This is a genomic window from Carboxydothermus islandicus, from assembly GCF_001950325.1.
GTDB classification, from domain to species: domain Bacteria; phylum Bacillota; class Z-2901; order Carboxydothermales; family Carboxydothermaceae; genus Carboxydothermus; species Carboxydothermus islandicus.
The window spans coordinates 1-56439 of record NZ_BDJL01000142.1 but is presented as its reverse complement, the minus strand read 5'-3'; the positions used below and the strand labels follow the sequence as shown (position 1 = coordinate 56439).

General features: G+C 43.8%; 60 protein-coding genes, 1 pseudogene and 2 riboswitches. Of the genes and pseudogenes, 51 read left to right on the top strand and 10 right to left on the bottom strand.

Annotated features, from left to right (window positions below; genetic code table 11):
- From ciss_RS12620 to tsaD, 11 genes are all read left to right on the top strand, one after another.
- Positions 1–1024 (top strand): heterodisulfide reductase-related iron-sulfur binding cluster (locus ciss_RS12620; RefSeq protein ID WP_201787809.1); only part of this gene is annotated, 1024 nt, incomplete at its 5' end.
- Positions 1025–1095: 71 nt separating this feature from the next.
- Positions 1096–1350 carry a CopG family ribbon-helix-helix protein gene (locus ciss_RS12615; protein WP_011343645.1) on the top strand — a complete coding sequence of 85 codons (255 nt, stop codon included), beginning with the start codon at positions 1096–1098 and terminating at the stop codon, positions 1348–1350.
- Complete coding sequence (locus ciss_RS12610) at positions 1350–1700, top strand: type II toxin-antitoxin system PemK/MazF family toxin (RefSeq protein ID WP_075866637.1); 351 nt, start codon at positions 1350–1352, stop codon at positions 1698–1700. The genes ciss_RS12615 and ciss_RS12610 overlap by 1 nt, the downstream gene beginning before the upstream one ends.
- Positions 1701–1741: 41 nt before the next feature.
- Complete coding sequence (locus ciss_RS12605; protein ID WP_075866636.1) at positions 1742–2407, top strand: gamma-glutamyl-gamma-aminobutyrate hydrolase family protein; 666 nt, start codon at positions 1742–1744, stop codon at positions 2405–2407.
- Positions 2404–3534 (top strand): amidohydrolase family protein, encoded by a 1131-nt coding sequence (locus ciss_RS12600; protein WP_075866635.1) that lies wholly within the window; start codon positions 2404–2406, stop codon positions 3532–3534. The genes ciss_RS12605 and ciss_RS12600 overlap by 4 nt, the downstream gene beginning before the upstream one ends.
- Positions 3535–3635: 101 nt before the next feature.
- Positions 3636–4028, top strand: a complete 393-nt coding sequence (locus ciss_RS12595) for a response regulator (protein ID WP_075866634.1) — start codon at positions 3636–3638, stop codon at positions 4026–4028.
- Between the two features lie 49 nt (positions 4029–4077).
- Positions 4078–4263: a hypothetical protein gene (locus ciss_RS12590; protein WP_075866633.1), complete on the top strand. Its 186-nt coding sequence runs from the start codon at positions 4078–4080 to the stop codon at positions 4261–4263.
- A gap of 95 nt (positions 4264–4358) precedes the next feature.
- Complete coding sequence (gene tsaE, locus ciss_RS12585; RefSeq protein WP_166504034.1) at positions 4359–4820, top strand: tRNA (adenosine(37)-N6)-threonylcarbamoyltransferase complex ATPase subunit type 1 TsaE; 462 nt, start codon at positions 4359–4361, stop codon at positions 4818–4820.
- The gene (tsaB, locus tag ciss_RS12580) at positions 4811–5464 is read left to right on the top strand and encodes a tRNA (adenosine(37)-N6)-threonylcarbamoyltransferase complex dimerization subunit type 1 TsaB (RefSeq protein WP_075866632.1); all 654 of its coding nucleotides are present in this window, start codon (positions 4811–4813) and stop codon (positions 5462–5464) included. Before tsaE ends, tsaB begins: the two co-directional genes overlap by 10 nt.
- Positions 5465–5466: 2 nt before the next feature.
- Positions 5467–5916 (top strand): ribosomal protein S18-alanine N-acetyltransferase, encoded by a 450-nt coding sequence (gene rimI / locus ciss_RS12575; RefSeq protein WP_235837308.1) that lies wholly within the window; start codon positions 5467–5469, stop codon positions 5914–5916.
- 1 nt (position 5917) lies between these two features.
- Positions 5918–6919, top strand: coding sequence for a tRNA (adenosine(37)-N6)-threonylcarbamoyltransferase complex transferase subunit TsaD (tsaD, locus tag ciss_RS12570; RefSeq protein WP_075866631.1), 1002 nt, complete (start codon positions 5918–5920; stop codon positions 6917–6919).
- Positions 6920–7000: 81 nt separating this feature from the next.
- Here tsaD and ciss_RS12565 read toward each other — a convergent pair whose 3' ends face one another.
- Positions 7001–7621, bottom strand: a complete 621-nt coding sequence (locus tag ciss_RS12565) for a beta/alpha barrel domain-containing protein (protein ID WP_201787814.1) — start codon at positions 7619–7621, stop codon at positions 7001–7003.
- 143 nt (positions 7622–7764) lie between these two features.
- Between ciss_RS12565 and ciss_RS12560 the strand changes: the two genes are divergently transcribed.
- From ciss_RS12560 to ciss_RS12495, 15 genes and pseudogenes are all read left to right on the top strand, one after another.
- On the top strand, positions 7765–9063 hold the full coding sequence (locus ciss_RS12560) for a radical SAM protein (protein WP_075866629.1): 1299 nt from the start codon (positions 7765–7767) through the stop codon (positions 9061–9063).
- 84 nt (positions 9064–9147) lie between these two features.
- Positions 9148–10428 (top strand): phenylacetate--CoA ligase family protein, encoded by a 1281-nt coding sequence (locus ciss_RS12555; RefSeq protein WP_075866628.1) that lies wholly within the window; start codon positions 9148–9150, stop codon positions 10426–10428.
- A gap of 14 nt (positions 10429–10442) precedes the next feature.
- Positions 10443–10874: an ACT domain-containing protein gene (locus tag ciss_RS12550; RefSeq protein WP_075866627.1), complete on the top strand. Its 432-nt coding sequence runs from the start codon at positions 10443–10445 to the stop codon at positions 10872–10874.
- A gap of 136 nt (positions 10875–11010) precedes the next feature.
- On the top strand, positions 11011–11589 hold the full coding sequence (locus ciss_RS12545) for a 5-formyltetrahydrofolate cyclo-ligase (protein ID WP_075866626.1): 579 nt from the start codon (positions 11011–11013) through the stop codon (positions 11587–11589).
- Between the two features lie 167 nt (positions 11590–11756).
- Positions 11757–12242, top strand: coding sequence for an NADH-quinone oxidoreductase subunit NuoE (gene nuoE, locus ciss_RS12540; RefSeq protein WP_075866625.1), 486 nt, complete (start codon positions 11757–11759; stop codon positions 12240–12242).
- Positions 12243–12252: 10 nt separating this feature from the next.
- Positions 12253–14031: an NADH-quinone oxidoreductase subunit NuoF gene (nuoF, locus tag ciss_RS12535; protein WP_075866624.1), complete on the top strand. Its 1779-nt coding sequence runs from the start codon at positions 12253–12255 to the stop codon at positions 14029–14031.
- 13 nt (positions 14032–14044) lie between these two features.
- Positions 14045–16726: a formate dehydrogenase subunit alpha gene (gene fdhF, locus ciss_RS12530; protein WP_077177605.1), complete on the top strand. Its 2682-nt coding sequence runs from the start codon at positions 14045–14047 to the stop codon at positions 16724–16726.
- A 204-nt stretch (positions 16727–16930) separates the two neighbouring features.
- Positions 16931–17416: a 4Fe-4S dicluster domain-containing protein gene (locus tag ciss_RS12525; RefSeq protein ID WP_075866623.1), complete on the top strand. Its 486-nt coding sequence runs from the start codon at positions 16931–16933 to the stop codon at positions 17414–17416.
- Positions 17417–17420: 4 nt separating this feature from the next.
- Positions 17421–19322: an anaerobic carbon-monoxide dehydrogenase catalytic subunit gene (gene cooS, locus ciss_RS12520; protein WP_075866622.1), complete on the top strand. Its 1902-nt coding sequence runs from the start codon at positions 17421–17423 to the stop codon at positions 19320–19322.
- Between the two features lie 13 nt (positions 19323–19335).
- On the top strand, positions 19336–20520 hold the full coding sequence (locus ciss_RS12515; protein ID WP_075866621.1) for an NAD(P)/FAD-dependent oxidoreductase: 1185 nt from the start codon (positions 19336–19338) through the stop codon (positions 20518–20520).
- A gap of 51 nt (positions 20521–20571) precedes the next feature.
- Positions 20572–21069, top strand: a complete 498-nt coding sequence (locus ciss_RS12510; protein WP_075866620.1) for a rubrerythrin family protein — start codon at positions 20572–20574, stop codon at positions 21067–21069.
- Between the two features lie 207 nt (positions 21070–21276).
- Positions 21277–21717 carry a thioredoxin family protein gene (locus ciss_RS12505; RefSeq protein ID WP_049752062.1) on the top strand — a complete coding sequence of 147 codons (441 nt, stop codon included), beginning with the start codon at positions 21277–21279 and terminating at the stop codon, positions 21715–21717.
- Positions 21718–21729: 12 nt separating this feature from the next.
- Positions 21730–21933, top strand: a pseudogene (locus ciss_RS13500) (thioredoxin family protein); the annotation flags it as partial.
- A 243-nt stretch (positions 21934–22176) separates the two neighbouring features.
- The gene (locus ciss_RS12500) at positions 22177–22824 is read left to right on the top strand and encodes a YigZ family protein (protein ID WP_075866701.1); all 648 of its coding nucleotides are present in this window, start codon (positions 22177–22179) and stop codon (positions 22822–22824) included.
- 3 nt (positions 22825–22827) lie between these two features.
- The gene (locus tag ciss_RS12495; protein WP_075866619.1) at positions 22828–23196 is read left to right on the top strand and encodes a gamma-glutamylcyclotransferase family protein; all 369 of its coding nucleotides are present in this window, start codon (positions 22828–22830) and stop codon (positions 23194–23196) included.
- 383 nt (positions 23197–23579) lie between these two features.
- Here the strand turns inward: ciss_RS12495 and ciss_RS12490 are convergent, their stop codons facing one another.
- The 8 genes from ciss_RS12490 to acs all read right to left on the bottom strand — a co-directional run bounded on the left by ciss_RS12490 (position 23580) and on the right by acs (position 33454).
- A complete protein-coding gene (locus ciss_RS12490; RefSeq protein ID WP_075866618.1) occupies positions 23580–24044 on the bottom strand; it encodes a Zn-ribbon domain-containing OB-fold protein in 465 nt (154 codons plus the stop codon).
- Positions 24037–24507 carry a Zn-ribbon domain-containing OB-fold protein gene (locus ciss_RS12485; protein WP_075866617.1) on the bottom strand — a complete coding sequence of 157 codons (471 nt, stop codon included), beginning with the start codon at positions 24505–24507 and terminating at the stop codon, positions 24037–24039. Before ciss_RS12485 ends, ciss_RS12490 begins: the two co-directional genes overlap by 8 nt.
- A gap of 15 nt (positions 24508–24522) precedes the next feature.
- Positions 24523–25680 (bottom strand): thiolase domain-containing protein, encoded by a 1158-nt coding sequence (locus ciss_RS12480; protein ID WP_075866616.1) that lies wholly within the window; start codon positions 25678–25680, stop codon positions 24523–24525.
- Between the two features lie 12 nt (positions 25681–25692).
- Positions 25693–26826, bottom strand: coding sequence for a thiolase C-terminal domain-containing protein (locus tag ciss_RS12475; protein ID WP_075866615.1), 1134 nt, complete (start codon positions 26824–26826; stop codon positions 25693–25695).
- Positions 26827–26846: 20 nt separating this feature from the next.
- A complete protein-coding gene (locus tag ciss_RS12470; RefSeq protein ID WP_075866614.1) occupies positions 26847–27992 on the bottom strand; it encodes an acyl-CoA dehydrogenase in 1146 nt (381 codons plus the stop codon).
- A 1-nt stretch (position 27993) separates the two neighbouring features.
- Positions 27994–29919: an AMP-binding protein gene (locus tag ciss_RS12465; RefSeq protein WP_075866613.1), complete on the bottom strand. Its 1926-nt coding sequence runs from the start codon at positions 29917–29919 to the stop codon at positions 27994–27996.
- Positions 29920–30076: 157 nt separating this feature from the next.
- On the bottom strand, positions 30077–31459 hold the full coding sequence (locus tag ciss_RS12460) for a sigma 54-interacting transcriptional regulator (protein WP_075866612.1): 1383 nt from the start codon (positions 31457–31459) through the stop codon (positions 30077–30079).
- Between the two features lie 36 nt (positions 31460–31495).
- The gene (acs, locus tag ciss_RS12455; RefSeq protein ID WP_075866611.1) at positions 31496–33454 is read right to left on the bottom strand and encodes an acetate--CoA ligase; all 1959 of its coding nucleotides are present in this window, start codon (positions 33452–33454) and stop codon (positions 31496–31498) included.
- Positions 33455–33638: 184 nt separating this feature from the next.
- Positions 33639–33752, top strand: a riboswitch (TPP riboswitch).
- A gap of 57 nt (positions 33753–33809) precedes the next feature.
- On the opposite strand from acs, the gene ciss_RS12450 reads away from it, so the two are divergent.
- The 5 genes from ciss_RS12450 to ciss_RS12430 are packed head-to-tail and all read left to right on the top strand — an operon-like array spanning position 33810 to position 38857.
- Positions 33810–34838: a thiamine phosphate synthase gene (locus ciss_RS12450; RefSeq protein WP_075866610.1), complete on the top strand. Its 1029-nt coding sequence runs from the start codon at positions 33810–33812 to the stop codon at positions 34836–34838.
- Between the two features lie 6 nt (positions 34839–34844).
- Positions 34845–36134, top strand: a complete 1290-nt coding sequence (thiC, locus tag ciss_RS12445; protein WP_075866609.1) for a phosphomethylpyrimidine synthase ThiC — start codon at positions 34845–34847, stop codon at positions 36132–36134.
- Positions 36127–36930, top strand: a complete 804-nt coding sequence (thiM, locus tag ciss_RS12440; RefSeq protein WP_075866700.1) for a hydroxyethylthiazole kinase — start codon at positions 36127–36129, stop codon at positions 36928–36930. Before thiC ends, thiM begins: the two co-directional genes overlap by 8 nt.
- A 4-nt stretch (positions 36931–36934) precedes the next feature.
- The gene (gene thiL, locus ciss_RS12435; RefSeq protein ID WP_075866608.1) at positions 36935–37915 is read left to right on the top strand and encodes a thiamine-phosphate kinase; all 981 of its coding nucleotides are present in this window, start codon (positions 36935–36937) and stop codon (positions 37913–37915) included.
- Positions 37916–37933: 18 nt separating this feature from the next.
- On the top strand, positions 37934–38857 hold the full coding sequence (locus ciss_RS12430; protein WP_075866607.1) for a CapA family protein: 924 nt from the start codon (positions 37934–37936) through the stop codon (positions 38855–38857).
- A gap of 29 nt (positions 38858–38886) precedes the next feature.
- Here ciss_RS12430 and ciss_RS12425 read toward each other — a convergent pair whose 3' ends face one another.
- Entirely contained in the window at positions 38887–40164 is a 1278-nt protein-coding gene (locus ciss_RS12425) for a TrpB-like pyridoxal phosphate-dependent enzyme (protein ID WP_075866606.1), read from the bottom strand.
- Between the two features lie 171 nt (positions 40165–40335).
- Here ciss_RS12425 and ciss_RS12420 point away from each other — a divergent pair, with 171 nt between their 5' ends.
- The 20 genes from ciss_RS12420 to ciss_RS12325 all read left to right on the top strand — a co-directional run bounded on the left by ciss_RS12420 (position 40336) and on the right by ciss_RS12325 (position 56272).
- A complete protein-coding gene (locus ciss_RS12420) occupies positions 40336–40860 on the top strand; it encodes a nitroreductase family protein (RefSeq protein ID WP_075866605.1) in 525 nt (174 codons plus the stop codon).
- A gap of 95 nt (positions 40861–40955) precedes the next feature.
- Entirely contained in the window at positions 40956–41363 is a 408-nt protein-coding gene (locus tag ciss_RS12415) for a hypothetical protein (RefSeq protein WP_075866604.1), read from the top strand.
- 16 nt (positions 41364–41379) lie between these two features.
- Complete coding sequence (locus ciss_RS12410) at positions 41380–41994, top strand: precorrin-2 dehydrogenase/sirohydrochlorin ferrochelatase family protein (RefSeq protein WP_075866603.1); 615 nt, start codon at positions 41380–41382, stop codon at positions 41992–41994.
- A 57-nt stretch (positions 41995–42051) separates the two neighbouring features.
- Positions 42052–42238: riboswitch (cobalamin riboswitch) on the top strand.
- A gap of 95 nt (positions 42239–42333) precedes the next feature.
- On the top strand, positions 42334–43056 hold the full coding sequence (locus ciss_RS12405) for an energy-coupling factor ABC transporter permease (protein WP_075866699.1): 723 nt from the start codon (positions 42334–42336) through the stop codon (positions 43054–43056).
- Complete coding sequence (locus tag ciss_RS12400; RefSeq protein WP_075866602.1) at positions 43056–43376, top strand: energy-coupling factor ABC transporter substrate-binding protein; 321 nt, start codon at positions 43056–43058, stop codon at positions 43374–43376. Before ciss_RS12405 ends, ciss_RS12400 begins: the two co-directional genes overlap by 1 nt.
- A complete protein-coding gene (cbiQ, locus tag ciss_RS12395) occupies positions 43330–44073 on the top strand; it encodes a cobalt ECF transporter T component CbiQ (RefSeq protein ID WP_075866601.1) in 744 nt (247 codons plus the stop codon). Before ciss_RS12400 ends, cbiQ begins: the two co-directional genes overlap by 47 nt.
- A complete protein-coding gene (cbiD, locus tag ciss_RS12390; protein WP_075866600.1) occupies positions 44058–45974 on the top strand; it encodes a cobalt-precorrin-5B (C(1))-methyltransferase CbiD in 1917 nt (638 codons plus the stop codon). Before cbiQ ends, cbiD begins: the two co-directional genes overlap by 16 nt.
- Positions 45962–46567: a precorrin-6y C5,15-methyltransferase (decarboxylating) subunit CbiE gene (gene cbiE / locus ciss_RS12385; RefSeq protein ID WP_075866599.1), complete on the top strand. Its 606-nt coding sequence runs from the start codon at positions 45962–45964 to the stop codon at positions 46565–46567. Before cbiD ends, cbiE begins: the two co-directional genes overlap by 13 nt.
- Positions 46554–47129: a precorrin-6Y C5,15-methyltransferase (decarboxylating) subunit CbiT gene (cbiT, locus tag ciss_RS12380; RefSeq protein ID WP_075866598.1), complete on the top strand. Its 576-nt coding sequence runs from the start codon at positions 46554–46556 to the stop codon at positions 47127–47129. The genes cbiE and cbiT overlap by 14 nt, the downstream gene beginning before the upstream one ends.
- Positions 47122–47781, top strand: a complete 660-nt coding sequence (locus ciss_RS12375; protein ID WP_075866597.1) for an SAM-dependent methyltransferase — start codon at positions 47122–47124, stop codon at positions 47779–47781. Before cbiT ends, ciss_RS12375 begins: the two co-directional genes overlap by 8 nt.
- Before the next feature lie 2 nt (positions 47782–47783).
- Positions 47784–48539, top strand: coding sequence for a precorrin-4 C(11)-methyltransferase (gene cobM, locus ciss_RS12370; RefSeq protein WP_075866596.1), 756 nt, complete (start codon positions 47784–47786; stop codon positions 48537–48539).
- Positions 48532–49542 (top strand): cobalt-precorrin 5A hydrolase, encoded by a 1011-nt coding sequence (locus ciss_RS12365; RefSeq protein ID WP_075866595.1) that lies wholly within the window; start codon positions 48532–48534, stop codon positions 49540–49542. The genes cobM and ciss_RS12365 overlap by 8 nt, the downstream gene beginning before the upstream one ends.
- Positions 49530–50252 carry a precorrin-3B C(17)-methyltransferase gene (gene cobJ / locus ciss_RS12360; protein ID WP_075866594.1) on the top strand — a complete coding sequence of 241 codons (723 nt, stop codon included), beginning with the start codon at positions 49530–49532 and terminating at the stop codon, positions 50250–50252. The genes ciss_RS12365 and cobJ overlap by 13 nt, the downstream gene beginning before the upstream one ends.
- On the top strand, positions 50249–51025 hold the full coding sequence (gene cobK, locus ciss_RS12355) for a precorrin-6A reductase (RefSeq protein ID WP_075866593.1): 777 nt from the start codon (positions 50249–50251) through the stop codon (positions 51023–51025). Before cobJ ends, cobK begins: the two co-directional genes overlap by 4 nt.
- Positions 51010–51372 carry a sirohydrochlorin chelatase gene (locus ciss_RS12350; RefSeq protein WP_075866592.1) on the top strand — a complete coding sequence of 121 codons (363 nt, stop codon included), beginning with the start codon at positions 51010–51012 and terminating at the stop codon, positions 51370–51372. Before cobK ends, ciss_RS12350 begins: the two co-directional genes overlap by 16 nt.
- Complete coding sequence (locus ciss_RS12345) at positions 51362–51976, top strand: precorrin-8X methylmutase (RefSeq protein WP_075866591.1); 615 nt, start codon at positions 51362–51364, stop codon at positions 51974–51976. The genes ciss_RS12350 and ciss_RS12345 overlap by 11 nt, the downstream gene beginning before the upstream one ends.
- A 1-nt stretch (position 51977) precedes the next feature.
- Positions 51978–52484, top strand: coding sequence for a bifunctional adenosylcobinamide kinase/adenosylcobinamide-phosphate guanylyltransferase (gene cobU / locus ciss_RS12340; RefSeq protein WP_075866590.1), 507 nt, complete (start codon positions 51978–51980; stop codon positions 52482–52484).
- Positions 52484–53977 carry a cobyric acid synthase gene (locus ciss_RS12335; protein ID WP_075866589.1) on the top strand — a complete coding sequence of 498 codons (1494 nt, stop codon included), beginning with the start codon at positions 52484–52486 and terminating at the stop codon, positions 53975–53977. The genes cobU and ciss_RS12335 overlap by 1 nt, the downstream gene beginning before the upstream one ends.
- A 1-nt stretch (position 53978) precedes the next feature.
- A complete protein-coding gene (gene cbiB / locus ciss_RS12330) occupies positions 53979–54938 on the top strand; it encodes an adenosylcobinamide-phosphate synthase CbiB (RefSeq protein WP_075866588.1) in 960 nt (319 codons plus the stop codon).
- On the top strand, positions 54938–56272 hold the full coding sequence (locus ciss_RS12325; RefSeq protein ID WP_075866587.1) for a cobyrinic acid a,c-diamide synthase CobB: 1335 nt from the start codon (positions 54938–54940) through the stop codon (positions 56270–56272). Before cbiB ends, ciss_RS12325 begins: the two co-directional genes overlap by 1 nt.
- Positions 56273–56439: the final 167 nt, after the last annotated feature.

The following is a 56439-nucleotide window of genomic DNA, read 5'->3' as shown; positions in this document are numbered from 1 at the left end:
AAAATTAAAAGGCAATCCCAGGCTTTTAGCTGAGGTAAATGAGAAGCTTCAGGAATTTGGGTTAAAGCTTGCGGGAAGTTTAAAAGTATTTCACCTAATTGAGTTTTTAGCCGATGAGGTAGGGGCGGGGGTAATAAAACAGCGGGTGCAGAAACCTTTACGAGGTCTAAAAATTGGGGTGCATCCCGGCTGTCACCAGAACCGGCCATCGCCTGCGGCTTCCTTTGAAGACCCGTTAAATCCCCGGAAATATGATACTTTAGTACAAGCATTAGGGGCCACCACCGTTGAATATCAATCAAAGTTAATGTGCTGTGGCAATAATCTAACTTTAGCTGGAAAATTAGACGACGGCTGGCGGATGGCCCGGGTGAAAATTCAGGAGCTTACGAACCTCAGAGCCGATGCTTTATCGGTTACCTGCCCGGCATGTTTTATGCAGTTTGACCAGAAACAGGCTCTTTACGCCCGGCAGGGAGATAATCTTAATTTACCGGTATTGACTTACATGGAGCTTTTAGCTTTAGCTTTAGGGATTGAGGCGGAAGAGTTAAATTTAAAAGAACATCGGGTTGACCCATTCCCCCTCTTACAAAAAGCCGGAATAATTAATACTCCCCTTCCCTTTAATGAAGAAGTGCTAAAGCGGTGCTTAACCTGCGGTGCCTGTGAATACGATTGCCCTTCGGCTCGCACGGGAGTGATGTCGCCCCAGGGGGTAATTAAACGGTTTTTAAACGGCGAGATTGAAGAACTTATAAATTCTCCGGAAATCTGGGAATGCGTTGAATGCCATACCTGTTTGGAATACTGTCCGCAAAGATTTGGCATGGAAAAGGTATTTACCTGGTTAAAACACCAGGCAATGGTGCGGGATGCGTATCCTAATTCCTTGAAATCGGGTTATGAAATGTTTCTAAAAACCGGCAGGCTGGCGAAAATTGATGACCGTCAGCGGCAAAAGGTAGGACTTCCTCCCCTTTCATCCCAGGAACCCAAACAGTTTGTAGAAAAGCTGCGGTAACCTTTGTTTTTCTTGCTTTTTGGTGTATAATTAGGAAGGACGGCATCACGTTTTTAAGGAGGAATTGTTAAGTGGCTTCATTAAAAAAAGTTGTGGTGGCTGTACCTTCAAATCTTTTGGAAGAAGTTGATAAAACTGCGGCGCTGGAGAAAATCAGTCGAAGTGAAGTTGTCCGTCAAGCTTTAAAGTTATATTTGGATGAAAAAAAACGTAAAATGTTAAGGGAAGAGATGATAAAAGGCTATAAGGAAATGGCCAAGATCAACCTGAATTTAGCTTTAGAAGGTTTTTATTACGAAGCGGATGGTTACATGGAGGTTAAATAATGGAGATCAGGCGGGGGGATATCTTTTACGCTAATTTAAGCCCCGTAATTGGTTCGGAACAGGGCGGTACCCGTCCGGTGTTAATTTTGCAAAACGATATTGGCAATTTGTACAGTCCAACTACCATTATTGCCGCAATAACTTCCCAAATTAACAAAGCCAAGCTTCCAACCCATGTGGAAATTTCGGCAGAGGAGTCCGGGTTGGAGAAAGATTCGGTAATATTATTAGAGCAGATTCGCACCATTGACAAAAGCCGTCTTAAAGAAAAAGTTTCGTCTTTAAATAAAGAATTAATGCGGAAGGTCAATCAAGCCTTGGAAATAAGCCTCGGACTGGTGGAAATTTAGCCTTTTTCCGGGGCTTTATTTTTTTAAGGAGGGGTGCCTCCATGTATATTGGGATCCCAGTCTGGCCGGAGGATGGTTTCTACAAAAGCCGCCAGAGTTACGTGCAAAAATTACTAAAAATCGGGGCTGAACCATTTTTTATCCTTCCGGAGCACGATTTAGCCGGGGTATTTAAGATAATAACGGGAGTTTTAATTCCCGGAGGTGGGGATATCGCTCCGGATTTATTTGGTGAAGAACCGCGGCCGGGTATTCGAAATTATAGCAGGCAAAAAGACTTATTTGAAATTAATCTTATTCAAGAAGCTTACAAACATGCATTGCCGATTTTAGGAATATGTCGCGGTATGCAGCTAATCGGGGTAGCTTTTGGGTCCGGTATGTATCAGGACCTGTTTACGGAAAAAGAAGGAGTTTTAGACCATGAACAAAAAGCCCCTCCCCAAGAGCCAACCCACCTGGTAACTTTAAGCCCCAAGGGACGTTTAAGGGAAATTTTTGGCGCCGCAAGGGTGCGGGTAAATAGCTTTCACCACCAGGCATTAAAAAATGCCGGGACGGTTCTTAGCGTTGAAGCGGTGGCGGAAGATGGGGTTATTGAAGCAATTAGTGGACCGAAAATTTTGGGAGTGCAGTGGCATCCGGAACTTTTAGAAAATCATGATGACTTATTTTTCTGGCTTATAAAGGAGGGAGGAGCTCAATGAAGGTTTTAAAAAATGGGGTTATCGTTTTTGCTTCCGGTGAACAGCTTAAAGGCGACCTTTTAATTGATGATGAGGGAAAAATTGTTGAAATTGGTGCGGGAGTTTTTGCGGATGTGGAAGAGGTAATAGACCTTAAAGGGCAGTATGTTTACCCCGCTTTAATTGATGCTCATACCCATATCGGGTTAATGGAAGAAGGAATAGATTTTGTAGGGGAAGATATCAACGAATATTATGATCCGGTTACTCCTCACGCCCGGGCTATTGATGGGATTTACCCTTTTGATGTAGCTTTTCGCGAAGCTTATCAAGAGGGGGTTTTAGCCGTCGGGGTTTTGCCGGGGAGCAGTAATCCTGTGGGGGGAACCGGTTATAGCCTTTCGACCTGGGGAAAAATCGTAGACCGCATGGTTTTTGGGCCCTGCGGGCTGAAGATTGCCTTTGGGGAAAATCCTAAAAAAAATTACGCGGGACAGAAACGCTTACCTGCCACCCGCATGGGTACGGCCATGCTGATTCGGGAAAACCTGCTTTATGCCCGGGAGTATTTGCGGAAAAAAGAAAAAGGGGAAAAGGTAGAGTTTGATTTAAAAAAGGAAGCGTTTATTCCGGTGCTGAAAAGGGAAATTCCTTTAAGAGCCCATGCTCACCGGGCGGACGATATAATGACGGCCATCCGCATAGCCCGGGAAGTGGAAGTAGACTTGGTGATTGAACACTGTACCGAAGGTCATTTAATTATTGAGGAGCTTAAAGAAGCCCGGGTGCCGGTGGTGGTAGGGCCTACCCTAACCGGTCGCTCCAAATACGAATTAAGGGAGCTTGGCTGGGAAACTCCGGTGAACCTGATAAAAGCTGGAATAAAAACGGCAATAATGACCGACCATCCGGTTATTCCTTTAAAATACCTGCGTTTGCTGGGCTTTCTTTTACAAAATTACGGACTGACGGAGAAAGAAATTTTGCCGTTATTTACCAAAAATCCTGCCGAAATTTTAAAGATAAATTCCATGGTGGGCGATGTACAACCGAATTTGTGGGCCAATTTAATCGTGACGGAAAAGCCGCTTTTTTCTCTGGGAAAAATATCGATGGTATTTTTTAAGGGAGAAAAAATCGTCGGATAAGGTAGAAAGAAAACGACAAGTTTTTTGCCAGAAGGAAAAGGATTTTTTTTATCTTTGACGAAAAAAGTATATGGTAATAAGTGGGGATGGGGGGAAAACCCATGGATATTATGCAGGTTTTGATTGCCGATGACCAGCCGGGGATTAGAATGCTTTTAAAAATTATTTTGGAGCAGATGGGCTTTGGGGTACATGAAGCAAAAAACGGCCAGGAAGCGGTGGAAAAAGCTTTAAATATTCGCCCGGGTTTAATTATTATGGATATGCGCATGCCCTATAAAAGCGGTGATGAAGCTATAGCTGAAATTCAGTCTTTTCTTCCGCAAACGGACTTTATTGTAATGACTGCTTATACGGCTCCCGAAGTGTTGGAAAGGATTGATAAGGAAAAAATTTTTGAGGTTATTGCCAAACCTTTTGATGTTGAGGAGTTTAAAAGGGTACTTAATAAATACCTTGTAGAAAAATTTCCCTGGAAATATTCTTTTGTGTAGACGTTTTCCGAAATTTAATTTAAAATGAGGGGATAGGGGGAGTAATGATATGGGAGATATTAAATGCACGAACTGCGAGCTTTGCGGTCGGGAGGTACCAGCGGATTTAATGTGTACTTTGGTTTTAAACGATGAAAATAAGGTGGAAGAAGCCTGCTGGTGCATCTGTCCCGAGTGCCGGGAAAAATTTAAAAAGAATATTGCGGAAGTTTATAAAGCGCTTTTGGATAAGTAAAACCGGGTTTTGTTCCCGGTTTTTTTATTTGGTTGATTTACCAGAATATAAAGGCTATAATGTTTTTGAATTCTCTGCAAAAGGAATGGGGTTTAATGATTGAGTTTATAAGTAAGGAACCGGAAAAAACCAAAAAACTTGGCGAATATATCGGGAAAAATCTTCCTCCCGGAAGCATAATAATTTTAAGCGGTAATTTGGGAGCGGGTAAGACCCTTTTAGTATCAGGGATTGTGGCAGGACTTGGGATAAAGAACCGGGTAAAAAGCCCAACTTTTAATCTTGTCCACACTTACCCGGGAGAAAAGGGTAACGTTAATCATTTTGATTTGTACCGAATTTCTGCCTCGGAGTTTTTTGCTTTGGGTATGGATGAATATTTCACCGATTACGATATTAATCTTTTGGAATGGGGAGAAAAAGTAGCAGGGGAGTTAAAGAAAGATTATCTTAAAATTACTCTAAAAAATATTGCCGAAGGAGAGCGGAAAATCAAAATTGAGTCTTTTGGCGAAAAGTTTAAGGAGTTAATGGAGGCGCTTAAAAAATGGAGTTAGCCGTAGTTGCTGCTACCAGAAGTATTTCCCTGGCTTTACGGAAAAATGATGAAGTTATTTTTGAAATAAACGACCGGTTAAAGGAACCCCATGCGGCGGGTTTAATGCCTTTAATTGATTTCGCGTTAAAAAGGGTCTCGGCTAAGCCCGAAGATTTAACGGCCATTTATACCGTTTTGGGACCCGGTTCTTTTACCAGTTTAAGAATTAATCTTGCTACCTGTCTTGGCTTGGCCCAAGCTCTTGGTATTCCCGTTTATGCTACCGATACTCTACGCTTAATTGCGGCCAATGCTGGAGCATACCGGGGGGAAGTTTTGGTTTTAATGGAAGTAAACCGGGAAGAGGTATATTTTGGACATTTTTATAATGATTTGGTTCCAAAACCACAAGACCAGCTTACAGTTTTAACCGTAAAAGAGGCAAAAGAGAAAATTACCAATTTTGCGGGAATTTTAATCGGCGATGGAGTGGAAAAGTTAGGAGAGATTCCCGAAAATTTAATCTATCTAAAAAAGGCCAACGAACCTATCGCCAGCAATTTATTTTTTCTGGATTTAGAGTTAATACATATCTTAGAGGTAAAACCGCTCTATTTAAGAAAATCTCAAGCGGAAATCGTGCGGGAGGCAAGGGGAGAGTAAAATTGGAGTTAAAACATATGGAATTAAAAGACCTCCCTCAGGTGTTAGATATTGAAAAACTTTCTTATACTAATCCCTGGAGTAAGGCAAGTTTCATGTATGAAATAACCGAAAATCCGTTAGCAACTTATTTGGTAGCTCGTGAGGGGGATAAGATATTAGGGTACGGGGGTATCTGGATTGTATTGGATGAAGCTCATATAACTACTTTAGCTGTCCATCCTGCATACCGCAGAAACGGGGTAGGAAAAATTTTATTGAATGCATTACTTGAGGTAGCTAAAAATAGAAAGGTGAGAAATATTATTTTAGAAGTACGTGCCTCTAATTTTCCGGCGCAGAACTTATACCAGAAGTTTGGTTTTAAACCAATAGGAATTAGAAAAAAATATTATTCCCGTCCGGAAGAAGATGCTATTGTAATGAGCCTCGAAATAAAGGAGGATACCTAATTTGGGTAAGGTTATCTTAGGCATTGAAACATCCTGCGATGAGACGGCAGTTTCCTTAGTGGAAGATGGTAGAAAGGTGTTAATTTCCTTACTTTCTTCTCAGGTAGATCTGCACCGGATTTACGGTGGTGTAGTACCCGAAATAGCATCCCGCAGGCATTTAGAATTGATTTTTCCCCTGTTAGATGAAGCGTTTCGTAATTTCCCGAAGGAAAAGATAGCTGCGGTGGCGGTTACGTACGGTCCCGGGCTTGTAGGAGCTTTACTGGTTGGCCTTTCGGTAGCCAAAAGTTTAAGCTATGCCTTAAATGTTCCGTTAATTGGGGTTAATCATATGGAAGGGCATATTTTTGCCAATTTTCTTGAAGATGCAAAGCCGGTTTTTCCGGCGCTGGTGCTGGTAGTTTCGGGGGGACATACCGATTTAATTTTCATGCGGGGCTTTGGGGATTACGAGCTTTTGGGGGAAACCATTGACGATGCTGCCGGGGAATGTTTTGATAAAGTGGGGCGGGTATTAAACTTACCCTATCCCGCGGGGCCGGTTATTGACCGGTTGAGTAAAAAGGGAAAACCCATCTATAAGTTTCCGGTTGCTCGTTTAAAAGAGGAAGGATATAACTTTAGCTTTAGTGGCCTTAAGACTGCGGTACGGGTTTTCCGGGAAAAAAATCCCGATGCCAAAGTTGAAGACATTGCTGCGTCTTTCCAGGAAGCTCTGGTTAGAGCTTTGGTGGAAAATACCGAAAAAGCTTTAAGAGATTACAAACCGGCTAAGCTTTACTTGGCCGGCGGTGTTGCGGCTAACTCAAAGTTGAGGGAAGAGTTTTTAAATCTTGGGAAGACTTATAACATTCCGGTGCATTTTCCTTCCCTTCAGTACTGTACCGATAATGCGGCAATGATTGCTGCCGCCGGTTATCACCGTTATCTTTTAGGTAAGTTTGCCCCGCTTAATTTAAACGCCTACCCTTCGCTGATGCTCGGAGAGGAAAGGTATTAATCCTGTGGAAAACTACCTGTGGATAATGTGGATAACTTTGTTGATAACTTGAGATCAAAGGGTTTGTCCTGTTGATAACTTTTAAAAATTTGTCAAAGTGCTCCGGTATTTGTTCATAAGATGTCGCATGAGCTCGGCGTTTGACGGTGGAGTGTAAGTTATGGCGTTAGCTCCGGCTTCAATAGTTTTTAAAATTGAGTCGTTGGTCGGGCCACCGGTGGCAATGATGGGAACCTGGGGATAGTTTCTTCTAATTTCCCGCACCACGTGCGGGGTGCTGGGACCGGCGGAGACATTTAAAATATCGGCTCCATTGGCTAAACGTGCTTCAATATTTTCTTCCGGTGAGATTACGGTAACGATTATCGGAATACTCACCGTTTGTCTTACCATTTTTAAGGAATGATTATCGATGGGGCTGTTTAAAACAACTCCCAAAGCTCCCTGAAATTCTGCATCTAGGGCTAAGTTAACTACCCTTCGCCCGCGGGTGGTACCGCCGCCCACGCCTATAAAAACCGGCTGGTCGGCAGCGCTGATAATGGCATGGGTGATTATCGGCTGAGCAGTGAAAGGATAGACGGCCATAATGGCATCAGCGTTGTTGTTCCGTATTAATACGAGGTCGGTGGTAAAGATGATGGATTGAATATGTTTTCCTAAGATATCAATTCCGGAAGCTTCTTTAATTACTTCCGGCATTTTTATTATGTTGCCCCTTAAAACGGAAGTAACAGCAGGAATAATTCTATCCAATGTAATCGCTCCCGTAATTTTTTATTTTTAGTTTTACAAATTTATTATAGCGTTACTGAAAAATCTGTAAAGAAGTCTGGTGGAAATCAATGGAAAAGTATTTGGCTGATGCAGTAAAAAGAAACGTGCTACCCATAACTTCACGCTGTAATGTCCGCTGCCTTTTCTGCAGCCATACCGGAAACCCTTTAGAAGTTAATACCGTATCCTTTTCCCATCTACCTTTTAATAAAATTAACGAATTTCTTCCTTTTTTAGATCCGGAGAAGAAAATTGTTTTGGGCGAGTCGGCTACAATTATAAACGAAGGAGAACCTTTATTCCATCCGGATTTTAAGAAAATATTGCTTAAAATTCGGGAATTATTTCCTAAAACTCCTCTTTCCATTACCACCAATGGCCTTCTTTTAACCCGGGAGATGGTGGATTTTTTAAGTTCTTTAGGGGAAGTTGAGCTGGTGATTTCGGTAAATGCGCTAACACCTGCCAAGAGAAAATTAATTTTTGGTTTTAACTCGGATATATATCCTAACCTTTACTATTTATCAGGAAAAATACCTTTTACCGCAAGTTTTGTTTTTATGCCCCACGTGGTGGGTTATGAGGAATATGTTTTGAGCATCAAAAAATTAATGCATTTGGGGGTAGAGGCGGTCAGGGTTTTTCTTCCGGGTTTTACCGAAAAAAATAAACAATTAATTAACGCTCCTTCCGCTTTGGAGAAACTTTCGCAAAAACTTTTTGCAGAGTTTTTGGAGGAAAAAACCCCGGTTATAATTGAACCAAAACGTCTAACGGATTTTAAAGCCGAAGTTTTAGGGGTAACCCCCGGGGGTAAGGCCTATTTTTTAAAGAAAAATGATATTATTTTAAAAATAAATGGCCAACCCCCTTTTAGCCGGATGGAAGCCCATAAACTTTTAAATACCCCCGGCGAGAAGTTTTTAGAAATCTTCCGGCAAGGAGAGTTGTTGACTTTTAATTTTTCGTTAAAACCCGGGCAAAAAGCGGGAGCGGTTTTTTACCGGGATATTGAGAAAGAAATGCTCTTGGGGATAATTAGCAAAGTAGAAAAAGCTTTAGCGAAATCCCCTCTTATTTTAACTTCTTACTTAGCCGCTATCTTAATCAAGAAGGGGTTACAAAAGCTTGGAGCCAGTTACTCGGTCTTACCGGTAAAAAGCCGGTTTTTTGGCGGAAACATTGGCTGTGCCGGCCTTTTAACGGTAGAAGATTACCTCTGGGCGGTAACAAAGGTGCTTAAAGTGCAAAAACCGGATTATCTTCTTTTACCCGCTATCTCCTTTGACGACCGGGGCCGGGATTTAACCGGTAGAAGTTACCTCGAAATTGAAGATTACTTTAAAATTAAGACGGAAATTTTATAAAAAAGTTTTAAGCCAAAAGGAAAAATTTTTGTTTTGTCGAATATATAAAAAAATTTTATCTATTTCGAGGGGGTAGCCTGAAAAATGTTTCGCAATCGGGAAGAAATTAAAGAAATACAGCTTCACCGCTTGAAAGAGTTAGTTAAAAGGGTGTACGAACGGGTACCTTTTTACCGGCAGAAATTAGATGCCATTGGTTTTACACCGGACAAACTAAAATCTTTGGAAGATCTTCGGCATCTTCCTTTTACTACCAAACAGGACCTGCGGGATAACTACCCCTTTGGCCTTTTTGCGGTAAGTCTGGAAGAAATTATTAGAATTCACGCTTCTTCCGGTACTACCGGCAAACCCACGGTGGTGGGTTATACCAAAAATGATATTGACCTCTGGAGTGAATTAATGGCAAGGTCAATGAGAAATGCCGGGGTAACTTCCCGCGATATCATTCACAATGCGTATGGCTACGGGCTCTTTACCGGTGGACTGGGTTTTCATTACGGCGCTGAAAAATTAGGGGCAACGGTGGTGCCGGTTTCCGGAGGTAACAGCAAACGCCAGTTGATGCTAATGGAGGACTTTGGGGCAACGGTTTTAACCTGTACCCCATCTTATGCTTTGCATTTGGCTGAAGAAATGGAAGAGCAGGGTATTTCCCGGGACAGGCTAAAATTGCGACTGGGGATTTTTGGTGCCGAGCCCTGGAGTGAAGAATTAAGGGCAAAAATTGAAGAGAAGCTGAAAATAAAAGCTATTGACGTTTACGGCTTAAGTGAAATCCTGGGACCGGGAGTAGCAATGGAGTGCCAGGAGCAAAAGGGCTTGCACATTAATGAAGACCATTTCCTTCCGGAAATCATCGACCCGGATACCGGTGAGGTATTGCCGTACGGGGAAAAAGGGGAGCTGGTAATAACCACCTTAACCAAGGAAGGAATCCCTCTTTTAAGGTACCGCACCAGAGATATTACCGCCCTTTATCCGGAGCCGTGTGCCTGCGGGAACGTCTTAATTAGAATGGATCGGGTAACCGGCAGAAGCGATGATATGTTGATTATTCGCGGGGTTAACGTCTTTCCTTCCCAGATTGAAACGGTACTTTTATCTCTGGGTTACACCGAGCCCCACTACATGATTGTGGTGGATAAAAAAGGAGCCCTGGACCAGTTAGAAGTTTGGGTTGAACTATCGGAACAGTTCTTCTCCGATGAAGTAAAGAAGCTTGAACAGTGGGAAAAGAAAGTGGAAGGGGAGCTTTTTACGGTTTTAGGGATTAATGCTAAAGTGCGGTTGGTGGAGCCCCGCAGTATTCCGCGCAGTGAAGGTAAGGCCAAGCGGATTTGGGATAGAAGAGAGTTAAAATAAAAGGAGGGAGTTAGATGATTGTTAAGCAGTTATCGGTTTTTTTGGAAAACAAATCGGGAAGACTTGCCCGGGTGACCGAGATTTTAGGGGAAAATAACATCAATATTCGGGCTTTATCCATTGCCGATACTACCGATTTTGGTATTTTAAGGCTTATTGTGAACAAGCCCAATGAAGCTTATAAGCTGTTAAAAGAAGAGCAGTTTATGGTAAGTTTAACCGATGTTATTGCTGTGGAAGTGCCCGATAGGCCCGGGGGGTTGGCCGGGGTTTTGAAAATTTTAGAGCCCTACAACATCAATATCGAATACTTATATGCTTTTATGGAAAAGTCTTCTAATAATGCTTTGGTTGTTTTTCGGGTTGAAGACCTTGAAAAGGCGATAAAAATCTTGACCGATAATGGAGTCAAAGTGCTGACGGGTAACGAGGTTTATAGCTTATAACCGGCCTTATAAAGCCGGTTTTTTTTGTTAATTTAGTTTTAAAAATGTTGAAAAGTAGCAGGAATATGAACGGATAAAGAGAATACTTAAACTGTTAGGCTATTTTTGAAAAATCTGAAAATAGGGAAGATCATGGATGGATGAAAAAAAAATATTAAGAAAGGAAATATTAAACAAAAGAACTGACCAATTACCCGCTGAAATAATCGCAAAAAGTGACAAAATTTTAGCACTTTTAAAAGCCTTTCAACCTTACCAACAGGCTCGAACGGTAATGGTTTACCTGGATTTTCGGGGGGAGGTAAGAACCCGGGAAATCATAAAAGATTTATGGGCTTACGGTAAAAAAGTGATAATTCCGGTAACCGTACTTTTGGAAAAAAAGCTTTTACCGGTGTATTTAAAAGATTTTGGGGATTTAGTAGAAGGAACCTACGGAATTTTAGAACCGAAAGCTGAAACAAGAGAAATTGCTGATCCAAAGGCGATTGATTTAGTCCTGGTACCGGGAGTAGCTTTTGATTTAAAAGGGAATCGTCTGGGATACGGAGCCGGTTTTTACGACCGGTTTTTACCCCAGCTTCGGCCCGGGGTAAAAAAGGTGGCTTTAGCTTTTGAGTTGCAGCTGGTACCGAAAATAACTCCCGGACCCCACGATATCCCTATGGATTATATCATAACCGAAGAGCGCATCATCAACTGCCGCCTTTATTAAAAAGTTTATAAAGGTTTATTAAAGTTTTCTCCAATTTCTAACATCTAACTTCCAATATCTAAGTTGTTTTTATCAAAAGGTTATAAAAGGTTATTAAGGTTTATTATTTAATGTTTTTTCCAACATCCAATCTCTAACTTCCAACATCTAATTAGGGGGTGTATTTCTTGGTTTGTGCCTGCGGGAAGGAAGTAGTTGATCCCAAAAAAGAAAAACTAAAAGAACTGCTTTTGCAGTATCAAGGGCAAAAAGGGGCTTTGATTCCGGTTTTGCAGGGTGCTCAGGAGATTTATGGTTATCTTCCCAAGGAGGTAATGGAAGAAATAAGTCGTACCCTTAAAATTCCCTTCAGTAAAGTTTATGGTGTGGCAACCTTTTATGCCCAGTTTCATCTAAAGCCTCGCGGGCGGAATGTGATTCGCGCCTGTCTGGGTACTGCTTGCCACGTGCGCGGTGGGGCGAAGGTATTTGAGACCTTGAAGAATGAACTGGGAATTGGCGATGGGGAGACGACTCCCGATTTAAGGTTTACCCTGGAATCGGTAGCGTGCATCGGAGCTTGCGGGTTAGCACCGGTAATTATGGTTAATGACGATACTTACGGCCGGCTTACCCCGGATAAGGTCAAAGAAATTCTTGCCAAGTACGAATAGGGGGTGCCTTATGAGAAAGGTTTTAATTTGTGCCGGAACTGGTTGTATTTCGTCCGGTTCACCGAAAGTTACCGAAAAGTTTCAGGAGGAGTTATCCAAAAGAGGCATTACCGATATAGAGGTTTACAATACCGGCTGTCACGGTTTTTGTGAACAGGGACCAATTGTGATTATTGAGCCCGATAAAACTTTTTACTGCCGGGTAGAGGTGGACGATGTTCCGGAAATTATCGAAAAGCATCTTTTAGGCGGACAAATTGTGGAAAAAGTTTTGTTCCACGAACCCCAGGTGGACAAGAAGGTGGAAAAATACACCGATATCTCTTTTTACGCCAAACAACAGCGGCTGGTCCTTCACAACTGCGGTCATATTAACCCCGAACGAATTGAAGACTATGTCGCCAATGGTGGTTATGAAGCTTTAAGGAAGGTACTTACTTCCATGTCGCCGCAGGAAGTGGTTGATGAAATTAAAAAATCCGGCTTACGCGGACGGGGTGGCGGCGGTTTTCCTACGGGCTTAAAGTGGCAGTTTACCAAAGATGCCAAAGGGGATAAAAAGTACGTGGTATGTAACGCCGATGAAGGTGACCCGGGGGCTTTTATGGACCGTTCCGTATTAGAAGGGGATCCCCATGCGGTTTTAGAAGGGATGGCTATTTGCGGCTATGCGGTAGGGGCTGACGAAGGTTATATCTACGTGCGGGCTGAGTATCCTCTGGCCATAAGACGCTTACAAATTGCCATAAAACAGGCGGAAGAAAAGGGTTATTTAGGAGAAAATATTTTTGGCAGCGGTTTTAACTTTCGCATAAAAATTAAAGCCGGGGCTGGAGCTTTTGTTTGCGGTGAAGAAACCGCTCTTTTGACTTCCATTGAAGGAAATAGAGGAATGCCAAGACCGCGGCCACCTTTTCCGGCGGTAAAAGGCCTCTGGGGCAAGCCCACCAATATTAACAACGTGGAAACTTTTGCCAACGTTCCCTTAATCATCAAAAACGGCGCTGATTGGTATGCCTCCATGGGTACCGAAGGAAGTAAAGGAACCAAGATTTTTGCCTTAACCGGTAAGGTGAATAATACCGGTCTGGTGGAAGTACCGATGGGCATAACCATGCGCCAGATAATTTTTGATATCGGCGGCGGCATTAAGGGAGGTAAGAAGTTTAAAGCGGTGCAAATTGGGGGTCCCTCAGGAGGTTGCTTGCCGGAGGAACTTTTAGACTTGCCGGTAGATTACGATTCGTTAATTAAAGCCGGGGCGATGATGGGTTCCGGCGGGCTGGTGGTAATGGACGAAACTACCTGTATGGTGGACGTAGCCAAGTTTTTCTTAAACTTTACGCAAAAAGAGTCGTGTGGAAAATGCGTTCCCTGCCGGGAAGGAACAAAACGGATGTTAGAAATTTTAGAAAAAATTACCGAAGGGAAAGGCGAGCCCGAGGACCTTGAAATCCTCGAAAAACTTGCATATAACATAAAGAACTCAAGCCTTTGCGGTTTGGGCCAAACGGCTCCCAATCCGGTGTTATCTACTTTACGGTATTTCCGCCACGAATATGAGTCTCATATTTACGATAAGAAATGTCCTGCTGGAGTTTGCTCGGCGCTTTTGGAGTATAAGATTCTTGAGGATAAATGTGTCGGTTGCGGCGCCTGTGCCCGGGTTTGTCCCGTGGGAGCAATTTCCGGCGAAAGAAAGCAGCCGCATAAGATTGACCCGGAAAAATGTATTAAGTGCGGTTCATGTATGGAAAAATGTAAGTTTGGCGCAATAGTTAAAGGATAAAGGGGGGATATGGATGGCAGATGTTACTTTAAAAATAAACGGTATAGAAGTAACGGTGCCCGAAGGCACGACGATTTTAGAAGCGGCAGAAAAAGCTGGCTTTAAGATTCCAACCCTCTGCCACGATCCGGAGCTTTCCAAACCCGGAGCTTGCAGGATATGTGTGGTCGAGGTTAAGGGAGCACGGAATTTAGCTGCTTCCTGTGTTACGCCGGTGGCCCCGGGGATGGAGGTCTTAACCCATTCGGAGCCGGTAATCAATGCCCGGAGGGAAATTTTGGACCTGCTTTTAAGCAATCACCCGGAAGATTGTCTTACCTGCGACAAAATGGGTGAGTGTGCCCTTGCCGATTATGCTTATGAGTACGGCGTACGCCGGGGAAGTTATCAGGGAGATAAAAATGTCTATCCCATTGAAGACAACAACCCGTTTATTGTCCGGGACATGAACAAATGTATTCTTTGCGGCAAATGCGTCCGGGTTTGTGACGAGATTGTTGGTTATTCGGTAATAGATTTTATTAACCGGGGCTTTAAAACCAAGGTGGCACCAGCGTATGACGTAACTTTAGCGGAGTCCAACTGTGTCTTTTGCGGAAGCTGTGTTACCGTATGTCCCACCGGAGCTTTGACGGTCAAGGACACCCGGGGGAAATTTAGACCCTGGGAGGTAAAACGGGTAAAGACCACCTGTCCCTACTGCGGCGTTGGTTGCAACTTTGACCTTCTGGTAAAAGATGATAAAGTTGTGGGGGTAGCTCCTAATCCTACCTCCGAAGTAAATGGTCGGTTTATGTGCGTTAAGGGACGGTTTGGTTACAAGTTTATCCATAGCGGTGACCGTTTGACCAAACCGCTAATTAAGAAAAATGGCGAGCTGACAGAAGCTTCCTGGGATGAAGCATTAACGCTGGTGGCGGAAAAACTCGGGGAGATAAAAGCTAAGTACGGTAGTGACTCGATTGGGGTACTGGCTTCGGCCAAGTGTACCAACGAGGATAATTATCTTTTAAGCAAGTTTGCCCGGGCGGTGCTTGGTACCAATAATATTGACCATTGCGCCCGTCTCTGACACTCCCCTTCGGTGGCAGGTCTTGCCGCCGCTTTTGGCAGTGGTGCCATGACTAACAGCTTTGAAGATATTATGGAGACGGAATTAATAATGTTAATTGGCTCCAATACCACCGAGTCCCATCCGGTAGCCGGTTATAAAATCAAACAGGCGGTGAAGAAAGGGGCCAAACTAATTGTTATTGACCCCAGAAATATTGAGCTGGCAGGTTATGCGGATCTTCACCTTCAATTAAAACCTGGAACAAACTTACCGTTATTAAACGCTTTGGCCCATGTGATAATTGAGGAAGGGCTTTACAATGAAGAATTTATCCGGGAGCGTACCGAAGGTTTTGACGCTTATAAAGATACGGTTAAAGATTATTCGCCCGAAGCGGTAGCAGAGATTTGTGGCGTTCCCGCCGAAAAAATCCGGGAAGCAGCCCGGATGTATGCCAAGGCCGGAAAAGCCATGATTTTATACACCATGGGGATTACCCAGTTTAGCTTTGGTACCTACGGAGTACTGGCGGTGGCCAATTTAGCCATGCTTACCGGTCATGTAGGTAAAGATGGTGCCGGGGTAAACCCGCTTAGGGGTCAAAATAACGTTCAGGGTGCCTGTGACATGGGCGGTCTCCCCAATGTCTTTACCGGCTATCAGCGGGTAGATGATCCCGCCGCCAACGAGAAATTCTCCAAAGCCTGGGGAGTTAAGCTTCCGGAAAAACCGGGATTAACCCTGGGGGAAATGTTTGATGGGGCTTTAAAGGGCAGTATTAAAGCCATGTACATTATGGGAGAAAACCCGGTTTTATCCGATCCCGATGCCCGGCATATTGAAGAAGCATTAAAGAACCTTGACTTCCTGGTAGTGCAGGATATTTTCTTAACCGAAACAGCAAGATTTGCCGATGTAGTTTTGCCGGCAGCAACTTTTGCCGAAAAAGATGGTACCTTTACCAATACCGAGCGCCGGGTGCAAAGGGTAAGGAAAGCAATTCCCTGTGTAGGGGAAGCCAAACCCGACTGGGAGATTATTGCCCTGGTGGCCACCAAAATGGGTTATCCGATGAATTATTCTTCGGCGGAAGAAATCTTTGACGAAATGCGGACCCTTACTCCCAGCTATGCAGGAATTACCTATGAACGTCTGGAGAAAAAGAGCCTGCAGTGGCCGTGTCCGGCTCCCGACCATCCGGGAACCAAGTTTCTCCACAGCGATAAATTTGTGCGCGGCAAGGGTCTGTTCCACCCGATTCCGTTCAAGGAACCGGAGGAAAAACCGGACAGCGAGTATCCCTTTACTTTAATTACCGGCCGACGGCTTTATCATTATCATACCGGAACGATGAGCCGCCGGTCCATGATGGGTGAGCATATGCCGGAAGATCATTTAGAAATGAACCCTGCCGATGCTAAGAAACTTAATGTTAATGATGGCGACAGGGTAAGGGTAACCACTCGCCGGGGAAGTGTGGAAATTAAGGTAGCGCTCACCGATAAGGTGCCGGAGGGAACCGTCTTTGCTTCTTTCCACTTTTTCGAAAGCCCGGTAAACCAGGTAACCAATCCGGCCCGGGACCCATTGGCTAAAACGCCGGAGCTAAAATATTCTGCAGCCAAAATTGAGAAACTTTAAGGGACGGTTCTGTAAACCACCATTTTACAATGAATAGAAAGTGGTGGCTGTAAGAACCGTCCCTAGGGATAAAAAATAAAAAGGGCGGCCATTGGGCCGCTTTCTTTTTAGAAGTAAAAAATCTAAAAATTTTGAAAAATAATTGCAGGAATTGGCGGAAAAGTTTAGAAAAATATAAAAATAAATCTTTTTGGAGGTGATAATTTGCGTGAGATTTTAGTTGATTTAGAAAAATGCCTTGGTTGTAAAACCTGTGAATTAGCTTGTGCTACTGCCCATAGCAAAGAAAAAAACTTTTTTGCCGCAATTTTTGAGGAGCCAAAACCGGTCCGCCGTATTTTTGTGGAAGCAGACGGTTCAACAAATTTTCCTTTGACGTGCCGGCATTGTGAAGACGCTCCCTGTGTTACCGCTTGCATGAGCGGAGCTTTAACCAAAGACGAATTAACCGGAGAAGTGGTGTTAAACTCTCAAAGGTGTATAGGCTGTTTTATGTGCGTGATGGTTTGTCCTTTCGGAGTAATTGTTGAAAACCAGCGTAAAGCTGCCAAATGTGACCGCTGTGCTGAAATTGGCTATCCCCAGTGTGTTTTAGCCTGTCCCACCAAAGCCCTGTCCTTTATAGAAGTTCCCGTTTACGCCAAAAAGGAACGGAAGAAATACTTAACAAATTTTTTGGTGAAGGAGTGATTGGATGGAAAGAAATAAGTTATCGGTAGACCCGACTATTCCCAATATTTACCAGAAAGCCCGGGAAGAAGGAATTTCCACCGTTTTTGACCGCTATGAAGCCCAGCAACCCCAGTGCGGTTTTGGCTTAACAGGCCTTTGCTGCCGCCACTGCGTCCAGGGACCGTGCCGGATCGACCCCTTTGGGGAAGGACCGCAAGCGGGAATTTGCGGGGCAACGGCCGAAGTAATAACGGCAAGAAATCTACTGCGCCAGGTAGCTGCCGGAGCTGCTGCCCATGTGGACCATGCCTATGATGTTCTGGAAGTTTTGGAACAAATTGCTAAAGGTACGGAAAGCTACAGTATTAAGGATCAGGAAAAATTAAAGCAAGTAGCTTTTACCTTAGGTATAGATACGGCCAATAAAACAGAGCGGGAAATTGTTGAAGAAATGTGCCAAATTATCTACCGGGATTTTGCCAATTCCGGGGCAACTCCCATGACCTACCTGAAAGCCAATTCTCCGCAGGAGCGGCTTGAAACCTGGGAAAAGTTGGGGGTACTGCCGCGAAACCCGGACCGGGAAATTAGGGAAGCCCTGCACCAGACTACAATGGGAATGGATGCGGACCCGGTGAATTTAATCTTAAAGACGATCCGGCTCGGTCTGGTGGATGGATTTGCGGGACTCAAGCTGGCCACGGACTTACAGGACATTATTTTTGGGACCCCTCAACCGGTGGTAACAGAAGCCAACCTGGGGGTTCTTAAAGAAGATTACGTCAATATTATCGTCCATGGCCATGTACCTTTGCTTTCGGAAAAAATTGTTGAGTGGAGTAGAAAATTGGAAGATGAGGCGAAAAAAGCAGGGGCAAAAGGAATCAATCTTGCCGGGATATGTTGTACCGGTAATGAAGTGCTAATGCGGCAGGGAGTTCCCCTGGCTACTAACTTCCTGGCTCAGGAATTGGCTATCGTTACCGGAGCCGTGGATTTAATGGTAGTGGATGTACAGTGCATTATGCCGTCTTTAGCGGAAATTGCTGCTTGCTATCATACGCGTTTAGTTACTACCATGCCTATTGTCAGAATCCCCGGGGCGGAACACGTACCTTTTACCACCGAAACTGCCGATACAGCCTCCCAGCAGATTGTTCGGATGGCAATTGAAAGCTTCCAGAAAAGGAATCCAGCCAAGGTTTATATTCCCAGGGAAAAAGCCAAAGTGGTAGCAGGATTTAGTGTAGAGGCAATAATAAAGGCCTTAGCAAAGTTAAATCCTGAGGAGCCATTAAAGCCCTTAATTGACAATATTGTTTCTGGCAATATTCTGGGAGTAGTGGCTACCGTAGGTTGCAATAACGTTAAAGTAAAACACGACTGGTTCCATATTGAGTTAGTAAAAGAATTAATAAGAAACAACGTTCTGGTGGTTACTACCGGTTGTTCGGCTCATGCTCTGGCCAAAGCAGGGTTTATGGACCCGGCAGCTGTCGAGTGGACAGGCGAAGGGTTAAAGGCGGTTTTAACGGCAATAGGTACGGCCAATGACTTGGGAGGGCCGCTGCCTCCGGTTTTGCACATGGGAAGCTGTGTGGATAATTCCCGAATCGGAGATTTGGTTATAGCTGTAGCCAATTACCTTAAAGTTAGTCCCAAAGACCTGCCCGTTGCTGCTTCTGCCCCGGAATACCAGCATGAAAAAGCTTTGAGCATTGGTACCTGGGCGGTAGCGATGGGAATAATGACTCACCTGGGGGTTGTTCCGCCGGTTGCCGGAAGTCCAAAAGTTACCCGGATTTTAACCCAGGATGCCGAAGCATTAATTGGTGGTAAGTTTTATGTGGAAACGGATCCTTATAAAGCTGCTGCCGGTATTATTGAACACATTAAAGCTAAACGGGCTTTGTTGAACCTTTAGGGGGTTTACCTCAATGAAATACTTAATTATTGGAAACAGTGCTGCAGGAATTTTTGCAGCGGAAAGTTTAAGAAAGTTGGATCCAGTGGGCGAAATCACCGTTTTAACCGATGAGCCTTACGCAGTTTATGGACGCTGCTTAACATCTTACTTTATTGCCGGAGACATAAGTGAGGACCAAATCTTTATCCGTTCCCAGGATTTTTACGAAAAAAACCGGATTAATCTGAAAAAACAGGAAAAAGTAGTTAAAATTGATTTCGAGGCGAAAAAAGTTTTTACCGCCAAAAACTCCTATTCTTATGACCGGCTTTTAATTGCCAGTGGAGCGAAAGCTAAAAAGCTTTCGCTCCCGGGAAGTAATTTACCCGGAATTTTTACCTTACGAACCCTGGAAGATGCCAAAAATATCCTGGATTATTCCCGTAAAGCTGAACAGGCTGTTATAGTGGGGGGAGGACTGGTTAGCCTAAAAGGGGCTTACGGTTTATTAAAGAGGGGGATTAAAGTTACCATTGTGGTGGCCTCTCGTCAGATTTTATCCCAGGTTCTGGATGAAACTGCGGCCGGATTGGTGCAGCAAAACTTAGAAAAACAGGGGATGAAATTTCTTTTAGGAGAAGATGTTTTGGAGTTTTTAGGGGAAGACAAAGTTTTTGAAGTAAAACTTACCAACGGACAGGTTATAAAAGCTGATTTAGTTTTAATAGGTAAAGGGGTTATCCCCAATGTCGATTTTTTACCGGAAGCGGAGAAATTTTCCGAAGGCATACTGGTAGACCACTATTTACGCACTTCCTGGGAAAATGTCTGGGCAGCGGGGGATGTGGCTAAGACCTTTGATGTTGCTCATGGTAAGTATAGAGTTAATGCTCTCTGGCCAAATGCGGCCGAGCAGGGAAGGGTGGCAGCAATAAATATGGTTGGACAAAATTGTGTGTATCAGGGATCCATAGGCATGAATTCCCTGGAGTTTTTTGGGTACAATACCATTGCTGCGGGAATTACCCGGCAGGAAGAAGGTTATACGGTTATCAAGCAAAGACAGGGAGCGAATTATTTAAAGCTCGTATTGGAGGGCGAAAAACTTAAAGGGTATATTTTATGCGGTGAGGTGCGGGGAGCCGGAAGACTTACCCAGCTCATCCGTTCCGGTAGCAAAATAAAACAATTTCCCTCCTTTTTAAAAAGATTTTAAAAACAAAAAAATTCTGGTAAAATGTAGATAAAAATCAAAGGAGGGAAGACAATGAACCAAAAGACCCTGGAAAACTTAATGGCCGCCTTTGCCGGTGAATCCCAGGCCAATCGCAAGTACTTGGCTTTTGCCAAAAAAGCAGAAGAAGAGGGTTATCCCAATATTGCCAGGCTTTTTAGAAGTGCGGCGGAAGCCGAAACCATTCATGCTTTAAAACACCTTGAAGTTGCCGGTAAAATTGGTTCTACCCTGGAGAATCTGAAAGCTGCGGTAGCCGGTGAAACTTACGAGTTTACCGACATGTATCCGGAGTTTATTAAAGAAGCTGAAAGTGCAGGAGAAACTAATGCCGCAAGAAGCTTTACCTTCGCTTCCAGGGCAGAAGAGGTCCATGCCCGGCTGTACCAGGAAGCTTTAAAAGCGGTAGAAGAAGGCAAAGATGTGGATGGCGAATTCTACATATGCCCCGTTTGTGGTAATATTGAAAAAACAAGACCCGAACGCTGCCCGATTTGCGGTGTAGCGGGTGAGCGGTTTTTCCAGGTTTAACTTGAATGCCTTTGGGGGAAGGCAGTTTTCCTCCCTCAAAGGCTATTTCAATATCTACCAAAATACTTTTTTTGTTTACTGGGAAAATTAAAATTTAGAAAAAAATGATTGACAAAAATTAGTTTTAGAAGTATTATTTTTAAAGATATAAAAATACTATTAAAATGTTTCGCAAAAACTTTAAAAAGAGTAAAGGAGTGATACTTGATGGCCTTTTTGCAAGAAAAGGATATCCAGTTTCTAAAAGAAAAATTTGCCAAAGAAATGGTCAATGATGTGACCATTCACTTTTTTACCAAAAGCCCGGTATTGGCCCAGGATTGTCCTTACTGTGACCATACCAAGCAGCTGTTAGAAGAACTGGCAGCTACCAGTGAAAAAATAAAGCTCATGGTACACACTTATCCCACCGAAAAAGAAGCTGTGGAAAAATACGGAATTGATAAGATTCCGGCAATTGTCTTTGAAGGTACGGAAGATGTGGGTATTCGTTTTTATGGAATACCGTCCGGTTATGAATTTTCTACCGTTATTGAGACAATTATTGACCTTTCTAAAGGGAAACCGGAGTTGCCGGATAACGTTTTAGCCGAACTGGCGAAGGTAACTTCACCGGTTACCATTAAAGTTTTTGTCACTCCTACCTGACCGTACTGCCCACGGGCTGCAGTTGCAGCCAACCGGTTTGCTATGGCTAACGCTAACATTCGGGCTGAAGTTATTGAGGTTAGCGAATTCCCGGAATTAGGGGATAAATACAACGTCTTTGGGGTTCCCAAGTCGGTAATTAACGAAACGGTAGAAATAGAAGGAGCTGCGCCGGAAATTATGTTTGTGCAAAAAGTACTGGAGGCGGTCCAGTAGAAAAGCTGCGGGATAACCCGCAGCTTTTTGGATATTTATCCCCTACCTTGCCAAAATATTTAAATCGAGTGCCGAAAAAAATTTTGGTACTAAAATTAACTGTTTTGACATAATAATTTACTGGGGGCACAAAAGACTTAAAAATTAAGATTTAGCAAGGTTAAATAAGATGCGGCTGGGCAAGGAGACTTGCCCCCGTTTTTTGTTTTTTTTGGTATAATGGAAGAAAAAACGGTGAGGAAAATGGAATTTCTGACCATTGAGGAATTTTCTGAAGAAAGGTTTACCGAAAGAAAGTCATTGTTTATTGGCCGGGCTTTACCGGTAAACTCCGAAGATGAAGCAAGAAAGTTTATTGAAGAAATAAAAGAAAAACATAATGATGCTACCCATAATGTTTTTGCGTATAGCATTGAAAACAGGATTACCCGGATGAGTGACGATGGAGAACCTTCCGGCACCGCCGGACGCCCCGTTTTGGAAGCAATCATGCAAAAAAAACTTACCAATGTGTGTGTTGTGGTAACCCGGTATTTTGGCGGAATTCTTTTAGGAGCCGGGGGTTTAATTAGAGCTTACAGAAAAGCTGCCGAACTTTGTTTAAATAAAGCTACTATAATTACTGTCAAAAAGATTCCTGTTTATTCAGTTACCGTTAGCTATGAACACTGGTCGCGGATTTTAAAACTTGCCAATAATTTAGGTTTACCCCAGAGAGAGCCGGTATATCTTCAGGAAGTTACCGGCTATTTTGGAGTTATTCCTGAACTGGAAGAAAAGTTTCTGCGGGAAGTAATTGATTTGTCAGTAGGACAGGCCAAAATTCAAATAGAAGGAGATATGCTTGTAAAGTATAGAGAAGGTAAGTATTTACCTGTTTTAAGGGGGTAAGGGATGAAAGTCTTTGTGTACGGTACGCTAATGCGAAACCAAAAAGCTAATTTCCTGCTTTCCCGGCAAAAGTACATAGGTCCTGGAGAGATTTATGGTTTTTCACTGTATAAAGTGTCTAACTGGTACCCGGGAGTGGTGAAACAGGAGGGGGACCGGGTTAAGGGCGAAATATACGAGTTGGTCCACGAACCAGCAAAGACCTTGGCCAGGCTCGATGATTATGAAGGAGAAGGAAGTCTGTATCAGAGGATTTTAACCAGGGCCGTTGACCAGAACGGCGAAGAACATGAAGTCTTTGTTTATGTCTTTAACGGTACGGTAGATAAGGAAAAATACATTCCCTATGACCAGCAACCCTGGAAGGGTTAAAAAACAAAAAAAGCCCTAAAAGGCTATCGTTTGGGTTGTGGGGTTTTTTTAAGGTTTACCTTTACCTTTTAGGGCCATAATTAAGATTTCGACAAATTTTTTTATTTTCCTTTTTACACTGGAAATAAATTTTTGATTTTCGTTGAATTTTTGTTATTTTTTCTTCGGCAAGGAGTTCGTTGATTAGCTGATGGATAAGTTTCGGGGAAACCCCCAGGAAATCTTCTAAATCTTTCTTTTCCCTGGGGGTTTTTAGAAAATAAAGGATGGTTGTTTCAAGTTGCTTTTTTTTATAGGATGTTAATTGTTTAGGGTTATTGATATGGTCCGGGATATATCCCGGCTTGATATTTTGTCGGGTTAAAAAAAATCATAAAACATTTTTATACCTCCTGTGCGGGGGTGAAATAAGCGATATCGGTAATTTGTCCTTCCCGGTTTTCCTTAAATACCGGTTTTAGCTTTAGGCCGATTTTAAGCTGGCCGGGCTGTATTCCTCCCAGGTAATGAAGGAGGAGTTCACTGGCGCCGGTAATTTCAATTAGACCATAAATAACCGGTTGCGTCAGCGGTTCATCGTCCTGAGTGCGGTAGCAAACGGTGAAGCTTTTTAGAATTCCTTCTTGCGGAATTTCCACTAAATCGTTAAGTTCTTCAAAACAATACTGACAGTAAGCCCGGGCCGGGAAGAAGGTGCGGTGGCATTTTGGACAGTAACTGGCGAGAAATTTAGTTTCTTTTAAAGCTAATAAACATTTTTCTCGTATTTCCCCTGCTGGGTGCAGGTAATCCATTTTTATTTCGCCGTACTGGTAAACGATTTCCCCGGGATTTTGGATTTTATTCATTGGGTTTTCCCTCCTTAAGTGGACGGAAGTATTTGATATCCAGGATAGAGCCGGTTCTTTCTTCTGCCGGACGAAAAACTGCCTCTACCGGCATTCCCACATAAATTTCTTCGGGTTTTGCTTCACCAATAATGTGAAAAATACCGATAATTCCCCGGGCATCGTCTAAATCAATTACGGCATTAATTTGTGGTGTGGAAATAGGAAGAGCGTTAGTATCTATATAAGCTATGGAAAAAGTGTTGATTTTTCCGCGGGGTGAAAGTTCTACCCATTCGGTAAGCTCAATGAAACACCGTTCGCAAAAAATCCGCGGCGGAACCAAAACCCTTTTGCAGTGGGGGCATTTAACCCCAAGAATTTTTCCTTCTTTTAAACCCTGCATAAAGCGGCTTATCGCTATTCCACCGGACCATTCGTATTTGATTTCCCAGCGGCTTTTAACACCGTGAAATTCGGCCATTTTGGCACCTCCTCTTTAGGCTTTTAAGACCAGGACGCCGGTAAATTGCATAAGTCCACCCCAGGCTTGCACAACGCCAACTTTTGGATTATTTTTGACCTGCCGTTTGCCGGCGTCACCGCGCAGTTGCAAAACAATTTCGTTAAATTTCATCATACCTGCTGCAGCAATAGGATTCCCAACTCCCAAAAGACCGCCCGAGGGGCTTAGGGGTAGTTTTCCATCCCGGTAAGCTATGCCTTCTTCAATTAACTTCCAACCTTCTCCCCGGTTGGCCAGTAAAAGGCCTTCGGCATGCTGAAGTTCCTTATAACTGAAGGGGTCATAGGGTTCGGCCACCTGGATTTCTTTTTGGGGATTTTTTATCCCGGCCATGTTGTAAGCCTGGCGAGCAGCGTACTCAACATATTTGGGATAGGCCAGGTCCCGGTTAGTCCAGTAGGTAGAGTCGAGGCACCAGCCGACTCCGGCAATCCAGACCGGTTTTTCTTTATATTTGGCAATATTTTTGTTTACAAAAACTGCTGCTGCTGCGCCGTCGGAACTTGGACTGATGTGGTATTTGGTGACCGGGTAGGCCATTACCGGAGCGTTTAAAACATCTTCGACCGTGATTTCCATAGGCAACTGGGCGTAAGGGTTATCCATAGCGTTTTTCTTGTTTTTTACCGATACCTTGGCCAGGGTTTCCAGTTTTATTTTATTTACCGTCATGTACCGGTTCATTTCCAGGGCAAAAATGTAAATTAAGTTGATACCCATGGGTCGATCGGTAAATTCGTCAAAAATCGTGTTAAACAATCCCTGAGGTTTTGGTTTACAGGGGGACATTTTTTCCTGACAGATTACGAGAGTTGCCCGGGATAGGCCTGAGGCCACGTGATAGTAACCGGTAATGGGAGCCAGGGCGCCGGTAGCACCGCCAACGAATACCCTTTCAAAAGGTTTACCCAGAGCTCCGGCGGCATCAATTACATGTTCTCCTTTCATATTAATGCCGTCAAAGCCATCGGGGGCTGAACCGTAAACGACGGTATCAATTTCTTCTAAAGTCATTCCGGCATCGTCTAAAGCTTTTTTGGCAGCTTCGAACACTAACTCCTGAGTGGTTTTTTTGCTTTGGTACTCAAATTTTGTTTGCCCGACACCAACCACCGCAACTTCGTAACTCATTGTAACCCTCCTTTACTCATTACCTAAGATAACGGCTCCACCGCTTGCCGATGGCGGGCCGTACCAGCCGAAAACAAGACCTTTAGTGGCATTTTTGACCTGTCGGGAGCCGGCTTCGCCCCGCAGTTGAAATACCGCTTCTACTACCCGGGTAAGGCCGGCAGCGTTTGGAGCATAGCCAAGACCGAGATAACCCCCGGAAGGATTAATTGGCATGGTTTCTCCCGTAAGAACTTTTTTACCCTGACCTTCCGGAACTAACCTCAGTGCTTCGGCGTGCATCAGTTCTTTATAAGAAAAGCGGTCGTCGATTTCCGCAAAATCCAGTTCCTGGGCCGGGTTTTTTATTCCCGCCATTTCATAAACTCTAATTCCTGCTTTATAGGCGTAATCAGCTCTACCCCAGTTTCTTGCTCCGAGGTGTGCCGATTCCGAATCCCAGCCAATTCCCAGTACGTAAACAGGCTTGGTTTTCAGGTTTTTGGCCACCGATTCGGGGGCCAGAATTACTACAGCTACTCCATCGGCATAATAAGCGGCATCTAATTCGGTAAGCGGTGAGGAAATAGTGGGGGAATTCTGCACCGTTTCCGGAGTTAACTTTGCTCCGTAGGCAGCGTAGGGATTTTTAAGGGCTGCTTGGCGGTTTTTTATCACCACCCGGGCAAGATCGGCAGGGGTAATTCCGGTTTCATACATATACCGTGTTGCTTCGAGGGCGGGTATAAAATAGGGATGCTGGGCTAAAGGCCTTTCAATAACCGGGTCCAGTGCGTAATTTAAAATCCTGTTTTTCGTAATAAGATCTGATGATTTGGAGTGGGCAACCACGGTTACAATGGTGGCTACTTTTGCCCGTATTTGCATGAATGCCTGGAAAACTCCGTACACGCCGTCGGCGTTAATTCGGTTATTGGGTTTTAGTGCTCCTCCAATTTGATCCGGAACAAATTCATCACCGATACTTCTTCCTTCCCAAAGGTCATCGGAACAGGTAACCAGTGAGTCTACATCATCTTTACCGATTCCCGCATCTAAAAGAGCTTTGGAAACGGTTGCAAACATTAGTTCTTTGTAAGAAAGTTCCGGGTATGTTGCCCGGAGGGGTGACATAGCAGCCCCGATAATCGCGATTCTTTCGTGCATGGTATCCCTCCTTTATTAATTTATACCGGGCAGCCAAGCTGCCGGGCGATAACCAACCTTTGAATTTCTGACGTACCTTCACCGATGGTTAAAAGCTTGGCATCTCTTAAAAACATTTCTACCGGGTACTCGGTAATGTAACCGTAACCACCGTGGATTTGCACCGCATCTAAGGCTACTTCCACGGCAATTTCCGAAGCGAACAGTTTGGCCATTGCTGCTTCTTTGGCAAAAGGCTGGTTATTTTCCTTAAGCCAGGCGGCTTTATAGGTAAGGTTTCTGGCAAGTTCAATCTTGGTAGCCATATCGGCTAATTTAAAAGCTATCGCCTGGTTAGCAGCGATTGGTTTTTTAAACTGAATTCGGGTACTGGCATAGGACAGTGCCTGCTCAAAGGCACCCTGGGCTAATCCTACCGAAAGGGCAGCAATGCCGATGCGTCCGTTGTTTAAAACTTGCAGAAATTGTTTGAAACCTTCTCCGGGTTTACCCAATAGGTTTTCTTTAGGTATCCGGACATCTTCGAAAACCAGTTCGGTAGTATTGGAACCTCGCATACCCAGCTTTTCAAAATTGTCAATTATGGTAAAGCCCGGAGTCCCTACTGGTACGATAAAGGCTGAAATTCCCCTGGTACCTTTGGTGCGGTCGGTGACGGCGGTAATGGTTACGTATTTAGCGTAACTGGCATTGGTAATAAACATTTTGCTGCCGTTTATCACGTAATGATCTCCGTCCAAAACGGCGGTGGTTTGAGTCCCACCGGCGTCGGAGCCGGCATTGGGTTCGGTTAGGCCAAAAGCTCCCAAGTACTTGCCGAGAGTTAAAGGAGGCAGATAAGTTTCTTTTTGTTCTTCTGTTCCAAAAAGCAAAATTGGCATTGCTCCCAGGGAGATATGGGCCGAATAGGAAAGGGCCACGGAAGGACAAACCCTTGCTAGTTCCTCTACGGCTATAACAAAACTTAGATAATCCGCTCCGGTACCTCCGTATTTTTCCGGAATTGGAAGGCCCATTAAGCCAAGTTCGCCCATTTGCCACCAGATTTCTTCTGGAATTTTACCGTTTTTGTCGATCTCCCGAACTTTGGGTTTTAAAACTTCCTCGGCAAACTTCCTTACGGTGGCCTGGAGAAGTTTATGTTCTTCGGATAGCTCAAAATTCACCTCACTCCCTCCTTTCTCTCTGAATTTCCGCCAAAGCCTGGGGATTTTCCAGGGAAAAGGTGTCACTTTTTACTTCTCCCAGGTAACTTTCCCGGATTAACCGGCGTAATATTTTACCGTTTCTGGTTTTGGGCAGGGCTTTTACGATTAATACGTCTTCGGGAGACAGGGCCTTAGAAAGTTTGGTCGCGATTTGGTTTTTGATTTTTTGGATAAGTTCCTCTTTGACAAAATCTGTTTTGTTTGGTACGGCAACTACGACTAAAGCTTCTCCTTTTATCGGATGAGGTATCCCAAAAGCTGCCGATTCGGCTATTTCGGGAAGAGCGTTTACAATATTTTCAACTTCAGCGGGGCCCAGCCGTTTACCGGCAACTTTTATCGTATCGTCAGACCTTCCTAAAATGTACCAGTAACCGTTTTCATCGATTTTTGCCCAGTCGCCGTGAGCCCAGAGGTCGGGACCAAAGCGGGAAAAGTAGGTTTGTTCAAAACGCTCTGGTTCGTTAAAAAACCCCCGGGTAATACCGTTCCAGGGCCCTTTAATTACCAGTTCTCCCACCCTGTTTCTTACCGGTTTCCCATTTTCGTCGACCACATCGGCATTAATTCCCGGCAAAACTCCGGTAAAAGCACAGGGAGGAATTTTATGAATCGGGTAGGAAGCCAGTATTCCTCCGGAAATCTCGGTGCCGCCGGAGTAATTAATGATTGGCAGCTTCTTTTTACCTACTTTTTCAAAAAACCATTGCCAGGCTTCTTCGGTCCAGGGTTCGCCGGTGGAACCTAAAATTCTAAGGCTTTTAAAGCTGAAGTTTTCCGGGTCAGCATCGGGAAAAGTCATGAGAAGCCGGATTAAGGTTGGAGAGAGACCCAGAACGGATATTTGATGTTTTTCTATTAGTTCCCAAAGCCGGGTGCGGCTTGGGTAATCGGGAGATCCTTCGTAAAGAACTACTGTACCGCCAATCAGCAAAGTCCCGTAAATCAACCAGGGCCCCATCATCCAGCCCAAATCGGTTATCCAGAAAACTTTATCTTCAGGACCAATATCAAAGGCAAAAAGCATGTCAATAGCACTTTTTACCGGGAAACCGATATGGGTATGGAGGGTTCCCTTGGGTTTTCCGGTTGTTCCGGAGGTATAGATGATTAAAAGGGGATCTTCGGTTCTGGTACTTGCAATGGAGATTTCCTGAGCAAACTGTTTATTTAATTCGTTATACCAGTAGAGCTTTTCATAATTAGGGGAAAGTTTTGGGGTATTTAGATTTGTAACCGCCAGAATAGCAATATTAAGGTCTTTTACTGCCTCAAGAGCAGTATTTAAAAGTGGTACTTCCTGGCCCCGGCGGGAAAAGCCGTCAGCGGTGATTAACAGTTTGGCGCCGGAAAGTATAACCCTTTCCCGGACTGCCTCAAAGCCGTATCCGGAAAAAACCGGCACGGCAACAGCTCCAATATAAGCTAAAGCTAAAAGGAAAATTGGTGTTTCTTTAATCATTGGCAAATAAATTGCAACCCTATCGCCAAGGGAAATTCCCAGATTTGCCAGGACCGTTGCTGCCTTCTTGATTTCCCGGTAAAGCTGCTCAAAACTCAAAGTTTCGAAGGTAGAGTTTTCTTTTTCGACAATGATTGCGGTTTTTTCACCATTGTTCAGAGCTTTTTTTACTACCGCATCGTAAGCAATATTAAAACCTGCATTATTAAAATATTTAGGATAGTGCCAGCCACGGCTTAAGTCTTCTATTTTTTCGTAGGGAGTGAAAAAAGTTAAATCCAGTTGTTTGGCCATTTCCGAATAAAACCAATCGGGATAGCTATATGCTGCTTTGATTAGCTCTTCAAAGTTTTTAAAGTGCCAGCGGGCCATAAAACGAGCAATAAAACTTTCCTTTAAATGATGTTCCTCCGGGATAAACAATCTTTCACCTCCTTTTTAGAATTTTCGAAAAATTAAGAAAGCAAGTTTCGTGCCAACAAAAAAGTTAAAACTAAAGAAATAACTGCTTCGCTTTTGAAGCAGTTATTTAAAAAATACCCGAATTATTTTTGCAGCGGCGCTTCAAAATTGAAGCACCCTAAAAGCCGGTTTTAATACCATGTTTGCGGGCTTTTCTTATAAACGATGCCTGGCTTATTCCCAGAGCTTTAGCGGCTTTTCGGGTTGAGCCGTAGGTTTCCAGGGCTTTTAAAAGAAGACTTTTTTCCACGTTATCGAGTCTTCTTGCTAAAGACAAATCTTCGTGATTTTCTTTTATTTTAGTCGAAGGAGCGGTCAGGTTTTGGTAATCTTCCAAAGTTATGATATTTCCTCTTGAAATGATTATCAGACGATCTACGGTATTGCTGAGCTCCCGGACATTTCCGGGCCAGGGCTGTTCGGTTAAAAAATCGACCAATTCGGGGGCAAAAATTTTATTATAACCGTGCTTTTTGTTAAATACCTCCAGGAAATAATTAATTAGGGGCGGGATATCTTCGCGCCGTTCCCGCAAAGGGGGAATTGTGATAGGAATAACGTTTAAACGATAATAAAGGTCTTCCCGAAAAGTTTTGTTTTTCACCATCTGGGCGAGATCTTTATTGGTAGCGGCAATTATTCTAACATTTAACTTTCTCGGGGTAGTACCTCCTAACCGGTAAATTTCCTTGTCCTGGAGAACCCTTAAAAGTTTTGCTTGTAGCTGTTGGGGGAGATCGCCGATTTCATCTAAGAAAATTGTTCCGTGATTGGCCAGTTCAAAAAGACCGGGTTTACCGTTTTTATTGGCACCGGAAAAAGCTCCCTGCTCGTAGCCGAAAAGCTCTGATTCTAAAAGGTTTTCCGGGATGGCAGAACAATTTATTTTAATAAAATTTTCCGTACAGCGTCTGCTTTCCTGGTGAATAAGGGTAGCAATTACTTCCTTGCCGGACCCGGATTCTCCCAGTATTAGCACTGTCGCATCAATATCAGCAACGCGGCGGGCCAGTTCCACTACCTGTTCCATAGCGGAACTTTTATAAATTACCGGTTGCTGGTATTGGCTTTCCCTGAAGTGTTTGAGAGCTTCCCGGTAATTTTCTACGCGTTCGTTTAGGATTGAATTTAGCCTTTTTAATTCTTTGTAATAACTGCGGATTAAATCGGTACGGGTGACAATACCAATAATTTTGCCTTCATTATCTACTACCGGTACCCTGCCTACCGGTACTTCCCAGGTTTTATCGGCATCATCTTCCGGGGTAAAGGTAAAAAGTTCTGTAATCATCAGGTTTTTTACCGGCGTATCGGCTGGCAGGTTATTAAGAAAAGCATCCAGGACATGACTCTTGGTAATTAATCCTAAAAGTTTATAATCCTGGTCCACCACCGGTAAAGCATCAACTTTATTAAGACGCATGAGATGCGTGGCTTCCCGTAAAGTACCTTCGGGCTTTATGGTAACCAGGTTGGTAGTCATTATTTGCTTTATTTGCATGGATGTCACCCTTTCCTGCTAAAAAAGGGCGGTATTTTACCGCCCGCTAATAATTTCCTTAATTTTTTCTAAAGTAGTTACATCCTCCAGGCTGGTAACATCGCCTTTAACTTCACCTTTGGTTACAAGTTCCTTTAATAAGCGGCGCATAATTTTACCGCTGGCGGTCTTGGGCATAACCGGTGTAAAGTAGATTTTAGCCGGTTCGGCAATTTTCCCAATTTTCTCCACAACTATTTTTCGAATCTTTTCTTCTAATTGGGGAGTAGCTTCGTAGCCCTGACGCAAAGTTACAAAGGCAATCGGCACTAACCCTTTTATTTCATCGGGAGCACCTACCACTGCCACTTCGGCAACTCCTTCCACTTCAATGATGGCACTTTCCATTTCCATGGTACTGAGACGGTGACCGGCAACATTAATTACATCATCAATCCGACCGGTAACCCAGAAATGGCCATCTTTGTCTTTAACCGCACCATCGTTGGTAAAATAAGCTCCCGGTACCCGACTGAAATAGCTTTTAAGATAAAGGTCATGTTCTTTCCAAAGGGTACGTACCAGCATGGGAATTGGTCGTGTCATAATTAAGTTACCCGGAGTTTCTGGAGGTACCGGATTTCCTTCTTCGTCAACTACTTCTAACTTTGCCCCTAAAAACTGAATACCGCAGGAGCCCGGCTTCATCGGGGTAATCCAGGCAGCTCCTGCTAAGGGGGTGCCCGCCGTTTCCGTTTGCCCCCAGGTATTGTTAATGTAAATTTTTTCTTTACCTAAATTTTTATACATCCAGTACCAGGCTTCGGGATTGAGCGGTTCTCCCACCGTGCAAATCACATCCAGGCAGGAAAGATCGTAGTGTTCCATATACTGTTCGCCGTAACGCATTAGCATCCGCACGGCGGTTGGTGCGGTAAATAACTTATTTACCCGGTATTTATGGATTATCTGATAAAAACGATCGGGTTTAGGGTAGTCGATAGCTCCTTCGTAAAAAATGGTAGTAATACCGTTGGTGAGGGCACCTACGATACCCCAGATATGCATTGTAAGCCAGCCGATGTCCGCAGTGCACCATAAAATATCTTCCGGGTGCAGGTCTAAGTGGTACTTGGCGTAAACGTAATTGTTTACCGTGAAGGCCACCCCGGAATGAACCACACCTTTGGGTTTTCCGGTAGTGCCGCTGGTATAAAATACCAGACCCGGTTCGTTAGCTTCGATGGGTTCCGGTGGACAGTCTATTGGGGCTTTTTGCATTAATTCATCCCACCAGTAATCCCTGCCCGGGACCATATTAACCGGGGTGTTGGTTCTTCTAACTACCACTACTTTTTGAATACTGCTGATTCCTTCGATAGCCTGATCAGCTTTGGGTTTTAGGGGTATTTCTTTACCACGGCGATAGCCACCGTCGGCGGTAACTAAGACCTGGGGCTCATAATGAATGAGCCGGTCCCGTAAGGCCTGTTCGGAAAACCCGGAAAAAACGGTATTGAAAATAATGCCGGTGCGGTAGCAGGCTAAAACGGCAATGACTGTTTCGGCCATATTTGGAAGATAAATGGCCACCCGGTCGCCTTTTTTGAGGCCAAAGCTTTTTAAGACGTTGGCAAAACGGTTAACTTCTGCCCAGAGCATGCGGTAGGTGTAAAATTTTGTTTCATAATTTTCGCCTTCCCAGATGAGCGCTAATTTATTGTCCGCTCCTTTTTCCAGGTGGCGATCCAGCATGTTGTAAGCGGGATTGGTGATACCACCGATAAAGTAACGGAAATCCGGGAGACTTCCTTCAAAGGTTTTTTCCCAGGGATGAAGCCACCAAAGTTCACGAGCCACATCATCCCAGAACTTTTCCGGGTTATCCCAGGATAGTTTTAAAAGTTCGTTGAATTTTTCAACACTGCCAGCTACCGATTTTTTTACTTTTTCCGGATTGGGATAAAAAATCTTACTTTCTTTAATCATTTTTAACTCTTCCGTTAATTCGGCCATCAGGATCCCCCCTTAGAGTTTTTTTTATAATTTTAAATAAGGAAAATTTGTTTGAGGTAAAAAAAGGGTTAAATGTAAAAACGCGGAGTTAAAATGCTAAAATCTTAATTTTAATGGTTAGAAAAATGGTTGTTATTTTGATTGTCTTGACAATTTATACTTCTTTGGATAAATTTAAAATAACTAAAAACCTCAGGGGTGCCGGATGAGCCCGGCTGAGAAGGTTTCGCGATGAAGAAGCCTACCCTTTGAACCTGCTCTGGGTAATGCCAGCGGAGGGAGAGGAAATAGGGTAAGCTATAAATAACCTCTTCCATCTTCTGGAAGAGGTTTATTTTTTTCGGGGAGGTATTTGATGGAAATTTACCGGATTATTGATGTTAATTTAAACCGGGCCCGGGAAGGGATTCGGGTGTTGGAGGAAGTAGCCCGCTTTAGTTTAGCTAATAGGAAATTATTTGAGGAATTTAAGCGTTTGCGGCATTTTATCAAAGAAATAGAAAAAAGTCTTGCTGGCAATCCCTTGTGGTATCGGGATGCTCAAAACGACCCGGGACAGGAGCTAAGTTCGGAGGAAATGGCCAGGAATAATTTGCGGGAGGTGGTGTTAGCCAACGCCAAAAGAGCCCAGGAAAGCATGCGGGTTTTAGAAGAATTTGGGAAGCTGTTAGATGCGGCAATTGTTCCTAATGCCAAAAAAGCAAGGTTTTTACTTTACGACCTGGAAAGAGAAGTTTTAGCTTTGATTAAGTCTGCAGTAGATTTAACCTTATACTTACTTACCGATGATGCTTATCTAAACGAAGAAAAGTTCTGGAGGGTTATTGAAGATTGCCTGAAAAATGGAGTGACGGCTTTTCAGTACCGGGCAAAAGGAAAAAAGGGAGCCGAAATGTACCGGGAGGGTATGCGGCTTAAAGAACTTTGCGAAAAACATGGAGTTTCTTATTTTGTTAACGACCGGCTGGACCTTGGAATGGCGTTAAATGCTGATGGGGTACATGTAGGACAGGAGGATTTGCCCCTGGAGGTGGTAAAAAAGCATTTTCCCGGAAAAATTATCGGGCTTTCGGCTACCAATTATGAAGAAGGGATTACAGGCATAAAGGCAGGAGCCGATTATCTTGGTCTTGGGCCAATTTTTCCCACGTCCACCAAGGAAGATGCTGCACCACCCTGCGGGGTAGAAGTGATTCGGAAGCTTAAAGAGGAGTTTCCCAATACTCCGGTAATAGCTATTGGGGGTATTGATAAAGAAAAGGTTTCTGAGGTAATCCGGGCCGGGGCCGATGGGATTGCGGTAATTTCGGCTGTATTTGGAGCGGAAAGCCCGGCTAAAGCGGTTTACGAACTACGGGAAACAATTATTAAAGCAAAGGAGTGAACGATAATGACTCAACTTTTAAAAGCAAAAGAAGGAGTTATTACCAGGGAAATGGAGATAGTGGCGGCGGAGGAAGGAAAATCTCCGGAAGAAATCCGGCAAAAGGTAGCTTCGGGGGAAGTGGTAATACCGGCTAATATTAATCACCAAAATTTGCATCCCAAAGGTATTGGAGCGGGGCTTAAAGTAAAAGTAAATGCTAACCTTGGGACTTCGGAAAATCGCTGTTTTTACGAAGATGAACTAAAAAAATTAAAGGTAGCTATTAAAGCGGGAGCCGATGCAGTAATGGACTTAAGTACCGGCGGGAACCTTGATGAAATTCGCAGGGCGATTATAAAAGAAAGTTCGGTGCCGGTAGGGACCGTACCTTTATATCAGGCGGCGGCTGAAACGCTAAATAAATACGGTGATATCAGCCGGTTAGATCCGGAACTGCTCTTTGACGTTATCGAAAGACAGGCGGCTGACGGCGTTGACTTTATGACGGTGCATGTAGGAGTGAACCGGGAAATTTTAAAGGTTCTTGACCGTTTTCCGCGGGTGACGGAGGTGGTCAGTCGCGGTGGTTCTTTAACCATTGCCTGGATGGAAAAAAACGGACGGGAAAACCCTCTTTACGAACAGTTTGACCGATTATTGGACATTTGCCGTAAATACGACGTTACCTTAAGCCTGGGGGACGGTTTAAGACCGGGAAGTATTGCGGATGCTACTGACCAGCTGCAAATTATGGAATTAATGAAGCTCGGTGAACTGGTTAAGTACGCCCAAAATCAAGGCGTCCAGGTAATGGTGGAAGGCCCCGGGCATGTGCCCATCAATCAAATTGAAATGAACGTTAAACTTATGAAGCGGCTTTGCGGCAACGCTCCCTTTTATGTATTAGGGCCACTGGTTACCGACATTGCTCCGGGATACGACCATATTACTGCGGCGATTGGTGGCGCCTGGGCTGCGTACTTTGGGGCGGATTTTCTCTGCTATGTTACTCCAGCGGAGCATTTAGGATTGCCCACGGTGGAAGATGTAGAAGAAGGGGTAATTGCCTTAAAAATTGCCGCTCATGCAGCTGATTTGGCCCGGGGGAACCGGGAAGCCTGGAACCGGGATTATGAAATGAGTGTAGCCCGAAAAGAGTTAAACTGGGAACGGCAGTTTGAACTGGCAATAAATCCCGAGCGGGCCAGAAAAATGCGAATAGAGCGCGGCTCTCAAGACATAAAGAGTTGTTCCATGTGCGGGGAACTTTGTGCCATGAAAATTATGAATGAAAGGGGCGGAAAAAATGCTTAACACTCTATGGGAAATCCGGGAAAAGGTTTGGGACTTATCTCCTCTGGTGGTGAATTTAACCAATAATGTAGTGACTAATTTTACTGCCAACGTACTTTTAGCGGCTGGAGCTTCGCCCATCATGTCGGAGGGGATAGAAGAAGCTGATGATTTAGTCAAAATTGCTAATGCAGTAGTCATAAATATCGGAACCCTTCACTCCCGTCAGGTTGAGTATTTTAAGAAAGCAGTTTATTTAGCCAATAAATATCAAAAGCCTTTGCTGTTGGATCCGGTGGGTCTGGGGGCAACCACATACCGCAACGAAACGACATTTGAACTTTTAGATTCTGGAAATTTCACAATAATTAGGGGTAATTACGGTGAAATAAGCTTTTTGGCGGGAAATTCTGCCAAGGTAAAAGGGGTGGACAGCCAAGCATCCGATTTTACAGCCGAAAATCTTACAGAAGTGGCTAAACGCTACAAAACTGTTCTTGTGGCAACTGGGCCGGTAGATTACGTAATTGCTGAAGAAGGGCTATATTTAAACCGTACCGGGGATATAATGCTTCAAAAAGTGACCGGAACCGGGTGTGCCCTCACCTCGTTAATTGGTGCTTTTGTTGGGGTAACCGAAGAACCGGCTCTTGCGGCCTTAGCGGCTTTAACTTTTTACGGAGCGGCTTCGGAAAAAGCCCGGAAAATAAGTACCGGGCCCGGAAGTTTTCTGGTAAATTTTATAGATTCTCTTTATAATTTAACTGAAGAAGAGTTTTTGGAGTTAACTTCGGAAAAAGTTCAAGTGCTACGGTGATAAAATGGAGATCACAAAGATTGGGGAAGAAGGGGTTATAGCTATTGCCCAGAAAGCTACTGAAGTATCCCCTGGAGTTATTTTGGGAATCGGGGATGATGCGGCGGTAGTTGAAATTAAAGGAAAGCTTCTTGTTACCACTGATTTACTGGTGGAAAACGTCCATTTTAAGCAAAATTACACGAAGCCAGAAATATTGGGGAAAAAGGCTTTAGCGGTAAATTTAAGCGACATTGCGGCAATGGGAGGTATACCTCGCTTTTGTCTGGTGAGTCTGGCTTTACCTAAAACCACTGACGTTAATTTTGTGGAGGGTTTTTACCAGGGATTAAAAAGTGTGGCTCAAAAGTATGGGGTTACTTTAATTGGGGGCGATACTACAGGAGCCGGTAGCGAAATAATGGTTTCGGTTACGGTTTTGGGTGAAGCCCTAAATGATGTGGTGTTAACCAGAAGCGGAGCTAAACCAGGAGATGGGGTTTATGTTTCAGGATACCTTGGAGATAGCGCGGCAGGGCTTTATTTGCTTTTAAAGGAAAAATTGGGTTTATTACCGGAAGAAGTGGAAAAATATTTGATTTCCCGGCACCTGGAACCAGAACCCAGATTGAAATTAGGTCAGCTTCTTTGCCGTGAAAAGCTTGCCAATTCTGCCAATGATTTAAGTGACGGTCTTGTGAAAAAACTTCAGGAAATAGCGCGGTCTTCCGGGGTGGAAATTAAGATTGACCGGGAAAAAATACCATTGTCTTTTGCTCTTTTAACTTTCTGCCAGCAATTTACCTTAAAACCTTTGGATTTTGCTTTACACGGCGGCGAAGATTACGAACTTTTGTTTACCGTGCCGGCCGAAAAGGAGGAAGAGCTTTATAAACTGGACTTACCGCTGTTTAAAATTGGTATGGTTACGGGATATGATGGGCGGGGAATTGTAAAAGCTGAAGATGGGGTAGTCTTGCAGGATAGGGGTTTTCAGCATTTTTAATTATGAGGTGGAGTATATTTGCGCAGGGTAAAAATTATTTTTTTAACTTTTTTACTGGCAATTACCTTAACTGACGCCTTTGCCAGTGCAGCTTCTCCGACAAAGGAAATTAAACTTGTCTTTTTGGGGGATGTCTTAGCCGGCGGCAACTTAAATTATTACTACCAAAAATACGGTTATGATTATCCCTGGCAGAAGGTTAAAAAATATTTTCAGGGTAAGCTTGTCTTTGCCAATTTAGAAAGCTGTATTTCTCTTCGGGGAAAGTCCGAAATGAAAAAATATACTTTTCGGGGTCGACCGGAATTTTTAAAGGCTATGAAAAAGGCAGGGGTTACGGCGGTTTCGGTTGCAAATAACCACTCGGCGGATTATGGGCTGATAAGTCTGTATGATACCCTTGGCTACTTACGGCAAGAAGGGATTTACTACTCAGGGGCAGGAAGGGATGTTTATATCACGGAAATCCCCTGGCAGGGGTATAAAATTGGTTTTCTTGCTTTTTCCCGGGTTATTCCTTCAACTACCTGGGTGGCAAGTTCCAAAAAAACGGGAATCTGGTCTCTTTATGAGCCGAATGTCGGTAAAATCTTAAAGTTAATCCGCGAAAATGATGCTAAATACGATCTTTTAGTGGTAAGCGTTCACTGGGGAGTGGAGAGGGATTTAACCCCAAATCCTCCCGAAATAAAACTTGCTCGTAAGCTGGTTGAAGCGGGAGCCGATGTGGTAATGGGCCATCACCCGCACGTAGTGCAAAAGTATGAAATCTATAAAGGGAGACCAATCTTTTACAGCCTGGGTAACTTTATATTTACTTCCAGTGGTAATAAAGAAACTTCTAAAACCGTTATTGCTGAAGCGGTATTTACGGGAAGGAAACTAAAAAGTGTGAATGTTAGGCATGGTGAAATAAAAAGAGGTCAGCCGGTCTTTAATTAAAAATCCCCGGTAAAACCGGGGATTTTTCCTCAATCTTTAAGTTTGCCAGCAAAATAGGCTTCATACGCGGACAAGTCAAAATAGCCGTGCCCGCTTAAATTAAAAACAATGGTTTTAGCAACACCTTCTTCCCGGCATTTAACTGCTTCATCAATAGCTGCGGCGATAGCGTGGGAAGATTCCGGTGCCGGGATAATGCCTTCGGTACGGGCAAAGGTTACTCCAGCTTCAAAGACCTTTAACTGGGGATAAGCTTTGGCGGAAATAATTTTATTTTTATAAAGAAGGCTTACCAAAGGTGAATCGCCGTGGTACCGAAGTCCTCCCGCATGGATGCCCGGGGGGATAAAATCGTAGCCTAAAGTATACATCGGCATTTTAGGAGTAAGGCCGGCAACATCGCCAAAATCGTATTTATATTCTCCTTCGGTAAGGGTTGGGCAGGCCTTTGGCTCTACAGCAATTATTTCAATATTTTCACCTTTTAATTTTTCCCGCACAAAAGGAAAGGTAAAGCCACCAAAGTTACTGCCACCGCCCACGCAGGCAATCAAGACATCGGGCTTTTCTCCCAAAAGGGATAATTCTTCATAAACCTCTTGCCCGATAACCGTCTGGTGCAAAAGGACGTGGTCCAGAACACTTCCCAAAGCGTACTTGGTCTTGGGGTCACTCATGGCCACCTCTACCGCTTCGCTAATTGCAATACCCAGGCTTCCCGGAGAATCAGGGTCGGCTTCTAAAACCTTACGTCCGGCAGCAGTTTCCCGGCTTGGGCTTTTTACCACCCGGGCGCCGAAAGTTTCCATGAAAATCCTCCGGTACGGCTTTTGGTCATAGCTTATACCCACCATATATACGGTTAACTTCAGCCCGAAAAAATTGGCGGCATAAGCTAAAGCGCTTCCCCACTGACCGGCTCCGGTTTCGGTGGTAAGCTGTTCGGTTCCATCTAACTTATTAAAATAAGCCTGGGCCAGAGCGGTATTAAGCTTGTGACTGCCGGAAGCGTTGGTACCTTCGTACTTAAAGTAAATTCTGGCGGGAGTATTTAGATACTTTTCTAACTTTTTAGCCCTTTTAAGTGGGGTTGGACGGTACTCGGCGTAAGCTTCCCGGACTTTTTCGGGAATTTCAATGAAACGTTCGGTAGAAATCTCCTGTTCAATTAAACTTTTAGGAAAAAGACCCTCTAAATCCGCTGGCGAGATGGGCTGACCGGTAACGGGATGAAGAGGCGGGGGTGGAAGTTCGGGAAGGTCTGCCTTAAGGTTGTAGTAATACTTGGGTAAATTTATCTTGCTCATCTAAACTCACCTCTTCTAATATTAATTTCTAACATTATAGCAATTTAGTGCAAAAATTGGCAAGGAAATTTTAAAAATTTCTTCTGGTTCGGTACCATCCCAGGGTTGTTGTCAAAACTTAAAAGTATTAAACTTTATAGTAGGCCTAATAATTATCCAGGAGGGGATATGATGGAAAAATTTCTGGAAGTTTTAAACACTCGACGCAGCATTAGAAAATTTCTTGATCATCCGGTGGAGAAGGAGAAAATTTTAAAAATCCTGGAAGCGGGGATGAATGCGCCTTCGGCAGGTAACGAACAACCCTGGCATTTTGTCGTTGTAACCGACCGGCAAAAAATGCTGGCCATGAAAGAAAAGCATCCTTATGCAGCTATGCTTGCCGAAGCAGCAGCGGCAATTGCTGTGGTTGCTGATCCAAAACTACTGAAATATCCCGGCCCCGGTCAGGAGATGTGGATTCAGGACCTGTCAGCAGCGACAGAAAACATTCTTTTAGCCATTCATGCTCTTGGTTTAGGCGGTGTTTGGCTTGCAGTGCATCCTTATGAAGAGCGGGAGCGCGAAATAGCTAAAATTTTAGAAATTCCCGAAGGCTATCGCATTTTAAACTTGATAGCTCTGGGTTATCCCAACCAAACACCCGATACGATTACAAGATTTAAAGAAGAAAGGATTCACTGGGAAAAATGGTAAGCTTCCCGGAAAACCGGGAATTTTTTTTTTTTTCGATAAAACTTATTATGCAAATTTGCGTCAAATAAAGTAAGATTTAAAATAGGGGTGAGACGATGAAGCGGTTTTGGTGGTTATTTTTTTTCCTGCTTTTTGGTTTTAATAGTTTAGTGTTAGGTGAGGAGGTCGTGGTGAAAGGCATTGTGGTGGAGTCGGATTTAGAAGGAAAGCATTACGAATTAAAAGTTACCGATTCCGGAAATTTAAGTAAGCCCGAGCCCTATTATGTCTTATACGGCGAACATAACTGGCAAAGCTATGTGGGAAAGGAAGTAGTGGTGGAAGGGACCATCTTTGAAGGTTACAGTATTTACATGAAACCTGGTTTAAAGGTTACTGCGGTAAGCCTTCCCGGAGAAAAGGGTAACCGCACATTTAAGGAAAATCTTCCCTATTATGTGGGACTTGTTTTGGTCGCCGGACTTTTTGGCTACTATATTTTTTTACGATATTTTAAAAAGTAGTTAAGGAGAGTTTACCGTGTATCCTATCAGTTTAAATTTAAAGGGGACTCCCGTGTTAGTCGTAGGGGGTGGTCGGGTTGCCCTTCGTAAGGTACAAAATCTTCTCCGAGAAGGTGCAAAAATTACCGTAGTTGCTCCGAAAACCCTTCCGGAATTAATGACTCTGGCCCAGGGCGGGCAAATTAAACTTTATCTGCGGGAATTTCAGGAAGAAGATTTATCCGGCCCCAAGTTAGTTTTTGCCGCCACCGATAATTCAGAGCTTAATAAAAGAATAGCTAATCTTTGTCAAAAAATGGGGATTTTGGTCAATGTAGCCGACAATCCCGAGGAGTCCAATTTTTTTGTTCCAGCGGTTTGGCGCCGGGGAGGCTGGGAAATAGCTGTTAGCACTTCGGGGTTATCTCCCCTGGCGGCCCGTCTTTTAAAAGAAGAGCTTTCCCGGTTAATTGATCCTGCCTGGGATGATTACCTTAAATTTTGGAAGGAATTACGTAAAGCCTTAAAGGAAAGCAAAATTGAGAAAAATAAAAGGGAAGAAATTTTAAAAGAAGTAGCCAAAATTTATGATTTTCGGAAGTTTTGCCGGGAAAAACCTTCGGTAAAATTAATCCTGGAAAAATTTAAATAAAAATATTTTCACAAAGCAGGATTTACGAAAAATTTTACGAATTAACTTAGTAAAAATTGAATATTGTAACTTTAAGGTGCCTTTACGGCTTAAAAGGGAAGTCCGAGCCCAAAAGTCTTGGGTAACGGCGCGGTCCCGCCACTGTAAGTAGGGAGTTACCCTAATATATCCACTGGTTTTTACCGGGAAGGATGGGGTAACGATGAACTACAGCCAGGAGACCTGCCTTAAAGTTTGGTTCGAAACCTACGCGGATAGGTGGAGAACGGGAGTTTGGTTATAAATCCCCTTCTACCGGCGTAGGAGGGGATTTTAATTTTAAAAAGGATGGTGGAGGGCATGTTAAAAACAAAGTTTGGTTTTTTGTTTCTGTTAATTTTTCTTTTAATTCCTACTCCGGTTCTTGCCATGCATATTATGGAAGGGTTTTTACCGGTAAAATGGGTGATTTTCTGGAATCTTGTTACTCTACCTTTTGTAGTGGTGGGTTTTATCCGTTTGCAAAGGGAAGCTACCCGGGGGCCGGGAGCTAAACTAATGTTAGCCTTTGCCGGAGCGTTTATCTTTGTTTTATCGGCGTTAAAAATGCCTTCGGTAACGGGCAGTTGTTCCCATCCTACCGGAACAGGGTTGGCCGCTATTTTATTTGGGCCCTTTATCACCACCGTATTAGGTTTTATTGTTTTGATTTTTCAGGCTCTTCTTTTAGCCCACGGTGGCCTTACCACCCTTGGTGCTAATACTTTCTCCATGGCAGTTGCCGGACCACTGGTAGCTTACGGGGTTTATAAAGGGTTACAGAAAGCCGGAGTTAGTAACAATTTTAGCATTTTTTTAGGGGCCATGCTGGGAGACCTGGTCACCTATATCGTTACTTCGGTCCAACTGGCGTTAGCCTTTCCGGGAAGTTCCTTTAGCTTAAGCGTTTTAAAATTTATGGGAATCTTTGCTTTAACCCAAATTCCTTTAGCCATCAGCGAAGGGCTTTTGACGGTTTTAACCTATAATTTCTTGAGCCGTTATGAGGATGCCAAAATATGGGTAGAAAAGGGTGAGCATTAATGAGAACGTTTACCAATATCATCCTGTTAATTTTGGTTATAGCATTAATTGCGGTTCCAATGTTTTTTGTTAAGGGGGAATTTTCCGGCGCTGATGAATTAGCATCCCGGGTGATTGAAAAGCAAGACCCCAATTATAAGCCCTGGTTTTCTCCCGTCTGGGAACCGCCCAGCGGCGAGATAGAGTCGTTTTTATTTGCCCTGCAGGCGGCTTTGGGCGCCGGGTTTGTGGGTTTTTATCTTGGGTACTTGAAGGGAAAGAAGGAAGGAAAAAATGCTAACAGAGCAGTTGGCTTATCAAACTCCTTTAAGGAAAATTGACCCTGTTTATAAACTTCTTTTTACCTTTGCGCTTTTATTCCTGGGGTTAACAGCTCCCAATCCTTTTTTAACATTACTCCCTACCGTTGGGGTAGTAAGCTTTTTTCTGGTGAGAAAGGGGAAAATCCCCGGGCAAATTTTTTTCAAGTACTTGCTTTTACCGGGAGGTTTTTTGCTGGCAAGCTTAATCGGGATAATGATTGACTTCCGGCCAGCTCCTTATGTAAACTGGCAAAATTTGTTTTTGGCTTTAAATGCCGGCGGTCGTGCCCTTACTTCCATTCTGGGTTTGTATTTTTTAATTTTTACCACTCCCCTTCTGGATTTAATAGCGGGACTTTCAAGACTTGGTATTCCTCAATTTATAATTGAAATAATTATTTTTATCCACCGGTTTATTTTTATTTTCCTGGAAATTGCCGGGGAAATCATTAAAGCCCAGGAAGCAAGGCTGGGCTACCGGAATTTTCGCCGGGGCATCTATTCCTTTTCCCTCCTAACTGCGGGTATTTTTAAAGGAGGGTTGGCCCGGGTGGGACAAATGACCATTTCTTTAGAAAGCCGGGGATATAACGATAAAATAGTATTTTTGCAACCGGATTATCAAAATCAAAATTACCCCTTGCTATTTTTGGGTATAGTAGTTGTGCTGGCGCTCTTTACTTATGGAGGTGCTTTTATTTGGAAGATCTTTTAACCGTAAAAGGATTAAAATACGTATATCCAGCGGGAAATGTGGCTTTAGACGGCTTAAATTTGGAGATTAAAAAAGGTGAACGGCTTTTTGTCTTAGGGGAAAATGGCGCCGGAAAAACCACTTTTTTTCTCCATTTAAACGGGATTTTAAAACCAACTGCAGGAGAGCTATTTTGGCGGGGAGAAAAGTTTTCGTACAAAAAGGATTTTCTGTTACGACTTCGGCAAAAAGTTGGGGTGGTGTTTCAGGATCCGGAAACCCAGCTTTTTGCCGGTACGGTAGCGGAAGAGATATCTTACGGGCTTTTTAATTTGGGGTATACGGAAAGTAAAGTCCGGGAAAAGGTGGAAGAAACCTTAAAAGAACTCGGAATTTGGGAGTTAAGGGACCGGCCGATAGCTTCCCTTAGCCTGGGTCAAAAAAAGCTTGTCGCCCTGGGAGCAATTTTGGCGATGGAACCGGAACTTTTAGTTTTGGATGAACCGACGGCGTTTTTGGACCGGTATCACACCCGCCTCTTTTTAAATATTGTTGAACGGCAGTGGCAAAAAGGGATTACGATTGTCGCTGCTACCCATGAAATTGATTTGGCGTACCGGTTTGCCGACAGGGTAGCGGTTTTACATGCCGGAAAGCTTTTGGCTTCAGGACCGCCCGAAGAAATTCTCCTGGAATCCCGGATTTTGGAAAGTGCGAACCTGGAAGAGCCATGGCTTTTAAGGGGCAGTAAAATTTTAAAAGATAGCGGGCGGCTTTTAGCTCACGAATATCCGGTAAAAGAGGAAAAAAAGTTCTGGGAAGTACTTGGCCGGGTAAAAACTCCCCGTTACGGGGTAACTACCGGTACTGTAGCCGCGGCAGCGGCTTTGGGTGCAGCCCGTTTACTGCTCCTGGGGGAAAAAATGAAGGCAATTACCATTAATACGCCGGCAGGAATAACTTTTACTTTAACCCCGGAAATTTTAGAAAAAGAGGATGGCGAAGCGGTTTGCGGCATCAGAAAAGATGCCGGAGACGATCCCGATGTCACCGATCAGGCCCTAATTATAGCCCGGGTACGCCGGCAAAACTTCCCGGGGATTACCATAAAAGGGGGACGGGGAGTGGGAGTTGTCACGGAACCGGGGCTTGCTGTACCGGTGGGAGAGGCGGCAATTAATCCCGTTCCACGGCAACAAATCAAAGAAGCGCTGGAGCCGTTAATTTTGGGCGGGGAAACGGGGCTGGAAGTGATTATTGAAGTGCCCGAGGGGGAGGAGCTTGCGTCGCAAACATTAAATCCGATTCTGGGGATTAAAGGCGGTATTTCCATCCTGGGTACCCGGGGCATTGTCGTACCTTACTCCCGGGAAGCTTATATCGAGTCCCTGCAACTCCAGCTAAAAAAGGCATTATATTTGGATTTAAAAAGAGTTGTTTTTGTTTTAGGCAATAAAAGTAAAAAAGTAGCCCAGAGGTTAAACGTTCCGCCTGAAGCTATCGTCGAAACGGGTAATTATCTGGGAGATATGCTGAAGATTTCGGAGAACGAAGGGGTAGAGAAAATTTTAATAATAGGGTACCTGGGAAAACTTATTAAGACTTACCTTGGCATTTTAAACCTCCACAGCCAGGTGGCCCGGGGCCAAAAGGAGGCTTTAGCGTTATTTTTATATTCCCTTGGCGAAAGTCAGGAGTTAATTAATAAAATTTACTCCACCAAAAACGTGGAACAGGCTCTGGAAATTTTAAAGAGCGCCGGGAAAGGCCACTATCTGCCTGTACTTGCCCGGGCGGTTAAAGAAAAGTTAAAGAGCTATTATAGCGGTCTTACCATGGATGTGGCTTTTACCGATATATCGGGGGCGATTATTGCCACGACCTTTGACCGCCTTGAGGAGGGGTGGCCGTGGGATGGGTAAAAGTCGTGGGGGTTGGCCCGGGAAGTCCCGAGTATCTTACTAAAATTGGTGAAAGGGTAATTGGAGAGGCGGACTATGTGGCCGGGGCGGAAGAACTTTTAAAAACTTTTGCACCGGGTAAAAAACATCTATCTTTTGGTGAATTTGGTGCGGTTTTAAAGCAAATAAAAGATTTATCAAGAAATTTTAATATTGCTCTTCTTTTGCGGGGCGATACCGGCTTTTACAGTTTATTAAGAAAGATTGAAAATGAAGAACCGGGACTTGTTACCGAGGTTATTCCGGGGATAAGTTCGGTGCAGTTAGCTTTTGCCCGCTTGAAAAAATTATGGGATGGGGCTGCTTTTTATTCCCTCCATGGAAGAGCCCTACCGGAAAAATTAAAAGAGGAGTTTACGGTCCATGTATTTTTATTAGGAGAGAAAATCAATACCTCTTCCCTAAAACAACTTTTGCAAAAACATGGCCTGGAGAGAGCTTCTTACTATTTACTTTATGATTTAAGCTATCCGGAAGAAAAAATAATAAAGCTTTCCTTTGACGATTTACCTCCGGAGCTTTCAGGGAGGGGGATATTAATTGTTGAAAGATGAAGATTTTTATCTACCCGGAACTCCTTATACTAAAGAAGAAATCCGGGCAGTCCTTTTAAAAAAGCTTAACCTGAAAGGGGATGAGGTGGTTTACGAAGTAGGGTCAGGCTCGGGCACCATTACGGTGGAGCTGGCTTTAAGCCTTCCCCGGGGTAAAGTATATGCTTTTGAAAAAGACCTGCAAAGACTTAACGTAATTAAAGAAAATCTTAGAAGATTTTCGGTAAGGAATGTGGTTTTACTACCCCGGGCCTTGCCCTGTGATTTATCCGCCTATCCATCACCGGATACGGTGGTAATCGGTGGAAGTTCAAATTTAAGAGAAGTATTAGAGCAGGTTGGGGCCTGTTTGAAAAATGGTGGGGTCCTTGCAGGTTTGGCAGTCACCCTTGAATCATTAGCTATTTACCAGGAGTTTTTTCAAAACAGCTCTTTTACCGATTTTGACGGGGTGAGCATAGCGGTTACCAGGTTTAAAAAAGCAGGAAGCTATCATATTCTGAATGCCCAAAATCCCGTATTTATCTTTACCGGAAGGAAAAAGGAGGAAAAGAATGGCTAAACTTTACGTGGTTGGTGTTGGGCCGGGGGACCCCGAGCTTATTACGGTGAAAGCTATGAAGATTTTGCGAGGGGTACGGGTTTTAGTTTTTCCCGGAAAAAGGGCTTTTAAAGTTGTGGAAAGTTTTCTTGATAACGATAAAGAAATTCTCTTTTTTAATTTTCCCATGGTGGAAGACGAGGGGCAAAAACGGGAAGCGGCGCACACCTTTGCCCAAAAAATTTTAGAGTATTTAAACCGGGAAGAAGTTTCTTTTTTTACCCTGGGAGACCCGGGTTTATACAGTACCGCTGGGTATTTATTGGAGGCGCTAAAACAGTTAGGTTTTGCAGGGGAAATTGAAATCGTTCCGGGGATAAATTCCTTTTCCCTGGCAGCCGCTAAGTCCTTCTTTAACCTGGCTTTTGAAGATGAAAAGGTAGCAATCCTATCGACTTTGCCGGAAGATTTTACTTTTGAGCCCAAAACTACCTATGTATTTTTAAAACTTTCCTCCTATTACGACCGCTTTGTAGAGCTGGTAAAGGAAGCAAAGATCCAGGGATATTATTTTAAAGAGCTTGGTACCGAAGAGGAAAAAATCTGCTCTTTTAATGAACTTCCCGAAAAAACCGGGTATTTTTCCCTGGCCTTAGCGAAGAGGGGGAATTAGCCGTGAAAGTTTATTTAGTAGGCGCCGGCCCGGGTGATCCCGAGTTAATAACCGTTAAAGGGAAAAAACTTTTGGAGGAAGCTGATTTAATTGTTTATGCAGGTTCCCTGGTTAATCCCAGACTTTTGGAATATGCCAAACCGGGGGCGGTGAAAGTTGACTCGGCGCCCAGAACTTTAGAAGAAATTGTGGAGATAATGGTCGAGTATGCTCGGGCCGGAAAAGTTGTCGTACGCTTGCAGACCGGAGACCCAGCCCTCTATGGGGCAGTAGAGGAACAAAAAAGAGCTTTAAAAGCCTATGGAGTTGAACTGGAATGGGTGCCGGGAGTTAGCTCTTTTCTTGGTGCGGCTGCCCGCCTGGGTTACGAATTAACCGTTCCCGACGGTACACAGACGGTAATTTTAAGCAGGGTTGCCGGGAGAACACCGGTGCCGGAAAAAGAAAACTTAGAGGAATTGGCTAAAATCGGGTCAACCCTTGTGCTCTTTTTAAGTGTGGATAAAATCGATGAAGTGGTCGCCCAAATTTCCCGGGTAAGAGCTCTTGATACTCCGGTAGCGGTAGTTTATAAAGCTACTTTTCCCGAAGAAAAAATTATTACCGGTACTTTAGCGGATATTGCTCAGAAAGTAAAAGAAGAAAAGATTAACAAAACCGCCCTTATCTTTGTAGGGGAGTTTTTAAATCCGCCTCCTACTCGCTCAAAATTATATGCTCCCGATTTTACTCATGGTGGGAGAAGAGAAAGTGATTAAGAATTTAATAATTTTTTACTTTACCGCAGCCGGTGAAACTCTGGCCCGGCGCCTTTTAACCTTAAAACTTGGGGGAAACGTTACTCTCTTTTCCGGTAAAAGCGCGGAAATTAAAAACTGTCTTAAAAAAAACTGGAACAACGATACAACTTTTCTTTTTATCGGAGCCTTAGGAATTGCGGTTCGCTTAATTGCTCCGTTTATCAAAGATAAGTTTTCCGACCCGGCGGTAGTTGTGGCCGATGAAACGGGTAAATACTTTATAAGCGTTTTATCCGGACACTTTGGCGGTGCCAATGAAATCGCCCAGATCCTCGCCCAAAATTTAGGTGGGGAAGCGGTAATTACCACCGCCACCGATGTTCAGGGAAAAGTTGGCCTGGATGTTTTAGCCAGGAAATACGGCTTAAGGTACGCTGACCGGGAAGTTTTTAAAAGGGTAAATGCTGCCTTAGCCCGGGGAGACGAGGTTAAGTTTTTTGCCAGAGCTTTGCCTTTAGATTTTCCCTATCCTTACCGGGCAGAAATTGAAGAGGAGTTTTCTGGAATTAAAATATTGATTTCGCCGTATCTTGTTGCTTTAAAACCCAATGAATACCAGCTCTATCCTCCGGCGGTTTGGGTGGGTATAGGCTGTCGCCGTGGAGTAGAGTTTACCCTGCTGGAAAAGGCAGTTCTTGAAGCTCTACAAGAGGGCGGTGTTTCTTTAAAAGGTGTTGCCGGAATAGCCAGTATCGAGCTTAAAAAAGATGAGACTGCTCTCCTGGAGCTGGCGGCGAAATACGGGCTTAAAACAAAATTTTTTACGCGGGAGGAACTGTTGGAAGTAATTACTATAAAAAATTTACCGCAATCTTCTAAAGTTTTAACAAAAGTAGGGGTGGGAAATGTATGCGAAGCGGCAGCTATCAAAGGGGCAGGGATGGGGAATTTAATACTACCCAAGAAGATTTTTCCAAAAGTGTCAGTAGCTCTGGCGGAAGCCTTGCGGTGGTGGGAATAGGACCGGGAGGAAAGGAAGAACTGACTCCTTTAGCCTTAAGTTACCTCCAGCAGTGTACGGTAATAATTGGTTATAAAACCTATATTGATTTAGTTAAATCTTTAATTGGTGAGAAAAAAGTAGTGGCTTACGGTATGAAGGAAGAACAAGCGCGAGCTTTAGAAGCTATCAACCTTGCTCTTTCGGGGGAACGGGTAGTGGTGATATCCGGCGGTGATGCTGGAGTTTATGGAATGAGCGGGGTGGTATTGGAAGCTTTAAAGGAGCAAAATATTTCCCCCCGGAAAGTAAATTTAACGATTATTCCGGGTATTACTTCTGCTTTAAAAGCAGCAAGCTTGCTGGGATCACCTTTAAACCATGACTTTTGCTTGATAAGCTTATCAGACCTTTTAACCCCCTGGGAGGTAATTGAAAAACGGCTCCGGCATGCAGCTTTAGGAGATTTTGCTATTGCTTTGTACAATCCCCAGAGTCACCGGAGAAAGAAACTAAGGAGAGCCATTGAAATTTTGCTGGAGTACAAAAATCCCGCAACTCCGGTAGGGATTGTTCGGGATGCTGGCAGATTGGCAGAAGAAATCAAGTTAAAAACTTTAGCGGAAATTACCGAAGAGGATGCCGATATGCGCACGGTAATAATTATCGGAAATAGTCAGAGTTATTTTTATGAAAACTTTATTATTACGCCCCGGGGGTATAAGTGGTGATTTTATTGCTGGGAGGTACCAGTGAAAGTATCTTAATTGCCGATTTGCTCGAAAAAAAAGGTTTACCTTTTATTTTATCGGTTGCATCAAATCTGGGCCTTATGCGTTTTAAAAAATATGAAAAATCTTTACATGCTGGAGTCCTGGATTTTCATGGCCTTCTGGAATTTGTTCAGAAAAAAGGGATAAAGTTAATAATTGATGCTACCCATCCCTTTGCTAAAAATGCCAGTGAAAATGCTATCAGGACGGCCCAGGTATTAAATATACCCTATATCAGGTTTGAGCGCCCCAGAGATGAATTAAAAAATCCTCTTATCATAGAAGCCATTGATTTAGAAGCTGCCTTAAGAGAACTGTCGCAACTCGGTAAGCGTCCATTAATAACTGTGGGAGTAAAAATGCTTCCGGAAATCATCAGAAAAAGTGCTGTTTTAGGGCAAAAACCGGTAGTCAAAGTTTTACCTTTAACGGATAATTTTACTCTTTTAGATGATTTGAGAATTCCTCCCGAGGACCGGCTTTCCTTTTGGGGTCCAGGAAGCCGGGAGCTTATTTCTCAGCTAATTAAATTTTATTCCCTGACCGGTCTTTTGACCAAAGAAAGCGGTGATTTAGGAGGAGAAAGGGAAAAGGCAGAAAGCTTTTTAAATCAAAGTTTACCGGTAATATTAATAAAACGTCCGGTGGTTTTTTACCCTCAATTAGTATCCACACTGGACCGGTTGGAAGAAATTTTAAAATTGGAGGCGGAAAAATGGAAAAAGCAGTAGTTTTGTTGGCTCACGGTTCCCGGGTGGCGCAAGCGGTGGAAAAATTTCGCGAAGTGGTGGGTAAGTTAAGGGAACGTTTTCCCTTCCGGTTGCAAGAAGCGTTCATGGTAAGAGCTAATCCCAATTTACAAGAAGCGCTTTTAAGCTTGTATCGGGAAGGATACCAGGAAATAGCCATTTTCCCGGTTTTTCTATTTGAAGGACTTCATTTAGTGCACGATATTCCGGAAGAAATTGACCAGTTAAAAGCTCAGTATCCCGATTTAAAGATTACGGTTTTGAAACCTTTAGGTGAAAAAGAACAATTTATTGAATTTTTAGCGGCGGTGTTGGCCAATGAATTATGAATTTTTAATTAATCCCCAGGAGATTGAACAAAAAAGCTTTGCCATTATTGAAAGCTTAACGGGGCTTAGCAATACTCCTGAAGACCAGGTAATTAAACGGGCAATCCATGCTTCCGGGGACCCGGAAATTAGAAAGGATTTTCGATTTCATCCCGCGGCTATCACTCAGGGGCTTGCTGCTTTAAAAAATAAAAGTTTAATTATTACCGATGTGGAAATGGTCCGTGCGGGAATTACCGGTTATGCCGGCGAGGTAGTTTGCGCGATTCACGAGGAAGCGGTTAAAAGAAAAGCTTTAGAAAATAAAGTTACCCGGGCGTATCAGGCGATGATGGAGCTAAAAGAGCAAATGGATGGTTCGGTTATAGCAATTGGTAATGCCCCAACAGCTCTTCTGGCGGTGATTGAACTCATAAAAACCGGGGTAGAGCCGGCGCTGGTGGTGGGAGTGCCGGTGGGTTTTGTGGGAGCAAAAGAAAGTAAGGAACTGTTGCTTACCTGTGAGGTGCCCTATATAACCTTACTGGGTACTAAGGGGGGCAGTACCATTGCGGCAGCAATTGTTAATGCTTTAATTAAATTATCCCGGACCGGAGGGAAATAAAGTGAAGGTTTTAATTACCGGCGGGGTGCGCTCGGGCAAAAGCAGTTTTGCGGAAAAGTTAGCGACTTCTTTCGGGGAAAAAGTAGTTTATATAGCTACTGCTACTGCTGGTGACGAAGAGATGCGTGAGCGGATTGCCAAACATCAAAGTCGTCGTCCCCCTAACTGGGTTACGGTGGAGGAGCCGGTAAATTTACGGGACGTTCTTTTAACAGCCCGGGGAGATGCGGTTCTGGTCGATTGTTTAACCCTCTGGGTTACCAATTTACTTCTTAAAGAAGAAGATGTGGTTGGTAAAGCTTATGAAGTAGTAGAAATATTTCCCAGGATTGCCGTTCCGCTTATCTTTGTTACCAACGAAGTAGGCTCTGGAATTGTTCCCGATAACGAGCTTGCCAGGAAATTTCGGGATGTAGCCGGACTTGTCAATCAAATTTTTGCTAAGTACTGCGATGAAGTTTACCTTACCGTGGCGGGAATACCGGTAAAAATCAAGGGGGTGAGCTAATGGCCAGGGCCATAATGTTTCAGGGGACAGCGAGTCATGTAGGGAAATCGGTGCTGACTTTAGCTTTAGCCCGGGTGCTTTATCAGGACGGTTTTAAAGTTGCTCCCTTTAAAGCGCAAAATATGGCTTTAAATTCCTATGTAACGCTGGATGGCGGAGAAATGGGCCGGGCTCAGGTAGCCCAGGCGGAAGCCTGTGGGTTAGAGCCCCGGGTAGAAATGAATCCGGTTTTGTTAAAACCCTCGTCCGATAAAGGTAGCCAGGTTATAGTTTTAGGTAAGCCTATTGGTCACTATTCGGCCAAGAGCTACCATTCTGAGCGACGCAGTATGGTTTGGGAAGTGGTAAAAAAAGCTTACGAAACTTTAGCGCAAGAATTTGATTTTATTGTGATTGAAGGTGCCGGCAGCCCGGCGGAAGTAAATTTAAAAGCTTCCGACATTGCCAATATGAAAACCGCTTTTTTAGCCAATGCCCCGGTTATTTTAGTGGCCGATATTGACCGGGGAGGAGCGCTGGCTTCCCTGGTGGGAACGATGGAACTTTTAGAGCCCGAGGAAAGGAAAATGGTGTGCGGCTTTATCTTAAATAAATTCCGGGGTGACCTGGAATTATTAAAGCCTGCCCTTACTTTTTTAGAAGAAAAAACCGGTATTCCGGTTTTGGGGGTTATGCCTTACATTCCCGAGCTGTTAATTCCCGAAGAAGATTCGGTAAGTTTAGAAGAGACTTTTAATTACCGGGAGAAAGATTTAAAAATTGGCGTGGTGTGGTACCCCAGGATTTCCAATTTTACCGATTTTGAAATATTCCAGTATGAACCGGACGTGGAGCTTATTTATATCAAAACTCTTCAGGATTTTCGGGACGATTTTGACCTGGTAATATTGCCGGGAAGTAAAAACACCGTAGCCGATTTAAACTATTTAAAACAAAAGGGCCTTGACCAAAAGCTCTACGCTTATGTAGAGAGAGGAAAACCCCTGATTGGAATTTGCGGGGGCCTCCAGATGCTTGGAGAAAAGATATTGGATCCTGAACTGGTGGAGGGAAAGGAAACGGAGGTTAAAGCCTTAGGAATTCTCGATACTGTCACCGAATTTCGCGGGGATAAAATTACCAGGCGAACAAAAACTTTAGTTGAAAAGACGGATGGCTATTTCTTTCCTTACCGGGAAGAAATTGCTGGCTATGAAATTCACCACGGCCGAACCTTTCTTTTAAGAGAAAGAAGTGAGGTATTGGATAATACGGAAAATCCGCTGGTATTTGCCCGCGGTAGAGTTCTGGGTACCTACCTGCACGGGCTTTTTGATAATGACTTTTTTCGTCATCGCCTTTTAAATCAGTTACGGCAGGAAAAAGGGCTTGAGGGGATTGAAAACCGCCCGACTTCCTTAAAGAACCTGCGCCAGGAAAATTATGATAAAATAGCCCGGGTGTTTAGGGAAAACGTTAACTTAAAGAAAATTTACGAGATTCTGGGGATATAGGATGAAAGAAATATTTTTTCCGGTAATTATTGCCTTAATCTTTGACCTTATCTTTAAAGATCCAGGACGAAATTATCATCCGGTAGCCTTAATTGGTCGTTATATTGCTTTTCTGGAAAAAAGGCTTTATCCTGCAAACTCTTATAAAAAAAGTTTAATCCTTCGCGGTGGTTTACTGGTGGTGCTGACCTTATTGCCGGTAAGTTTCATAGCTTTTATCTACCAGCATTTTACCCAGAAGCTACCTTTTCTTTTCCAGGTTGTTTTTCAGGGGGTCGGGTTGTTTTTTGCCATAGCTCCGACCGGTTTAGCTGCTGTGGTTACCACCATAAAAAAATATTTAGAAGAGTCTAACCTTGCTGAAGCTCGAAAAAGTCTGGGGATGATTGTAAGCCGTGATACCCGGGAATTACCGGCAGAAGAAGTGGTAAGGGGAAGTTTGGAGAGCCTTGCCGAAAATACCAGCGATGGGGTAGTGGCTCCCCTGTTCTGGTATTTAATTGGAGGACTTCCGGGAGTATGGTTTTACAGGACGGTTAACACTTTAGACAGCATGGTGGGCTATAAAAGTGAAAGGTATCTTTATTTCGGGCGCATTGCGGCAAAATTGGATGATCTTTTAAATTACCTACCCGCCCGCATCACGGGAGTTTTAATGGTTTTCGCAGCCTTTATTTTAAGATATGACTGGAAAAGGGCAATAAAAACCTGGCTTAGAGATGCCAAAAAACACCCGAGCCCCAACGGCGGAATTCCCGAAAGCGTCCTGGCGGGAAGTCTTGGGGTCAGGCTTGGAGGCGAAAATATCTACCACGGGCAGAAAAGCTTTCGGGCTTATTTAGGTGAGCCGCTTAATCCGTTAACTCCCGAGGTAATAGATAAAGCTTTGAAACTTTTCTGGCTTACGGTATTTTTAATGGTTTTACTTTTAGGCGGTCTCTTTGCGGTAGGAGGGGTATGATGAAAGGGTTTATTATAAGTGGTACCGCTACCGGAGCGGGCAAGAGTACTCTAACCGTTGGTATACTGGCAGCTTTAAAACATTTGGGCTTAAAGGTGCAGGCCTTTAAAGTTGGGCCTGATTACCTGGATCCTACCTACCACCGTTTAACGCTTGCCAAGCCTACCTATAACCTCGATGAGATCCTGACTTCTCCGGGATTGGTTCGCCGGCTTTTTTATGAGAAAGCCGAGACGGCAGAGGTTGCAGTGGTAGAAGGAGTTATGGGTTTATTTGATGGCCGGGACGAACAGTTTTCCGGGAGCACTTACCGTTTGGCCAAGCTTTTAAATCTTCCGGTAATTTTAGTGGTCGACGCCCAGAATCTTGGTACTACCGTGGCAGCTCAAGTTTACGGCTATCTTAAATTTAAAAAAAATATCAAAATTGCCGGGATTATTTTAAACAAAGTTTCGGGGAAAAACCATGAGAAACACCTCTTATCTGCCTTGAAACCGTTAGGGGTTAAGGTTTTTGGAGTGTTTTACCAAAATGAGCTTCCCAGACTTAAATCCAGGCATTTAGGCCTTATCCCGGCCACCGAAGAGCAAAATATCGTGGAAATTATTAAAGAAATAAAAGATAAGGTGCTGGCAAAAATTAATTTTGCTGACTTCCTGGCGACTTTACCGGAGTTACTTGTTCCGAAAAAGCTGCCATCAATAAACTTCCCCAATTTAAAAGGAAAGCGCATAGCTTATGCCTTTGATAAAGCTTTTAATTTTTATTACCAGGAGGCAATTGAGTATTTGAGAAGATCTAACGCCGAGGTCTTTGCGGTAAGTCCCTTAAATGATTCCGATTTTCCCCCCGTGGACTTACTTTTTCTGGGGGGCGGGTATCCCGAGCTGTTTGCCGGAGAGTTATCAATAAACCAAAAATTTATCCAGAATTTAAAAAAGAAAATCCAGGGTGGTCTTAGAGTTTATGCGGAATGCGGCGGTTTTATTTATTTAACTTCCGGCGTTAAAGTTAAGGAGCAAACTTATCCCTTGACCGGTATTTTACCCGGAGAAATGGAATTAACCGGTAAACTCCAGGGGCTTGGTTATTATCGGGGAAAGCCGGTTGGAGGCTACCTTGGGAAGAACTATCAAAATGAAATCTGGGGACATAAATTTCATTACTCTACTTATTCAGGATCGCAGGACAATCCGGCGTACCTCTTGTGGAAAAATGGGCGTGAAGCCTTTGATGGGGTGGCGAGGGACAATATTTTTGCCTCGTTTTTACATCTTAATTTTTACGGTAAGGCCGATTTAGTAAAGGCCCTTATAGGTGGAAGAAAAGGATGAAAGTAAAAGCGTATGTTTGCGGTACGGCGGGAGAACTGGTTCAGGGAAGTATTGGCGGGAAAGATTTTTTATTAACTGCCCCGGTTAACTTGGGTAATGTTGTTGAAGTTTCCGTTAGCGAGAAACTTGAGATTCCCGAGGACCGTCCCAAAATTAAACGGCTGGTA

What these genes read in the sequence shown, in the direction of transcription:
- ciss_RS12400 (WP_075866602.1), top strand. Translation starts at nt 43,056, where the DNA reads ATGAGAACGTTTACCAATATCATCCTGTTAATTTTGGTTATAGCATTA.
- ciss_RS12560 (WP_075866629.1), top strand. Translation starts at nt 7,765, where the DNA reads ATGGAAAAGTATTTGGCTGATGCAGTAAAAAGAAACGTGCTACCCATA.
- ciss_RS12495 (WP_075866619.1), top strand. Translation starts at nt 22,828, where the DNA reads ATGAAAGTCTTTGTGTACGGTACGCTAATGCGAAACCAAAAAGCTAAT.
- ciss_RS12610 (WP_075866637.1), top strand. Translation starts at nt 1,350, where the DNA reads ATGGAGATCAGGCGGGGGGATATCTTTTACGCTAATTTAAGCCCCGTA.
- ciss_RS12595 (WP_075866634.1), top strand. Translation starts at nt 3,636, where the DNA reads ATGGATATTATGCAGGTTTTGATTGCCGATGACCAGCCGGGGATTAGA.
- ciss_RS12325 (WP_075866587.1), top strand. Translation starts at nt 54,938, where the DNA reads ATGAAAGGGTTTATTATAAGTGGTACCGCTACCGGAGCGGGCAAGAGT.
- ciss_RS12510 (WP_075866620.1), top strand. Translation starts at nt 20,572, where the DNA reads ATGAACCAAAAGACCCTGGAAAACTTAATGGCCGCCTTTGCCGGTGAA.
- ciss_RS12545 (WP_075866626.1), top strand. Translation starts at nt 11,011, where the DNA reads ATGGATGAAAAAAAAATATTAAGAAAGGAAATATTAAACAAAAGAACT.
- ciss_RS12350 (WP_075866592.1), top strand. Translation starts at nt 51,010, where the DNA reads ATGGAAAAAGCAGTAGTTTTGTTGGCTCACGGTTCCCGGGTGGCGCAA.
- ciss_RS12475 (WP_075866615.1), bottom strand. Translation starts at nt 26,826, where the DNA reads ATGCACGAAAGAATCGCGATTATCGGGGCTGCTATGTCACCCCTCCGG.
- ciss_RS12420 (WP_075866605.1), top strand. Translation starts at nt 40,336, where the DNA reads ATGGAAAAATTTCTGGAAGTTTTAAACACTCGACGCAGCATTAGAAAA.
- ciss_RS12505 (WP_049752062.1), top strand. Translation starts at nt 21,277, where the DNA reads ATGGCCTTTTTGCAAGAAAAGGATATCCAGTTTCTAAAAGAAAAATTT.
- cbiQ (WP_075866601.1), top strand. Translation starts at nt 43,330, where the DNA reads ATGCTAACAGAGCAGTTGGCTTATCAAACTCCTTTAAGGAAAATTGAC.
- ciss_RS12450 (WP_075866610.1), top strand. Translation starts at nt 33,810, where the DNA reads ATGGAAATTTACCGGATTATTGATGTTAATTTAAACCGGGCCCGGGAA.
- ciss_RS12480 (WP_075866616.1), bottom strand. Translation starts at nt 25,680, where the DNA reads ATGAGTTACGAAGTTGCGGTGGTTGGTGTCGGGCAAACAAAATTTGAG.
- thiC (WP_075866609.1), top strand. Translation starts at nt 34,845, where the DNA reads ATGACTCAACTTTTAAAAGCAAAAGAAGGAGTTATTACCAGGGAAATG.
- nuoF (WP_075866624.1), top strand. Translation starts at nt 12,253, where the DNA reads ATGAGAAAGGTTTTAATTTGTGCCGGAACTGGTTGTATTTCGTCCGGT.
- ciss_RS12490 (WP_075866618.1), bottom strand. Translation starts at nt 24,044, where the DNA reads ATGAATAAAATCCAAAATCCCGGGGAAATCGTTTACCAGTACGGCGAA.
- cbiB (WP_075866588.1), top strand. Translation starts at nt 53,979, where the DNA reads ATGAAAGAAATATTTTTTCCGGTAATTATTGCCTTAATCTTTGACCTT.
- tsaE (WP_166504034.1), top strand. Translation starts at nt 4,359, where the DNA reads ATGATTGAGTTTATAAGTAAGGAACCGGAAAAAACCAAAAAACTTGGC.
- tsaB (WP_075866632.1), top strand. Translation starts at nt 4,811, where the DNA reads ATGGAGTTAGCCGTAGTTGCTGCTACCAGAAGTATTTCCCTGGCTTTA.
- thiL (WP_075866608.1), top strand. Translation starts at nt 36,935, where the DNA reads ATGGAGATCACAAAGATTGGGGAAGAAGGGGTTATAGCTATTGCCCAG.
- ciss_RS12405 (WP_075866699.1), top strand. Translation starts at nt 42,334, where the DNA reads ATGTTAAAAACAAAGTTTGGTTTTTTGTTTCTGTTAATTTTTCTTTTA.
- cooS (WP_075866622.1), top strand. Translation starts at nt 17,421, where the DNA reads ATGGAAAGAAATAAGTTATCGGTAGACCCGACTATTCCCAATATTTAC.
- ciss_RS12335 (WP_075866589.1), top strand. Translation starts at nt 52,484, where the DNA reads ATGGCCAGGGCCATAATGTTTCAGGGGACAGCGAGTCATGTAGGGAAA.
- ciss_RS12460 (WP_075866612.1), bottom strand. Translation starts at nt 31,459, where the DNA reads ATGCAAATAAAGCAAATAATGACTACCAACCTGGTTACCATAAAGCCC.
- ciss_RS12550 (WP_075866627.1), top strand. Translation starts at nt 10,443, where the DNA reads ATGATTGTTAAGCAGTTATCGGTTTTTTTGGAAAACAAATCGGGAAGA.
- ciss_RS12425 (WP_075866606.1), bottom strand. Translation starts at nt 40,164, where the DNA reads ATGAGCAAGATAAATTTACCCAAGTATTACTACAACCTTAAGGCAGAC.
- ciss_RS12345 (WP_075866591.1), top strand. Translation starts at nt 51,362, where the DNA reads ATGAATTATGAATTTTTAATTAATCCCCAGGAGATTGAACAAAAAAGC.
- ciss_RS12605 (WP_075866636.1), top strand. Translation starts at nt 1,742, where the DNA reads ATGTATATTGGGATCCCAGTCTGGCCGGAGGATGGTTTCTACAAAAGC.
- ciss_RS12515 (WP_075866621.1), top strand. Translation starts at nt 19,336, where the DNA reads ATGAAATACTTAATTATTGGAAACAGTGCTGCAGGAATTTTTGCAGCG.
- ciss_RS12565 (WP_201787814.1), bottom strand. Translation starts at nt 7,621, where the DNA reads ATGCCGGAAGTAATTAAAGAAGCTTCCGGAATTGATATCTTAGGAAAA.
- ciss_RS12590 (WP_075866633.1), top strand. Translation starts at nt 4,078, where the DNA reads ATGGGAGATATTAAATGCACGAACTGCGAGCTTTGCGGTCGGGAGGTA.
- acs (WP_075866611.1), bottom strand. Translation starts at nt 33,454, where the DNA reads ATGGCCGAATTAACGGAAGAGTTAAAAATGATTAAAGAAAGTAAGATT.
- ciss_RS12375 (WP_075866597.1), top strand. Translation starts at nt 47,122, where the DNA reads ATGGCTAAACTTTACGTGGTTGGTGTTGGGCCGGGGGACCCCGAGCTT.
- thiM (WP_075866700.1), top strand. Translation starts at nt 36,127, where the DNA reads ATGCTTAACACTCTATGGGAAATCCGGGAAAAGGTTTGGGACTTATCT.
- ciss_RS12600 (WP_075866635.1), top strand. Translation starts at nt 2,404, where the DNA reads ATGAAGGTTTTAAAAAATGGGGTTATCGTTTTTGCTTCCGGTGAACAG.
- ciss_RS12500 (WP_075866701.1), top strand. Translation starts at nt 22,177, where the DNA reads ATGGAATTTCTGACCATTGAGGAATTTTCTGAAGAAAGGTTTACCGAA.
- ciss_RS12555 (WP_075866628.1), top strand. Translation starts at nt 9,148, where the DNA reads ATGTTTCGCAATCGGGAAGAAATTAAAGAAATACAGCTTCACCGCTTG.
- ciss_RS12415 (WP_075866604.1), top strand. Translation starts at nt 40,956, where the DNA reads ATGAAGCGGTTTTGGTGGTTATTTTTTTTCCTGCTTTTTGGTTTTAAT.
- ciss_RS12485 (WP_075866617.1), bottom strand. Translation starts at nt 24,507, where the DNA reads ATGGCCGAATTTCACGGTGTTAAAAGCCGCTGGGAAATCAAATACGAA.